The following is a 57171-nucleotide window of genomic DNA, read 5'->3' on the forward strand; positions in this document are numbered from 1 at the left end:
CCGCCCAACTCCAGCGAAAAACACTGGTGGCGGAATCCCAGATCGGCGCCCAGCCGCACCAGAGCCTCAAGCTCGTGCAGGTTTCCCTCCTGCACGACGGTCCACATCTTGGTCCGGCAGACGCCCTTCTCGGCGGCATAGTCATGCAGGGCGCGGCAGTTGGCCGTCACGTGGCGGAAAGAGGATCCCCGCCGGATCGCCTCGAAGGTCTCGGCCGTGGCGCCGTCGATGGAGATCTGGATTTCATTGGCGTCGCTGTCGATCAACTTCCGGTGGTTGTCGTTCAGATGCAGCAGGGAAGCGTTGGTGGTGGTCCGCACCCAGATGTGCCGCGCGCGCGCGTACCGGATCATGGCGAAATAGGGATCGCCCTGCATCGACGGTTCGCCGATTCCCTGGAGCTTGATCTCCACGAGCCCGTACTGCTCGTCGATCAGCGCCTGGAAATCGGCCAGCGAAAGATCACCCGCCCGCCGCCCCTTCGGCCAGTCGCTGACAACGCACATGGTGCAGCGGAAATTGCAGCGGCTGACATTCTCGATGTCCAGCTTGACCGGCAGATAATCGGGGTTCGGATCCCGCCGGCTCGACCGGAGATAGCGCTCGTAATTGGCCCGCTTGCGCGGGTCGAGCGTCAGGGCACGCTCCCGCTCGGCCACATAGGCGTCTATGCCGGCCGAGGGTTCCGGCAGCGGCAACAGCCGCATTGCCTCGTTCAGAACCGGATTACTCATTGGCCATCTTTAATTAACCATAGTGTTTTGCAACTATTCGGTGGAAGCCAGGATATCATTGCCAAGCTTATGAAGCAATTTCATCATGTCTTCCGGTTTGAATCTGTAAAGCTCCTCGGCGCGTCTGGTCGAAATTATCCACGATGGCATACAAGGCGATAAGATTTTTACCGGCGAAGTCGATGACAGTCGGGTTCGCAGCACCTCCACGACCCCCGCCACGGGCAGTGGTCGCCCGGCCGCCAGATTGACGCAGTCGAACCCGGCCGGCCACCCGCCGCCAGCCAGTTCGGTCACGAAGCCGCACAGGCCGACGATGTGCAGCGCGTTGTTGAAGAGGGCGCCCGGGTTGTAGATGGTGACCTCGCGACCGGCTTTCAGACCTCGAGCCAGTTCTCCCAGCCATGGCCGGTTCATGCCTGGACCGACGACACCGGGCAGTCTCAGGACCAGGGCGCCATCGAGTTCGCCCTGGTCCACGGCCTGGGCCAGAACCAGTTCCGCCATACGCTTGCTGAGGCCGTAGCCATCCGGATCGACCGGGACCGTGGTTTCCTCCAGCATGGGAACGGTGGGGCGGCCATAGACGCTGATGGCGGAAAGCTGGATCACCCGCGGCACCGCCGCCAGCCGGGCGGCATGGACAAGCCCGGCCGTGGCCAGGATGTTGTTCCGTGCAAAATCCTCCACCCGCCGCCCAGGGCCGGGCGAGACCGCAGCGGCGTGGATCACCAGCGTCACGCCGGCCAAATGCCGCGCAAGCGTCTGCGGATCAGGATCGAGCACAGCCAGAGGAATGTCGCCGGTCCCGCCGTCACCGTCGCCGGGCCGGCGGACGAAGCCGGTCACCTCGTGTCCGGCCTCCGACAGAGCGACGCACAGATGACGGCCGATGAAGCCGGCAGCCCCGGTGACGGCGATCCGTGCCAAGGCCGCTCACACCGAACCGAGACCGAAGACACGCAATGCCCGTTCGTCCGGTGCCTCGCCCGGTGGGGCGGCATCGGGCAGCAGTGCGGACAGGGCTTGCACGATCGCGGCACGATCATGGCGCAGCAGCGCCTTATGCTGTTCGCGCCGTTCCACGACCTGACGGGACAGCGGATTTTCCGGGCTGCGCGTGCTGCGGGGCGCCCACATTTCGGCCAATCCCTGCTTGGCCATCTCCCTGATCTGCGGCACGTCGAGCCGGTTGTTCAGGTCGACCACGGGATAGGCGGAGGCGTTCGCTCCCGATGCGGCATCCTGCGGAGCATACACCGTCACCAGGGAGTCGTGATGGCACAGGCCATAGCCGTACTGATAAAATCGGCTGTTCACGTACCACTGCGGCACGTTCACCAGGTCATATCCGAAGCTTTCGAAAGCGAAGACAGGGGCCTCCGGATTTTCGCGGCGCGACGGCTTCGCATATTCGAATATGTAATGCAGGGAGGCGGGATTCATCTCCGCCAGCATGTGGTTGCAGGTGACCGCATCGAAGCGAAGCGCATCCCGATCCGGGAAATCGGTATGATACTTCCACCAGGGCAGGTGGATCGAATCGCAGTCGTTCCACAAAGTATTGGAGAGAGCAGGCGCTCCATCGAGGGCCAGATCGACAAAGCGGTCGCCCAAGGCCTCCCGATGCAGGGCCTGCTGCCACAGGTAGAAGCCTTCGGTCACGTCGACCGAGGCATACTTCATTCCGTTGAGCGCCAGCATCAGCCCGAGGTATCCGCTTCCCGGACCCAGTTCGAGCACGCGGGCACCGGCCGGAACGACGAAGGTCAGGTGACGGTAATTGAGCAATGCCCGGACGAGAGCGTTCCACGGGATGATCGGCGTGGCGCCGAGACGGCGCAGGGTGGCCGCGGTGATGCGGCAGATCTCCTTGGCCAGGTCCAGTTCGGCGTCGGTGAGGCCGCCGAACAGCATGTAATCCACCGTATAGGTGAAGCGGGTCTCCTGCATCACATCGACGAATTTGACCAGTTCGGCCGGCCGTTCGATGCCGGTGGGATAACCGGTGTTACGGAACACGACCGGGGCATAGACCTGGACCACGCGGTTGGACAAGGTCCGTACCGCGTTGGCTTCGGCAACGCGGTAAGCATCCGGATCGATCATTGACAGGTTCCTTTGGAAAGGTCCGGAACGGACGACGGCAGGGCGCCGGTCCTGGCCAGTTCGGCCAAGGCAGCCAGAACGCCCGTTCGCTCGGGCGCGGTGTGCATGCTTTGCAGATAGCTGTGATGATCGTCGTCGGGTAAGCGCATCGTCCGTACCGGCGCACCGGCCGCAAGAAGCGCAGCCTCCAGCCGGTCCGTCTGTTCCGGCCGGACGATGCCGTCCTTCAACCCGTGCACCAGCAGGCTGGGCGGCGCCCCGGCATCGGCGTGGCGGGCCGGTTGCGCCGCATGCGCCAGCAGATCCGGCGGGAAAACGCGCGAGACGAATGGATCGTCGTCGGCCGTGAAGTCGTAATAGCCGGACAGGCCGGCCACGCCCGAAACAACTCCACGGGCAAGGCCGCAGCTTTCCAGATGGCAAGGTGCGTAGGCGAGCAGGGTCGCGATGTGGGCGCCGGCGGAATATCCGGCGAGAACCAGGCGGCGGGGGTCGCCGCCGAAGGTTTCGGCGTTGGCCCTGGCCCAGGCGACGGCACGGGCCGCATCGTCGATGAAGGCCGGGAAGCAGGCATCGGGATACAGACGGTAATCGGGAAGGACGACCAGCAGGCCGGCGCGGGCCAGGGTGGGGCCGATCGGGCCATGGAAGACATCGTCGCGGGCGCAGCTGCGCCAGCCGCCGCCGTGGAAGAATACGACGACCGGAGCCTTTCCCGCGCCTTCGGGGCGATGCACGTCCAGGAGCAGGCGAGGGTGGTCGCCGTAAGCGATGGCCCGCAGTGCCGTGTCAGCCATTCCCGTTCTCCTTTGCCGCGCCGGCCGGAACGGCGAACAGGACGGCGATCTCCGACAGTGCCCGGCGATTGGCCGCCAGAAGAACCTGCCGCAACGCCAGTGCGCCGCGGCGATGGCGCTGCGGATCCAGGCCGGAGACCGGAAGATCTTCCCCCATGCCCGCAGGCACGACCAGACCGGCTCCATACTCCTCCACCAGTGCGGCCACCCGGCCCAGACGGTCGGAGACGATCACCGGAAGCCCGGCCCCGATATAGCCGCAGAAGCGGTTGGGAAGGACCATGTCCAGATCGGGGGCCTCGATCTGCCGGCCGAAGTTGAGCCAGCCATAATCGTAGGAGGCGAGGGCAAGGGGCAGCTCCTCCAATGGCACGCGGCGGTGATAGGTGATCGGTGCCGCGGAATAGTCGGCCAGATAGCGCCGGAAGACCACATCGTCCTGCGGACCGCGGTGGAGCAGGTTGAAGACGCCGAATTCCACTGGATAGCGGCCGGACAGCCGGCGGAATTCCCCAAGATTGTCGTAGCCGTCGCCAGTCGCCGCATTCGCGGTCTGGATGCTGGGAGGTTCGAGCACCGTGGTGTCGGCGATGCGGATGCGCGTGCCGGCGGCAGGCGGAAGGGACGGCCCGTCCGGCTCTCCAGGCAATACGGTCTCGGAGATGCCGGCGTGGTAGGATACGGAAGGGCGTCCGAAGGGTGCGATGAAGGCAGCCCACCCCGGCCCGGTCCTTTTGCCGACCACGAGATCGGCATCGGCCAGGATCTGCTGCTCCGCAAGCCGGTGGCCGGCAAGCTCGTCGGGGCTGGCAACGGTGGCCCGGGCGAAATCCTCTTCGCTTCCCCCCAGCAGCGACCAGAAATCGTACGGTTCGGCGACGATCCGGCAATCCGGCACCCAGCGGCGGAGAAGAGGGAAGAGCAGATGGGAATCCAGGCCGGTACGCAGATAGACCGTTCGCGGCAGCAGGCGTGTGACGATCCGTTCCAGGAGATCGATCGCCCCGAAGGCGCACAGGGTGGGATAAGGCGCGTCCGGCTCCAGCGCCTCCTCCATCAGGGCCACCGCGACCATATCTCCGGACCCGGACAGCGTTGCAAGAACGCTGTCCGGCACGATGCGCCGGGTTGAACTCTGAAGGACGATAACCGGACGCCGGCCGCCCAGCACGGCCACTCTGTCGGCAAGGGGCCGCTCCAGCCCGTTCGAAACCGCAAGCCGATAAGCCGGGTCGGCAAGCGGACGGAGGATCCGCTCGTCCGGGACCCCGGCCGCCCGCAGCGCTTCGGTGATTTCCGTCAGGCGCCGGGCGTGAAGCACGGCGATTCCGTCACAGTCCAAGGCTTTCCAGTCGCCAGGGGCCACCACCGGCAGGCCGAGTTGGGCCGGCAGCCCGTCCGCCACCAGCGCCGGGTTGCGGTCGACGATGCCGGCCAGCCGCACTCCGTCCGCGGCGGCCAGACCGCCAGCCAGTTGGCTGGTCAGCCAGCCGGCGGGAGTGACGGCGATTCGCCCCTGCCATGGCGGTCGGGACAGGAAGGCGGCCGCCTGTCTGGTATCGACGGGGATGCCGCGGTCTTCGACGAAAGCCTTCAGCCCCCGTTCCAGACCCACAGCGATCTGCTGGGAAGAGGCAGGCCGGAGCGGGCGGGGATGCGGCATGGGAAACGGAAACCCGGGATGCGGACGAGAGGCGGATGGACTTGCACGCAGAGGCAGAGCATCGGTCCTGCTGTTCCCCGTCAGTATACAGCCTTGCCGCCATCCATAAAACTGTTCCCTATTGTCACAGGATGCGGCAGATGCCTATCCCCATGCGCGGCCGTTCGGATAGTCTGCCGTGCCTGAACCGTATGGAACAAGGGGATTGCATGTCGGGGCATACATTCGGCTACAAACCAGGCACTGCCGTTGCAATCACCCGGACGGCTTGCCGCTGGATGTCGCGCCTGCTCAAGCTTGACGGTGCAACGCCTTTCTCCAACGAGTTCATCCAGCAGCTCGATCCGCAATACCGTTTCGTCTGGCGGACGGGAAATCGGGAAATCCCGCTGTGCTTCCGCACCGGACACGGGCGCCTTCTGTGGCGGGCGAAGACTTTCCTGACGGAAGAGCCGCTGATGCTCGAGTGGATCGGCGGCTTCACGCGGTCGGACATATTCCTGGATATCGGTGCCAACGTCGGAACCTATACCGTTCCTGCCGCTTTCCTGGCCGGCACCGTCTATGCCTGCGAACTCGATCCCATGAACGTCAGCATTCTCCAGGAAAACCTGTTCCTGAACGGGGTGCTCGACACCGTGATCATCTTCCCTTTTCCCTGCGGTGCGGAAAAAAGCGTAGAGCGCATCTACTACCGCGACTTCTCCAAGGGAGATGCGCTGCAGAGCGTGGGGCGGGAGTCCCCTTTCGACACGCGCAAAGGCAAGAGCTACACCGCGCGGCAGCTGGTCCTGCCGATCGACGCGGTGATCGGCGAGTTCGGGCTTCAGCAGCCGAACAAGATCAAGATCGATGTCGACGGCAACGAACGCATCGTTCTGGGCGGCGCCCGCGACACGCTCATGAAGGCTGAAGAGGTCTATATGGAGTGTTCCGACGATGAGGATTCCCGTTGGGCGGTCGATTGCCTGCGGGAATTGGGATTCGCCGAAGGCCTCCGGCAGGATGTCGCCAACGTCCCCGGCGCCTACAACGCCGTCTTCCGCCGCACGCAGCAGCCATCCGGGTAGGTTCGGCGGCGGAGATGGCCGGGGAATCGGCGCGGCGCTCCCGGCCTCTCCGCATCCAAGGACGTCATTCGAAAAAGATGAACCCGCAATCCCCGTCATAGCCGGCCTGTTCGGCGATCCAGGCCCAGCTTTCCGGGGAATGGAAGGACAGGCAGGTCAGCTGCCAATACAGCAGGTTGACCTTCTCCTCCTCCGTTCTGAAACTCTCCACCATGAAATATTTGCCGGGTCCCCGCCCCACCCGCTGCATTTCCCGAAGAGCCTGCCACACGCCTTCCAGCGGCAGGTTGTGAAATGTTCCCAGGCTGACGACGAAGTCGAAGCTGGCATCGGGGTAAGGCAGGGTCCGGCAGTCGCCGACCTGAAGGAAGGGGCGGATCTCTTCCTTGGCATGGTCGATGCCATAGCTGGAAATGTCGATGCCCGCCACTTCGATCCCAGGGACCGCCTGGGTCAGCTCGTAGAGCAGGTATCCCTTGCCGCAGCCGATGTCGAGAACGCGATGCCCCGGCCGCAGCCCGTAATGGGCGGCCAGCCGTTCCGCGACCGGACGCCAGCGTCCGTCATAACGGTAGCCGCCATAGCCGTAGCACCGTTCGCCGTCCCAATAGTCGGCCCCGAACTGCCGGGCCACGGTGGCGCAGGCCGCCTTGTCATGCTCCACGACGCGCTGGATGTAGTTGCGCCGGCTGCTTGCGTGCAGCGATTGGATGAAATCGATTCTCGCCATGGCCCCGTCCCTCAGAGTTGCGGGCCGGCAGGCGCCGCGTTCCGGTGCCAGTCCCGTACCGCCGGACCGGCGGAACTGCGGTCGATGGCCTGCTGGACCAGCCAGATATCCTCGAACCGCCCGATGTCCGCCTCACCACGCAGAACCAGCCCCTCGACCGCGCAATGGAGCACCCCGCCGCCATCGAGGATACGCCGGTAAAGCGCCCGGCGCTCCCGGGCACGCGGCGGCAGCATGAACAGGCTGTAGGCGATGATGCCCTCCAGACCCGGCAGCTCCTGCAACACGCCCTCCAGGATCATGAAGCAGTGCGGCATCGCATATTCCGTGGCCGACAGCTTGAATGTCAGGCCATGGCGTTGCGCATAGTCCCGGATGACAAGATTCTGGACATGCTGGGGAACGCGATTGCCAAGGATCGGGCGAGCCGTGATGTAGCCGCGCAAGCCGTGGCGTGGCTGTGGAATGCCGTCCGGATTGCTCATGCCCCAAATCCTTCGGGATAGTCGTAATCCAGTCCGACGCGGCTGGCCGGGCGCAGGGTGATGGGTTCGAAGAACTCCCCCAGCCTCTTGTCGGCATAGGGGGTGAACACGCCTTTGAAACGGCAGTTCATGCTCCAGCGGGTGTGGGGCTCCCGGTTGACCCGGTTGCCATGCGGCAGATTCTGGTTGAACAGCAGGAAGCTGCCATAGGGGATGTCGATCCAGACCAGATCCCGATCATACTCGCGGCACAGGTCGTCGGCGCTGCGGCTGGCGAAGCGGTGCATGTCGGTCTCCAGCCGGGCGGTGGCGGCGGGAGGCAGCAGATACATGCTCTTGGTGCGGTAACAGTCGACCAGGGGGATCCACAGCACCACCTCGAAGGGGCTGTCTCCCGACCATGTGTCAGCATGGATGGGCAGAAGCGAACTGTCGTCGTCGGGCATCTGGATCGACAGGTTGATCCGGCGCTGCATGCACAATTCGTTGCTCACCACCCGTTCCAACGTGCGCCGGGCGATCGCGTAATAAGCCGGCCGCAGCCAGGGAGCGGCGTTCATCGCGCCGATCACATGCAGGCGGAACGCATTCAGGCGATCGACCGGCACCCGGTCGGCGATGCCGTTCAGGAAGAGGCCGGGATCGGCCGGGACCGGACACTCCAGCCAGCGGCACGCCTCGGTGACGACCAGATCCCGGATGGCATCGAGAGCATCGCGATCCTCTGCCGGCGCAAGGATATAGCCGTCCTTGAGGAAGGCTTCGCCCAAGGCGCGCTCTTCAGCGGGTAGGAAATCGGTGTAGGGCATCGTCCCCTCGGGTGTTGCCGGGTGTTTCACGCTCTTCCTGTCTCCCACCACGGAAGCGGGCGCATTGATGCGCATCATTGCCCCGCCACAGCTTCCGCATTTATTCCGGTCCTCACTTCGGGTGCCGCCCCAGCCCCTCCAGGGTACGGGCCGCGATCTGCCGGGGCTGCAGGCCGGCCAACTCCATCAGATGATCGTTGCTGCCGTAGCCGGTGGGAAAGGCATCCTCCAGCCCCAGCCGCAGCAACCGGGCCGGCAGCCCCTCCTCGGCGATGATCTCGGCCACCGCGCTGCCCAGGCCGCCGATCCGGGTGTGCTCCTCCACGGTCACCACCAGGCCGGCCCCGGCGGCCAGACGCCGCACGGCGGCGGCGTCCAGCGGCTTGACCGTGTGCATATGAACGACACCGGCGGCGACGCCATGCTCCGCCAGAAGATCGGAAGCCGCCAATGCCTTGGCGGTCACGATGCCGGTGGAGATGAAGGCGACCTCGCCCGCTGGCCGCATTTCCAGCGCTTCACCGATGGCGAACGGCGTGTCGGGAGTGGTGACGATGGGTTCGTTGCCTTTGCCGACCCGGATGTAGAGCGGGCCGGGCCAGTCGAGGCTCGCCTCCAGGCAACGCACCATCTCCAGCTCGTCCACCGGCGCGACGATGGCCATGTTGGGCAGGGCGCGCAGGATGGCGATGTCTTCGAATGCCAGGTGCGTGGGACCCAGCGGAGCATAGACGGTGCCCCCGCCGGTGGCGATCAGGCGAACCGGAAGGTTTTCCAGGCAGACGTCGATGGCGAGCTGGTCGAAGCAGCGCCGGGTCAGGAACGTCGCGATGGTGTTCACGTAGGGCACGAAGCCCTCCATCGCCAGGCCCGCAGCCATGCCGATGATGTGCTGCTCCGAAACCCCTTCCATGAAGAAGCGTGCAGGCATGTCCCGCTTCATGCCGGCCAGGACGCCGGGCCCCAGGTCCGATCCGATGAAGACCACCCGGTCGTCGCGGCGGGCCAGGGTATCGACCATGTTGATGGCGTGTTGGCGCATGTTCGTCCGTCCTTTCCTCAGGCCCGGGCCAGGGCATCGCGCATCGCGGCGACGTCGGCGGCCGTCACCTTGGCCTTGTGGTGCCATTCGGCCTTGTGTTCGGCAAAGTCCAGCCCTTTGCCCTTGACGGTGTGGCAGATCACCACGGCGGGCTGCCCGGGCGACAGAGGCAGCGTGCCCAGGGTGCCGCGCAGAGCCTCGACATCATGCCCGTCCACCTCCCGCACTGCCCAGCCGAAGGCGCGCCATTTGTCGGCCAGCGGCTCCAGGTCCGCCACCTCCGAGACGGGGCCGTAGCTCTGCAGCTTGTTGTAGTCGACCAGCACGGTGAGGCTGTCCAGCCGGTGCTTGGCGGCATGCAAGGCGGCTTCCCAGACCGATCCTTCCCCCAGTTCACCGTCTCCGGTAATGACGAAGGTCCGCCCGGGCAGCCCCTTGATGCGAAGGCCCAGCGCCATGCCGATACCGATCGACAGGCCATGGCCCAGCGAACCGGTCGAAGCCTCCACGCCAGGCTGGTGGCCGCGTTCCGGATGGCCGCCCAGCATGGCTCCGGGACGGCATTGCTGCCGCAATTCCGCCTTCGGGAAGAACCCCTTGTCGGCCAGCACGGCGTACCAGGTCAGACAGCCATGTCCCTTGGAAAGGATGCAGCGGTCGCGCTCCGGCCAATCCGGCTGGTCGGGGCGGACTCGCAGCACGTCGTCATAGAGGATCCGCAGGATCTCGACCAGGGACATGGACGAGCCGATATGGCCGCGGCCGCCCCCCTCCAGGGCATCGATCACCAAGCTGCGCAGGTAACGGGAACGGTCGTCCATGGATCACACACCGGAGCTGAGAGGGGGAAGACGGAGGGGCAAAGCACCGGCCATCCCTTCTTCGAAGGGACGGCTCGACAAACGCCGCACCTCGGCCAGCCAGCCCTCCGCCTTGGCGAGCTGAATGGCCTTGGCGGCCATCCAGTCGGCGGCCAAAGCGGCGGAATCGGCTTCGGACGTGGCTGACGCACCGGGCCGGGTACCGGCCTGGGCAGTGGCATGCAGCCGGCGGTGCCAGCGGGCGGGAAGGAATTCGTTCAGCAGGATGGCGCACCAGCGCAGGCCGTACAGCGGAAAAAGAGCATTCAGCCGCAAGGAAAGCGCGGGGTCCGATGATCCCAGCGCGCCGGCCAGCCCATCCACCCAGAACCGCTGTTCGTCCGTGGACAGCCTGTAGGCCGGGTGCCAGAGCGTGTCGGCCAGCAGCTTTACCGGGTCGTCCCAGCCGAAATATTCGAAATCCAGGAAAGCCAGCCGCCCGTCCGGCCGGCGCAACGCATTGTGAAAGCCGAAATCGGAGGGTGACAGGACGCACCGTTCCCGCGGCAGGGGATCATCCACAGCCAGCCCGCCGATCCTGTACAGGGCCTGCAACCGATGCTCCGCCGCCGCCAATGCAGGACGCAGGCCATCGGACAGGAACCCGCTCAACGCCGGTTCATCCGGAACCGCCATCAGCGTCGAGACGCGGGCGCGGATCTGATCGACCAGGGTCTTGGCGTCCAAGCAGGCCTCCGCCGCCTGGGCGAGGCCGCCGGCATCCGGCTGCCGTCCCAGATCGCGCAGAGCCAGGATGAAGCGGACCATGTCCGGAAGGTCGCCGCCCTGCCGCCCCGACGGCTCCCTGGAAACCGGGGTGCCGTCGATCCAGCCATACAGCGCCAGCCGGGCCGTCCGGTCCACGGCCACGACCGTGGGCACGACGGTCACCCCGTGCCGCTCTAGGAACGACAGTGCCGCGGTCTCCCGCAGCAGGCGATCGCTTCCGGGATCGCCTGCCGGTCCATAGCTTTTCAAGGCCAGCCGCCGGTCGGCCGTCGTCACCTGATAAAGGCGGTTGTTGCCGCCTCCCGGCCACCGCTGGATCCGCTGCACCGGCGCTTCCAGCAAAGCCTGGAGAGCGACGGCGACCCCGCCGTCGTCAAGCCGCGAGAGGGGCGAATAGGTCATCGGCAACCTCCGTCCACCCCTGCGCGGCACGCCAGGGGCCGTCCGGCGGCGCCCCCCCAGCGGGGGCGAACAGGTAAGTGCGGATATGCGGGGGGAAATTCGCATCGCGGAACACCTCGTCGAGGTCGTCCACGAAATGGGTACAGCCCAGGGCGGCGATGCGGGCGATCTTTTCCGCACGGGTCGATTCGAAGAAGATATGTCCGGACGGGATGCCACCGCGCATCGGGTCCGCAAGCCCCTGTTCCAAAATCCAGCGCCACGCTGCGGCACGCAGGTTCGTCCCCCCCGGATCGGCGGCGGCGAATTCGGTCTTGTGGCTGACGATGAACAGTTCCACGCCGGCGGCCCGGCAGCGTCCCAGGAACGGCATCAGCCCATCCGACGGCACGGCCCGCACAAGCCCGGGTCCATAGACCCGGGCCTGGAGCGCCGTCCATTTGGCCTCTCCATCCTCCAGGCTTCGGATATGGTCGCGCACCGCACGCTTTCCTCCGGACAATCCCGGCGGCAGAAGCCCGCTCTCCTCGCCCAAGCATCGGAACACCTCGTCGTAAAGAACGATCGTGTTGTCGAAGTCGAGTCCCAGCCGGATCGGGGCGGAAAATGCCATCGCAGCAGTCCCGTTACCGCAGGCCGATGCGCTGCATCATCTTGATGTTGAACCAGCGCGGTTCGTCCATGCTGTCCGGAACCTTTCCGGCTTCGAAGGCCGCCTTCAGCCCTTGCACCGCGTCGGCAATGGTGCGCTTGGGCCGGAAGCCGAGTTCACGGGCGATCTTGTCGGAGGAGATGTGGTAGGAGCGCAGATCATCCGTCGGGGTGACCTCGATCTCGACATCGGTGCCGACCACGCTGCGGACCATCCCGGCGATGTCCATGATCGTGTGATTTTCATAGCCGGCATTGTAGACGCGGCCGTCGATGGCCTCGCTGTCCCATTGCAGGGCCTGCACATACAGATCGGCCATATCGTCGATATGGATGTTCGGCCGCTTCTGCGAGCCGCCGAACACCTTGATGCGGCCGTTGTTGATGGCGTGGTTGGTGAGGATGTTGACCGACAGATCGAGGCGCAGCCGCGGCGCATAGCCGCAGACGGTGGCAGGGCGGATGGTCAGGGTGGTGAAGCCCGGCACCCGCTCCTCCTCCAGGACCTGCTCGCACAGGGCCTTGAAGCGGGAATAGTCGGTCAGCGGATCCAGCTGCAGATCCTCGGTGACGTTCTCTTCCTCCTTGATGCCGTAGACGGACGAGGAGGATGCATAGATGAACCGCTCGACCCCGGCCTGCTTGGCGGCTTGCACCAACGGTCGGAAACAGTCGAAGTTGATCGACCGGCCCAGAGCCGGATCAAGGTCGAAGCTGGGATCGTTGGAGATGCAGGCAAGGTGGATGACCGCATCGCAGCCTTCCAGGGCGCGTGCGACCGCCGCGGGGTCGCGGAGGTCGCCCTTCACCTCGATCAGCTTCGGATTGGGACGCAGCGGAGCATGGACGTCGCCGTAGATGTAGAGGTCCAGCACCGTCACCCGGTGTCCGGCGGCGAGCAGCTTCGGAATCAAGGCCGAACCGACATAGCCGGCACCGCCGGTGACGAGAATGTTCCAGGTGCGCTCGCTCATGGGATCTCCAGAATGACGGTCTCGGGGGGAGCCCAGCCGAGATGAAGGTCGAGAATGGCATGCAGAAGGGCGAGATGGGTGATCTCCACAAACCCATATTCGCTATTGGGAGCGTAAAGATTGAGATCTCCCAGCCGGCGCAATGGATTGTCGGCGCCGAAGCCCGACAGGGTCAGGATCCAGCATCCGGCTGAGCGGGCAGCATCTACAGCGGCAAGAATATTCTCCGAACGACCCGAACTGCTGATTGCCACCAGAACGTCGCCCTGACGCGCGTGCAGTGCAATCTGGCGGGCGAACACCTGAGGATAGCCCAGATCGTTCCCCAGGCAGGTCAGGGCCGCCCCATCGTTAAAGGCCAGGGATCGCAGGTTTCCGTTCTTGGAGTAGTCGATCGCCATGTGGCTGGCGATGCCGGCGCTGCCTCCATTGCCGATGAACATCAGCTTGTTGCCGGCCGAATGGACCGCATGCATCTGTTCCATGGCTCCGCCCAGTGCCGCGTCGAGAGGCAAAGGGCGGGAAGTGGCATCGGTCGCCTGGGTGCGCAGCGGCAGTTCGGCCAGGGTGGCGTAATAAGCGTCAATTCGCTCGCGCATCGGCCGCTTCATTTGAGGATCGCCGTCAGGAACTTGATCAGCGGCGCCTTCTGGACGGAGTTGCGATGGCCGACGATGCCCACCTTGATGGCGCCGGCCGCATTGCCGATGAAGCCCACCAGGTCGATCGGCACGCCCGCCGCGACCAGCGGGGAGGTCACGGCCAGGAAGGCGTCACCGGCTCCGACGGTGTCCACGACCTGATTGGTAAAGGCGGGGATTCGGTGGGTCCCGACGGTGCGGTCGAAGGTGAAGCATCCCAGCTTACCTTGGGTGATGATCAGGCGGTCACAGGCCATCCGGGCGGGGAGCTTCTCCGAACCGATCACCGCGATGTCGCTGAACTTGTCGCCGACGGCCAGCCGCGCCTCGGGGGCATCGATACAGACGAAGCCTGCCTTCGGATAGCGGGTGATCAGGTTGTAGCCCATATTGGCGCTGTTGGTCTGGGTGTTGACCGCCAGGAAGCGGGAGTGGCGGGTCAGCGCCTCCACCCCGCGCGGCGTGATCAGCCCGTGCCCGAAGTCGGTGGCAATCACCAGATCATAGTCGCCGGCCCGCTCCGCCACCAGTTGGGCGAGACGGGCATCCTCGGCCCCTTCCAACGGCGTGTCGTCGATGTCATAGACCTCGAACAGCTTGCGCATGTATCCGGTCTCGACGAAGCGTGTCTTGCAGGTCGTCGGCTTGCCGGCCCGTCGGATGAGTTCGAGCGAGACGTTCGGCTTGAGAGATGCGCGGATTAGATCTTCGTAGTCGTTGCGATCGCCGATGGCCGTGATGACATCGACCTGACGGCAGAAGCCGGCGGTATGGTTGGCCGCCGCGATCACGCCTCCCGCGAAGGTCTCGTGGTCACGATAGACCGTCGCGATCATGTTCTCCTTCGGCGACTTGGCCATAGGAAGCACATATCGGTATTCGTCTATGATAGCGTCGCCGACGATCAGAACCTTGAAGTCACGGATCCGCTCCAACGCCTCCAAGAGGCGGGGCAACAGGTTGCGCTCGCGGGCGTCTTCCAGATAGGTGTGGAGTTCGGCATCGTATACGCCGAGAAACCGGTTGATGAGAGCAGACGAGGAGAAGGTGACGTCATCGGTGAACACGATGCGGCCACCATAGGACTCAACCGCGGCCCGCTCGGCCACGATCCCTCCCGTGACATCGTCCTTGGCATCGGCATAGTCGGACCCTTTGACATAGACATCCGGCTTTACTGCATGCAGAACGTTCACGGCGGTCGGCGCATGGTTGATCGCGACCAGATCCACGTGCTCCAGCCCTGCGATCATCTGGGCACGCAGGAGTTCGGAAAAGACTGGGCGGCCGGGCCCCTTGTTCACGAAAGGATCGGCCGTCAGGGTGACCACCAGCATGTCTCCATGACCGGCGGCTTCCTCCAGATGACGAACATGACCCAGATGCAAAAGGTCGAAGCAGCCGTGGGCCAGGACGACGGTACGCCCGTTATGCCGGGCGAGTTCCGCCTGCTGCGCAGCTTCTTCCAAAGTCTTCACTTTGGTACGGGTAAGGCGGCGCGCCATTGGTTCCGTCACTTCGATCGCCTCCCCTTAGCGGTGTTCCGGGTCATGATCATTTCCCGAGATACTTGAACCAGTCCTTGGTAGCCTCGGCGATGCTGTCCGGCGTCCAGACTGGAGCGTCGCGCCAGTGGTCGAGGTGCTGCATCATCCTCGCCACCCCCTCTTCGATGGCGACACGAGGCTGCCACCCCAGGTCCCGGGTGATCTTCGTGATGTCGGCGAAGGTGCAGTCGGGCTCGCCCGGCCGTTTGGGCAGATGCTCGACACGTTCGGTGCCTATCAGTTCGACCAGGCGATTCACGCTGACGGTATTGCCGCTGCCAACGTTGTAGATCTCACCCGTCCGCCCCCGCTCGGCGGCGGCCAGAATCGCGTCGGCCACATCGGCGACATAGGTGAAGTCCCGCGTCTGCTTTCCATCGCCGACGACCGTCAACGGCTTACCGGACAGTTTCTGGGCCAGGAAAACCCCGAAGACGGCACCATAAGTACCGCTGGTCCGGGCACGAGGGCCATAAACATTGAAAAAGCGCAAGGATACGATGGGAAGGTCATAGACCTTCGCCCAATGCAGAAGCACCTGCTCGCCCAGATATTTGGTCAAAGCATAGGGATATTGCGGCTGAATGGCGGCATCTTCAGGCGTGGGATAGCAGTCGGGAATGCCGTAACAAGAACTGGAAGCCGCATAGACCAGACGGCGCACACCCGCTGCCCGGGCCGCCTCCGCCACGGCATAGCTGCCATTGACGTTGGTGTCGAAATAAGCTTCCGGATTCTGGACCGAAGGCACAATGTCGGCAAGAGCCGCCAAATGGAAAACCCGGTCAGCCCCGGCGAGCAGCGCCTTCATCGCAGCACGGTCCCTGACGTCCGCCTGCTCGAACCGGAAGTTCGGATTCCCAGTATGCTGGGCAAGATTGCTTTGACGTCCAACCGCCAGATTATCTATGGCAAGAACATGTCGTCTCTGCGAAATCAGAAGGTCGACAAGATGACTGCCGATGAAGCCTGCGCCTCCGGTTACGATGTCTAAGTCTCTACCCAAGTATTTATCCTCTTCTTGTACATATAACCTGGATAGGGGATCACCCCATTTGACCAACAGCCGCGGCTAGGCGAATAGACTTGCGTTCCTACCACATAAAAAGGAATCAATCATTAGCGGCTTGCGCCGTCTGATTCCACGATAATTTCTGTCGCAGACCCACTCTGCCAAAGCCCCTTTTTGCAAAGCGCGCCTCCATGGAGAAAGCGACCAAAGCACGTCTTTACCAGTTGAGAATACCGCCCTTCGTTTTATTAAAACCTGGTAAATATCGCTTGTCCATCCGACCGTATCGGAACCGGCGAGTTGTCCTTTCACACCGCCAGCACCGGATAGCCGTCCGGCAAATCCACCACCTGCGGCTCCGGCATCGGTCCCAGTTCCGCCACCATCGCGCCCCAGGACCAGCCCACCCCGAAGCCGGCCATCAGCGTCTTGACCGGCCCGGCCGCCAGTTGGGCGCCCATGCTGTGGCAGATCGCCAGCGGGATGGAGGCCGAGCTGGTGTTGCCGAAGCCCTGCATGTCGATGATGAACTTCTCCGCCGGCGCCTTCACGCGCTTGCGCAGATGCTCCAGCATGAAGGCGTTGGCCTGGTGCAGGACGAAGCGGTCGATGCCCTCGACGTCGGTGCCGGCATGCTCCATCGCCTCGCGCAGCAGCGGCGGCACGGCGCGCAGCGTGAAGGAGAACACCTCCGCCCCGTTCAGCGTCAGGCGCGAATCGCGCTCCAGCTGGGCGGCGGCCTCCTCGTCGGCGATCCTGCCGGCGGTGCCGACCGGCGGGATCAGGCAATGGCGCTTGCCGCCGGCCTTGACGAAGATGTGCGGCGCGCCGGCGCCGTCGGTGCCGATCACCACCGGGATAGGCGGGGCCATCGCGTCGACCTCCAGCGCGGTTGCCGACCCGGCATCGCCGAACAGGGGCAGGGTGGCGCGGTCTTCAGGGTGCAGGTGGCGGGTCGGGTTGTCGCCGCACAGCACCAGCGCGCGCTTGGCCGTCGATCCGCCCAGCAGCTTCGCCGCGATCCACAGGCCGTAGACATAGCCCGAGCAGCCCAGCGGCACGTCGAAGGCCGCCGCGCTGGTCGGCAGCCCCAGCCGGTGCTGCATGATGCAGGCGGTGGCCGGCAGCACGTAATCGGCGTCCTGCGAGACGAAGACCAGCACCTCCACCGTCGCCGGGTCCCAGTCCAGCTGCTGCATCAGCCCCTCCGCCGCGGCGACGCAGAGGTCGGATGCGCAATAGGGCGGCGGCAGCACGCGGCGCTCCTGGACGCCGATGGTGGCGGCCAGCTTCTTCGCCTCCTCCACCGTGAACATGCCCGGATCCTCGACGAAGGAATGGCGCTGGGGCGGCACCACCGCGCGCAGGCCGGCGATCCGGATGCCGTCGATGATGGCTTTCATGGCTGTCCTGTCCTTCGCGTGTTCGCGGCCCGGGGCGGGCGTTTGTCTGAGTTGGTGTCCGGCACCATGGCCCGCACCATAGCGCACAGTGACGCCGGATTGGTTTCCGGAAGATTGATTGCGGCACATGGCCCCGCCGTCATCGCTCCGGATTCTTCGCGGGAGGCTCCGGGATAAGGCCGACGGTCAGCCCAAAGGGCCGGGCCAGCCGTTCCAGCGTCGCCACCGTCGGGTTGGCGGCCCCGGTCTCGAGCTGCGAGACCTGCCGGGTGGTGAGGCCGAAGGTCCGCCCGAACTCCGCCTGGGTCATGCCGAAGCAGCGGCGCATAGCCCGCACCCCTTCGGCCCAGGCCAGTTCGCCCCCCTCCGCCAACCGCAGAAGGGCATGGCGCGCTTCCAGCAGCGCCTCGCGGCTGGGAGGCTTACGCCGCGGCATCGCCGTCCTCGGAGCCGGTATCACTCGACGGCAGCGCCGCGAGAGCGGCGGCAAGCTCGCCACAGGCGGCGAAGGCGCGGGCGATCACCGGCTCCGGCACCCCGTGGGCACGTGCCGTCTCCGGCAGGGCGGCGACCGCATCGGCCTTCGCCGACAGCGCCCCGGCCAGCCGCCTGCCCAGCCCATCGTCCCCGATGACGGCGGCGACGGCCTCGCAAATCCGCTCGAACCGGATGGGGAAGCCGCCGCCGCGCAGGCATTCCCAGCGGGTCGACGGCGCGATCACCCCCGGATCCAGCACCATCGGTGCGAAGTCGAAGCGCGGGGTAAGGCCGATCCAGCCGTCGGGGCGCTTTTGCAGGGCGGTGTTGCGGCCATGGTTGTCGGTGTCGCCCATCGCCCGGTTCAACAGGTCGCGCAGCACATACTCGACGATCTCCCCGGCCGGCTCGGTGCAGACGGCATGGAGCACGGCGATGTAGGCTTCATGCGTCGTCTGATGGCCGAAGGCGGCGACACCGGCGGCGGACACCAGGCTTTCCTGGCCCAGCCGCGTCACGCCTTTTGCCGACACACCGTTCGCCGACACGGCGCGGTCGAAGCGGGGAATCGCCAGCGTGTCGCCACGGTGGGTCAGCGGCCGGCCGACCCGCAGGCCGAAACCACGGGCGATCTCCAGGTAAGGCGCCTCGCAGGCCAGGATCAGGCGGTCCTCCGGTCCCTTCGCCCGCGACATCTTGACGATGACGTGGTCGCGGGCCTCGTCATCCCCGACCAGGGAGTCGGGATACCACAGCCCGTCATCCTTGCGCGTCAGCAGCAGCTTCGGCCATTCGCCCTGGACGCCGCTCGACCCCGAAGCGATCAAGGCGAAGCGGCCGGCCATGTCCTGGAAAGCGGGGGAGCGGTCGAAGACCTCGTCCAGCGTCACGCCGGCCACCGTTTCACCGCTCAGGCGCTCCTGCTCGGCCTCATAAGCCTGTTTGACGCGGACATTGCCGACGGGGCTGCCCGCTCCGCGCAGCAGAAGCGGGAAGGCGAAGCCCTCGTCATCGGGATTGAACCCCATCTCGGCCGCCAGACGGCGGCGGGCATGACCCTGGGGCAGCAGGTCGAGCAGGAAGGGCGGCCAATGGTTCCGGCGATGCGCCGCCATATCGACCCGGTCGCGCACCGACACCGCCCGCCAATCGGTCACCGGCCGTCCGGCGGCAAGCTCCGCATTGCCGAAGGCGATGAAATAGAAAGGGTCGTACTCCAGCCGGGTGGGCGAGCGGATGCCAGCCCGGACATCGGCGACCGCCAAATCGACGGCATCGTGCCAGGCACCGTGATGATGGATTTGAACGGTCAGGCTCGCACCGTCGCCCATGGCCGCTTGCCTTACTGAAACATTCCATTTCAATGGAGCATATATACAGGCTAACTACAATAAGATACCATTATAATGGTGTGTTTATTAATTAGCCGTATTGGCGGCCCGTTGCTGCCGATTGGGAAAAGGGGGTGGTGCGCCGCACCAAAAGGCCGCAGCCCCGGACGCGCTGATGTCGGGCGGCCATCGTGCTATGGTCCGCATCCGATACGCCACAAATCCGGATCTCACCGCCATGACAGCCGCCTACAACCCCATGGACCTGACCGGCCGCCGCATCCTGGTGACCGGTGCGTCGGCCGGGATCGGCCGGGCGACGGCGGTGATGCTGTCGCGGCTGGGGGCGCGGCTGGTGCTGAACGGCCGCGACGAGGAACGGCTGGCCGAGACCGCCGACCAGCTGGAGGGAGATGACCACGCCATCGCCCCCTTCGACCTGTCGGACCTCGAAGCCGTGCCGGGCTGGGTGAAGGGGCTGTGCGCCGACGATGCGCCCTTCGACGGCATCGCGCATTGCGCCGGCATCCAGACGCTGCGGCCGATCCGCATCTTCTCCGCCGCCTTCTTCGACGAGGTGATGCGGGCCAACCTGGGCAGCGCGTTGGCGCTCGCCCGCGGGCTGCGGCAGAAGGGCTGCCACGCAGACCGGGCGGCGATGGCGCTGATCTCCTCCACGGCGGCGACGGCGGCCTCGCCCGGCAACGTCGTCTATGCCGCCAGCAAGGGCGGCATCATCGCCGCCGCCAAGGGGCTGGCGGTGGAGCTGCTGAGCGACGGCATCCGCGTCAACTGCGTCGTTCCCTCGATCGTCGAGACCGAGCTGATCGAGCGCGGCAAGCAGAAGCTGACCGCCGAACAGTACGAGCATCTGCGCACGCTGCAGCCGCTGGGCTTCGGCCATCCCGACGACATCGCCCACATGATCGCCTATCTGCTCGCCGACACCAGCCGTTGGATGACCGGGTCCATCGTCACGGTGGACGGCGGCCGCACCGCCTGAGCCCCGTCATGACCAACGGCTCTCCCGAAAATCGCTGGTTCCACCTCTGCATGGCGGAGGATCTTGCCAGCCCCAACGCCTTCGTCACCACGCGGGTGGGGGCGGTGCCGCTGGTGGCGCAGAACATCAAGGGGCGGGTGGTCGCCTTCCGCAACGTCTGCACCCACCGCTTCGCCGTGATCCATGGCGAGCCGTCGGGCTGCGGCCCGCTGCGCTGCCCCTATCACGGCTGGAGCTTCGACGCCGACGGCGTGCCGGTGGGGCTGCCCTTCAACCCGACGGACTTTCAGCTGGAGGCCGAGGGGCGCCGCCGGCTGGCCCTGCACCCGGCCTCGCTGGCCCGCTGCGGCCGGCTGGTCTTCGTCCGGGTGGCCAGCGACGGCCCATCGCTGGAGGAGGAACTGGGAAGCGGCCTCTTCGCCCGGCTGGCCGCCCTGTCCGACGCCTTCCCCCGGCGCGGCGACGCGGTGGAGCCGGAGGACGATTGGGAGACGATCGAGGCCGCCAACCTGCGCCTGCATCTGGCGCCGAACGGCGCGCTGCTACTGCACAGCGCCGCCCCGCCCGGCGCCGACCGGCGCTTCTCCCGCACCGTCACCTTCCATCCCGCCACCACCCCCATTACGACTGATGCGGAGCTGCCGGCATGAGCGCGCATCCCGTCCAGAGCGTCATCCCCGAGGCCGGCGCTTTCCTGCCCCACAGCCATTTCTGGACCGGAGAGGCCTTCGCCCAGGAGCGTGAGCAGGTCTTCGGCCGCTGCTGGCTCTACATGGGCGTGTTCGACGACACGAATGTCCTGACCGCCGAGATGGCCGGGCTGCGCTTCGAGTTGCACCGCCGCGGCGAGATGATGGAGGGCATCTGCCGCGATGGCGAGCGGGTGCGGTCCCTGCAGATCGACCGCTGCGGCGCCCTGGTCTTCGCCCGCGTGGCGCAAGAGGGCGGTCCGACGCTGGCCGACCATCTGGCGCCCTACGGCGAGCGGCTGGCGATGATGTCGGCCAACTGCCTGAACCCGCAGCCCCCCGTCGGCATCGCGTTCCAGGCCAACTGGAAGGCGCTGGTCGAGAACACGATGGACGATTTCCACGGCTCCACCGTCCATCCCGACACCATCCACCCCGCGGTGCATCCCGACTGGCAGAGCCACCTCGTCACCGAACGCCACGGCGCCAACAGCGACTCCCGCTGGCTGCTGGCCGACGGCACCGCCGGCTGGTGGGCGAAGCTGGACGCCAAGCTGCGCATGCGCCGCTTCGCCGATGAGCCCGTCTACCGCCACACCTTCATCTTCCCGAACTTCTATCTGGCGACCTTCTACGGCGCGACGGTGATCCCGCACCGGGTCGATCCCGTCGCCCCCGACGCCTCGGTCCTGCGGTGGCAGCTGTTCCTGCCCACCACCCGGCTGGAGACGGCGCGCGAGCAGGCCTTCCACCGCTCCACCGCCGCCTACCTGATCGGGTCCGCCGGCACCGTGATCGCCGAGGACCGCCCGGTCTGCGAGGCGGTGCAGCAGGGCCGGCCCGGCATCGCCGATCTTCCCGGCGTCACCGGCATCTACGGCCGGCGCGAACGCCGCATCCTCGACTTCCATCAGGCGATGCTGCGGCAACTGGGAGAGGCCGCATGAGCGGCACCCTGACCTTCATCGAGCCGACGGAGGACCATGCCCAGCTTCTGCTCGACTGGCGCACCCGTCCCGACATCGCCGGCCAGATGCTGAGCGTCGTCCCCTACGACGTGGAGCGGCAGAAGGCGTGGCTGCGCCGCTGTGCGGAACGGGACGACTATGTCCACCGCATCCTCTGCGTCGACGGGGAGCCGGCCGGCCATGTCTCCATCACCGTGACCGAGCCGGAGTGGCGGATCGCCACCATCGGCGTGCTGATGGGCGAGCGGGCGGGGCGGATGGGGGCGGCGCCGCTGAACTTCGCCTACATGCTGAACCACGTCTTCTTCACCATGGGGCTGCGCAAGGTGGTGAACCACATCCTGGGCACCAACAGCCCCCGCCTGCTGAAGGGCCAGCCGATGATCGGCTACCGCCCGGTCGGCGTTCTGAAGCGCCAGGTGGTGAAGGACGGGCAGGAGATCGACCTGCACATCTTCGAGATGCTGGCCGAAGACTGGCTGGCGGTGCGCGAGCGGTTCCGCATCTACCAGGACATGGACGGGCGGGAATGGCGGTGAGGAGAGCTTGATAGCCCTTGCGCAAGATGCCAGATTGACGGTGGCAGTTTGCGCAAAGGAGGTTGACATGCAGAATCCCGCTTCGCCAGCGGCCTTGGCCGACCGCCAGCGGGTGCTTGCCGCCGATCTTCTCGGACTGGACCACCCGCCTGCCGACGATCTCGACGTCCTGCGGATGGTGCGGGGTCGGCTGTCTCCCCAGGCCGTCGGAGCCTTGCAGGCGGCCGGGCTCGACGCCCGCACCCTGGGCCGGATCATTCCCCGCCGCACGCTGGAACACCGCCGGCAGAAGGGGGAGGCGCTGTCGCTGGAAGAGAGCGAGCGCGCCTACCGCGCCGCCAGCATCGTCGCCCTGGCGCAGGCGGTGTTCGGCAACCGGGACAAGGCGCTGTCCTGGCTCCATGCCCCCCGCAGCCGTTTCGACGGCGAGGCGGCCATCGCCCTGATCGACACCGACATCGGCGCCCGGCTGGTGGAAGAGGCGCTGATCCAGATCGACGAGGGCTATTTCGCGTGAAGCTCTGGCGGATCAGCAATCATGCCGATCTGCAAGGCGTCGGGGGTCTGCGCGCCGGCGCCCGCTGGCACAATCGGGGCCGGCCCATCGTCTATCTCGCCGAATCGCCGCCGGGCGCCCTGATCGAGATCCTGGTCCATCAGGAGATCGCCTCTCCCGCCGCCCTGCCGGACCGCTACCGCCTGCTGACCGTCGCGGTGGAGGACGGGCTGGTTCCCCTGGATGCGCCGCCGCTTCCCCCCGACTGGCCGGAGCGGACGGAGGTGACGCGCGCCATCGGCGATGCGTGGCTGGCGAGCGGCCGGTCGGCCCTGCTGCGGGTGCCGAGCGCCATCATGCCCGACGTCCACAATGTGCTGCTCAACCCGCTGCACCCGGATGCGGGAAAACTGCGGATCGCCGGCGTCCAGAACGTTCCCTTCGACCCGCGGCTGTTCAAGACCGTCCCGCCGGCGGCAAGACAGCCGTAATCGCCCCTTACACCTCCATCATCCCCCGCCACACCGCGTGGAACTGCTGGATGCGCTCCTCGTTCTGGCCGAGCAGGGCGGGGCGCCCGGTCTGCCTGCAACCCCGGAAGGCCAGTTCCGACGCCTCCTGGTCCTCGCGCAGCAGGGCGACGTTGAGGTCGCGCGCACCCTCCTCGATCAGGCGGCGCGCGGCGGGGCCGCCCTTGCCGGAATCGCCGTCCGGATCGGCCAGGAACAGGCGGAGGTTCAGCGCGCAGCGGTCGGGGCCGAGCGGGTCGTAGGTCTGGACGCTCATCACCGCGCCGCGGGTGAAGCCGATCTCCAGGTTGGGGAAGATGTGCAGGTGGTCGTAGTCCCGCAGAATCGGGCTGGGGCGGAAGCCCAGCCGCTCCGACACGCCGTCCCACCAGCGGGCGCTCTTGTCCGACACGCCGGTCACGCCGCGGGAATGGGCGCCGTCATAGTCGCAGCGCCAGTCGCCCTTCACCAGCTTGCGGAAGGTCGTGGGGTGGGTGAGGTCGGCGTGGTAGACCTCCAGCACGCTCTCCACCCCCATCTTCCAGTTGGCGGCCCATTCCATCGACCGCTCGTCGAAGGGGCGGACGAAGATTTCCGAGGCATGGCGCAGCACGTCGGCATAGACGCCCAGCCAGTCGCCGAGGTCCGGCCCCTCCGCCGCCACCCGCAGGAAGACGAAGCGGCCGCACACCCCGACCGCCACCGGGGTCAGGGCACGGCCGCAGCGGCCTTCGCGGTCGAGGCCGAAATTCGCCTCGTTGCCGGGGATGCCGTAGGGCACGCCGTCGCGGTCGAAGGTCCAGCCGTGATAGCCGCAGCGCAGCATGCCGTTGCCGCGCGGCGCCCGGTGGATCATGGCGAAGCGGTGGGTGCAGACGTTGCGGAAGCCCCGCAATTCCCCGTCGAAATTCTGCACCAGCACGTCCAGCCCGCCGACCCGCCGGGTCAGATAGTCGTTGGGCCGGGCAAGCTCGTCGGTGAAGCCGGCAAAGATCCAGGCATGGCGGAAGACCCGCTCCTCCTCCGCCCGGAAGATCTCCGGGTCGTGGTAGGCGGCGGGATCGATGCCGGGAACGGCCTTGGCGGCGACGAAGGGGAGGGCGCTTTCCATGGGGCCGAAGGGTAGCCCGCGCCGCGCCGGCCGGTCCAGGGGGCAGCGGGTCGCAGGTGGTGGGTCGCAGGCGCCCCTCCCCACTCACGGCCGGAACAGTGTCGCCTCGATGCCGCGCAGCCCCGTGGCGTCGCAGATGTAATAGGCGACCATGGCGCGCCCGTCCGGCAGCACCGCCGCCCAGGGATATCCCAGGTCCGGTGCCGGCCCGTCGTCGCGCAGCACCAGTTCCGGCGCCTCGTCCGGCTGCTGGTGGCGCGGGTCGTAGAGGCGGGCGCGCACGCCGTAGGGCGCATGGCGATAGCCGCCGACCAGCAGCAGCCGGCCGTCCGGCAGCGGGCAGGCGTCATAGGGATGGCCGACCACCGCATGGCGCCGCCACGGCTCCCAGCTGTGGCCGAGATCGGTGGAGCGCGAGGTCGCCAGACGGTCGTCCAGCCCGGTGGTGCGGTGGAAGGCGTGCAGCACGCCATCGGCGTCCAGATGCAGCGCCGTCTCGCAGAAGCCGGCCTTGGCCTCGGGGTCGATGGCGATGATCGCCCGATGGACCCAGCTCTCCCCCCGGTCGGTGGAGGCGAAGAGATGGCTCGCATAGGTGCCGGTGGAGGGGTGGTGGGTGTAGCCGGTCTGCAGGATGGTGCCGTCCGGCGCCTCCACCGCCCGGCCGCGCACCGCCCCGCCATGGAAGGGCCGCTGGCCGGGCACGATGTCGGGATGGCCGGGCAGGGGGGGCAGGTCGTGGTGCGGGGTCCAGCTCCGGCCGCCATCGTCGCTGTGCCGGCTGTATCCGCCCCAGAAGATGTAGAGGTCACCGGTCTTCTGCGGATTGCCGGTCAGCCCGATCCCCAGCGCGCGCAGCGCCTCCCCTTGCGACGACGGCACCGGATACCAGCGGAAGCCGGTCAGCAGGATGCGGCCGTCACGCAAGCTGAGCAGGCTGGCGTCCTGGTCGGCCGCCTGCGGGTCGGGGGGCAGGGGGATCTCCTCGCCCAGCGGCTCCGCATCGGGGCCGAGCCGCAGCAGCACGGTCTGCGAGCGGGAATCGAGATGGTCGACATGGTTGAACCCGGTCTCCCCCGTCCGATATTCCGCCCCACGCAGCCAGCGATGGTCGCGCGCGCGCCGGAAGGCCAGCAGCACCGATCCGTCTCCCACCGGGGTGAGCGACGGGAAGGACGCATAGAACCGCGGGTCGCGGTACAGCACGCGATGCTCGGCACCGGTCATGGCCATCGGGTTCCTCTGCCTCCTTCGGTCCTCAAAATGCCTTCAGTTTTATAACCCGCGACCTCGTGCCTCAGCAGCAGTGCGGTGCGGCGATGCGGATGCGCCTTGAAAGACCGCCGCCCTTATGGAGAGTCTTCCCCGCAGACGATTCTCCTTCCACGCGGTGTCGCATCCCATGGCGTCCTCCTTCGTCCCCGCCTCCGCCCCTGTCGGCAGCTTTCTGGACAATGTGCGCACGCGCATCGCCTCGCCGGGGGCCTATTGGCGCAAGGCGAAGGCCGACCCGCGCTACGCCATCTACGACATCCTGCCCATCGTCACCGATCCGGTCCTGCGCGACCGGCTGGCGGCGCTGATCGCGGCCCGGCGGCCGCGCACGCCGGGCTTCTACCCGTCGCTGGAGGCGCGGGACTGGTGCCGGACGCTGGAGACGGACGGCATCACCCCGCTGCTGCCGCCGATCGACCCCGCCATCGCCGCGAGCTTGCGCAGCTATTTCGAAAACACCCCTTGCCAGGATCCCTTCCGCCCGCATCTGGGCTGGTTCCGGCCCGACAGTCCGCCCAGCCCGGAGTCCAACATGGGCTATCACGGCGTCGACCAGATCCTGCGCGCGCCCCATGTGCTGGCTCTCTTCAACGACCCGCAGGTGCTGGAGACGGCGGAGCTGTATCTCGGCTGCAAGCCGATCCTCGACAACATCGGCTGCTGGTGGTCCTGGGGCGGGGAGAGTTTCGGCGGGCGGGAGGCGGCCAAGGGCACCCAGCGCCACCACCGCGACCTGGACAGCCTGCGCGGCTTCAAGCTCTTCTTCTACCTGACCGACGTGGACGAGGACGGCGGCCCGCACATCTACGTCAAGGGCAGCCACCGCAGCCGCCTGCTCTCCACCGGCCGCGCCCTGACCGACGCGCAGGTGGAGGCCGCCTTCGGCACCGCCGGCACGGTGACGATGACCGGTCCGGCCGGCAGCCGCTTCCTGGGCGACACCTACGGCGTCCACAAGGGCGCCCTGCCGCGGCGCGGCCGGCGCCTGCTGCTGACGGCCCAGTACAACGTCAACCGTACGCCCCACGGACCGACCGTGCCGACGCTCGACCGCCGCTGCGCCGATGTGCCGGACGGGCTGGATCCTTTCGTAAACCAGATCTACGTGGCGCCGTAAGGGAGGGATGGCTCCGGCAGTCGGGCGGCTTCACCCCATGGCGAGAGCCGAGGCATAGCCGATCTCGTAATAGAGCCGGATCATCGCCCACAGGCTCTCGCCCTCAAGGCTGTCGATGTCGATGGCGGCCAGATCGGCCAGATTGACGTTGAAGTTGCAGCCCTGTTCCGCCTGCCCGTTCCGCCGTTGCATCAGGCGGTTGGAGACCCCCTGATAGAACATCCGCCGCATCAGCCAGCGGCGGTTCAGCCGGTCGGGGTGGATGAAATGGGACACCGTGGCGGCCGGCACATAGTAGGTGGCGGCTCCCGCACGGCGCATCTCCACGAAGATGACGCCCTCGTTCGCCAGAAGGCCGTCCCCCCTGCGACCCAGGTCGGTCGGAAAGGCACGGCCGGCCATCAGCCGCTTGCGGAAGGCGCAGTTCCCTTCGCCGAACCATTCGGTCTCACGCAGGAAGCGGGATTCGCTGTCCCAGCCCCAGCGGCATGAGAAGAAATGCAGCATGTCGTCGGCCAGCCAGCCCGGCCTGGGCATGTCTCCGAAATCCGGTTCGACCTCGCCCGCGACGATGTCGACGGCGTCGCCCAACCGGTGGAAGGGCTCCAGCAACCGCTCCAGCCACCCGTCGCAGGCCCGCTCGTCGTCGTCGATGAAGGCGATCAGCGCTCCCGCCGCCTCGGCCACGCCGCGGTTGCGGGCGAAGCTGACGCCCGGACGCTCCTCCAGGATGTAGCGCAGCGGAACGCCTTGCAGGGCAAAGGCGGCCTGCCGGCGCTCGACGACCGGGCGCCCTTCCGCCAGGGCGGAATTGTCGATCACGAGGATTTCATGGACCATGCGACAGGCAGCGCCTGGAGGGGCGTCGCCCACCCGCTGCCCGGCCAGGCTTTCCAGGCAGGCGTCAAGCAGTTCCGGACGCCGATGGGTGCAGATGACGATGCTGGCGGCGACCTCCGGGCTTCCGGAACTGGTGCATTGGATGGTCGGCATGGTGGTTCGCCCGTCGGTGGTCGCTGTCAGTGATTGGCATGGACGATGCGCAGATCCGGCAGGCCCCAGGAGGCCACGCCCATATCCTTGGCCATCGCCGCCAGCCCCTCCGTCTCGATGTAGCCGCGATGGCTGTAGGGAGGAAAACACAGCCCCTCGCGGTGAAGGTCCGCGCGCACCAGCAGCGCCGTGCCGCCAACCCCGTCCAGCGGCACGATGCCCTTGCCGGCGAAAGCGTCCAGATAGAGCCGACCGACGCCGCGCGGCGGCTGGAAAATGCCGTCGGCCAGATGGCGCGGGTCTTCCTCTCCCGACAGCCGGAAGCTGTTGAGGTCGAAGGTCCGTCCGTCGGGCAGGACGCAGTGGGGAACGACGATGTCGCGCCCGGTGGCAAGCAGCCGGGCCAGCAGGTCCGGCGGATAGTCGACCAGATCGGCGTCGAGCCACAGCACCCAGTCCTCGTCCCCCAAGGCACCGGACAGCAGCCGGTTGCGCGAGCGCGCCAGCAGTTCCCGCCGCCGCCGCTGGACGTCCGGCGCCCAGCGCGGCCCCTCGGGCCGGAACCCGTAATCGTGACGCAGCAGAGCCACCCGGCGGTAGCGTTGCCGCAGCTCCGGCAGCCGGTCGGCCAGCCAGCCATGCGTGCCGTCGCCGCTGTCCCCCTCCAGAAAGCCCAGCGACAGGCGGGACGGATCATGGTCGAGCCGGCCGAGCAACTCCAGATAGCGCGGCAGATGGGCGACGGCATCCTTCACCGGGGTCAGCACCAGCACCTTTTCCCGCCGCGTCGTTTCATGCAGCGTCGTTTCCCGCCGCGCCGCAACCATCGCCGGGACAGGCATGACTTCACGCCGATAGGCCTCCACCGGCAGGCGCTTGCCCATCTCCTCCAGCATGGCCCGGCAGCGGTCGCCGCTGAATCGGGCGGCGGTCGCCTTCCAGTGTTCTTCGAAATGCGCGGCGGTGAAGGTGTTCCCGCCATGGACGACATAGGTGTAGAGCCGCGGCAGGTCCATCCGCACGACGCGGGCGCTGCGGCGCAGTTGCTCGACCACCGGCGTGTCCTCGCCGCGGCGAAGTGCCGGATAGCGGGGCATCACCGCCTTCTCGCACAGAAGCGAGCCTTCCCAGTCCCGTTCGCAGGACACCGCCAGCCGATCCTCGGCCGGCCACCAGATCATCCAGCGGCCGAGCAGGCAGGCCTGGGCGCCGGCCGCGGCCAGAACCCGCTGCTGCATCTGCAGCCGGCAGGGATCGTAGAGGTCGTCGTCGTCCCACTGGCAGACATAACGGCCGGCCGCATGGTCGACGGCGATGTTGCGCAGCTCGCCCAGCGTCAGGCCGCCGTCCCGGCCGGCCGCATTCACCCGGATCAGACGAACGTTCCGGCAGCCGGCGGCACGAACGGCGCGCTCCAGCGGGTCGTCCTGCGGCAGTGCCGGGCTGTCGCAGACGATGACCAGTTCGCGGTTTGGATAGGTCTGGCGAGCGAAGCCGTCGATGGCGAACTCCAGCAGCGCCCTCCGCCCTCTGGTGACCATCAGGCAGGAGATCAGCGGCAGCCCCTCCGCCTTCGCCCCTTCCGCCGTTGCCAGCGGGGAGCGGGCACCCTCCGGCCGCCCGTCGGTCACCACCGCCGCGATCTGCCGCGGCAATGTGGCCTCGGGGCCGGCGCCGCGCCCGGCGGCATCGCGGAACCAGGTGCCCTCCCAGTAATGGACGCCATAGGCCCGGCGCGTCGCCCGCTCCCAGAACACGGGATCGAACAGGCGGCCGCTCCAGCAATCCTCCTTGGTGACGGGATAGAGCAGTTCCGGCGGCAGCACCGTCACCGCGGCGGCGCCATCCCCATGCCGGGCCCCTTCATATGCGGCATGGGCGCGGGTCAGCAGGAAGGGGCCGGTGGCGTCCAGCACGTCGGCGCTGGACCGCGCCTCGACCAGCCGGTCCAGCAGATGGTCCCAGAAGGGATGGCCGGGCACCGACGCCAGGAAGGACGGGCACAGGATGCGGGGCAGCCCGCGCTCCACCGCCTTCGCCAGCCTGCCATGCTCCTCCGGTTCCAGCCCGACGACGAAGCTCCGGCCCTCCAGCAGCCCGTCGATCGGGCGCAGGCATTCGAAATCGAGGTCGGCATAGACCCCGCCGAAACGGCGCAGGATCAGGTAGCGCGCCAGATCGATCCGCGCGATGGGATCGGCATAGCCGTGGAAGACCGGCAGCAGCGCCGGATGCTCCTCCGCGATGAAGCGCCCGATGTCCTCGTCGGTCCAGAACCGGTACTCGAAGCCGGGATTGCGGTCGATCCAGCTGCGCTGCAGCGCCTGGAATTCCGGCGGAACGTCGCGTGTCTTCCAGGTCTGGTGGATCAGGCGCGGGATCGGGGAACAGGTGTCGGTACGCATGGACTTTGGCCGCAATTGTGCTTGAACCGATAAGCATTATTGCCAAGCCAGCTCAATAGAAATGGATGCTTGGGAAAAATCTGTCACACTCCGTTTCATTTGACACACGCAAATGTGGAAATACTTATTTGATAAGTATTTTGGCGATAAGGCCGCACAGCTCACAGTACAATACACCCACTCGCCGTCACGGCATTTCAACCAAATATTTCCGCGCTTTATCCCCCAGGCGTTGTGCGCCCGACGCACCCCTCACATTGGGAAGGCGGTCTTCCCCCCCTTGTGGATGACTGGACGGGGGCATGCGGCGGCTGGTAGGCCGTCACCGGGATGTCTTCCGCCCCCTGCCGCAGCCCTCAGAGAACAGCCCCGCCATGCCCGGACACCGCCCCTACCGCCTGCATCGCCCCTGGACCGTGCTGGGCAGCCGCGAGCTGCTCGACGCCGATCCCTTCCTGAAGGTGCGGGTGGAGACGGTGGAACTGCCGGACGGACGGCGGATCGACGACTACTACCAGTTCGACCAGCCCTCCTTCGCCTGCATCTTCGCCGAGACGGCGGACGGGCGGATCGTCACCTACCGCCAGTACCGCCACGGCCCGCGCAAGGTCGGTCTGGTCTTTCCCGGCGGCCATCTGTCGCCCGGCGAGGAACCGCTGGCCGCGGCGAAACGCGAGCTGATGGAGGAGACCGGGATGGCGGCGGAGAACTGGACCGACCTCGGCGCCTACATCGTCAACGCCAACCAGGGCGGGGCCTGGTCGCACATGTTCCACGCCACCGGCTGCCGCCGGGTCGCCGACCCGATCGCCGACGATCTGGAGGACACCGAGATCCTGCAGCTGACAAGGGCGGAACTGCTGGAGGCCATCGGCCGCGGCGAGATGCATCTGTTGACCCAGATCGCGCTGGTCAGCATGGTCTGGCAGGCCGACATCGCACGGGTGCTGTCCCGCCCCCACTCCCCAGACACAGCCGGTTGAGGAAAAGGCCGATGACCCGCTTCGCCCCAATGGCCCTGATGGCCTTCCTGACACTGGCCGCCCTCCCGGCCGCCGCCGAGCCGATGAAGGGCCGGTACGAGCTGCGCTGCCAGGACCCGCAGACCCGGCAATGGACCGTCGCCGGGCAGGTGACCGACCCGGAAATCGTCGATCTGCCGGCATCCGGTGGAAAGCCCGGCGGACGTGAGGTGCGCGGTACCGGGACCGACGGCAAGCCGGTGGTCCTGCCCATGCCCTCCGACCGCACCTGCATGCTCAGCGCGCGCTGACCGGCGGCGGTTCCCCCGCCATCGAACAGGGAACCGACCGTCAAACTGTAACATCCCCGCTGTAGCTTCCCGACGCTCGCCAAGATCAAGGCGGCGCCCAACGGGCTCCAATGGCCCGACGGTGCCGCTCATGCCAGCCGCTTGCCCTGATGAGGGTTCGGGAGACACCAGCCATGACCAACTTGCCCGTCCAGCTGCCTGAAGTTCAGCTGCCTGAAACGTCGCGCCGTTCGGTGCTCCGCGCCCTTGCCGGCCTGCCGCTGCTGCCGGTCGCCGGCATCGGCGCCGGGGAACTGCTGTTCGCCTCGAGCGCCGAGGCAGCATCCGCCAAGGGCGCGCCGGTGGCCGTCGAGTTCGTCGGCATGGCCGCTCCCACCACCGCCGCCGCGCAGGCGAAGACCACGGTCGAGTCCAGCATGGTCGTGACCTGGGCCGACGGCTCCAAGCAGAGCTTCGCTCTCGGCTACCAGCCGCTGTTCATCACCGGCGACATGGTACCGGACGGCAAGGGCGGCACGATCCTGGCCGGCGGCTATACCGACATCAACGGCAAGCCGATCCTCGATCAGTCGATGGCGACCCCGGCGCCGTTCTTCTCCGACTGCCCGGACGGCTGCAACCTGCTGGCCCCGATCCCCGGCGCCAAGGTGGCCGGCGTCACCGGCAACACCCTGTTCGCCGTCGTCCAGTTCGAATACGCCACCCGCGATTCGAAGGACGCCTCGATGTACGGCAAGCTGCCGTCGCCGATCGCCGTCCTGACGCTGGACCAGAACAAGGAAACCGGCGCGCTGAAGCTGGTGCAGTACCACAACGTCGACACCAGCCCGGCGCACGGCCTGTGGATCACCTGCGGCGCCAGCCTGTCGCCCTGGAACACCCACCTGTCGAGCGAGGAGTACGAGCCGGACGCGGCAGCCCTCGACGACCAGTTCCGCGCCTACAGCAAGAACCTGTTCGGCGACGAGACCAAGGCCAACCCCTACCACTACGGCCACCTGCCGGAAGTGACGGTGAACGCCGACGGCACCGGCACCATCAGGAAGCACTATTGCCTGGGCCGCATCTCGCACGAGCTGGTGCAGGTGATGCCGGACGACCGCACCGTGCTGATGGGTGACGACGCCACCAACGGCGGCCTGTTCATGTTCATCGCCGATCAGCCCAAGGACCTGTCCGCCGGCACCCTCTATGCCGCGAAGATGGAGCAGGAGGCCGGCAAGGACATCGACAAGGGCGGCGCCTTCGCCCTGAAGTGGGTCAAGCTGGGCCACGCCACCAGCGCCGAGATCGAGAAGCTGGCCGACAGCCTGAAGGCCGCCGACATCGTCGAGGTGAAGAAGGAGGATCCGAAGGACCCGTCCTTCACCGCCATCCCCTTCAACGGCAAGACCCAGTGGGTCAAGTTCAAGCCGGGCATGGAGAAGGCCGCCGCCTTCCTGGAGACCCACCGCTACGCCCCCACCGTCGGCGCCACCCTGGCCCTGACCAAGCTGGAAGGCGTCACCGTCAACGCCAAGGACAAGACCGCCTACATGGCCGTGTCCTACATCTACAAGACGATGAGCGACGGCAAGAGCGGCATCAAGGTCGACAAGATCAACGCCGGTGCGGTCTATCAGCTGCCGATGAAGGGCGGCCAGACCGACATGGCAGGATCCGCCATCGCCAGCGACTGGGTGCCGGTGCATTTCAGCGCCGTCCCCGCCCTGGTCGGCCGCGACCTGGCCACGCCGGACGCGCTGGGCAACACCGCCGACGCCGACCTGATCGCCAACCCCGACAACCTGAAATTCTCCGAGAAGCTGCGCACCCTGTTCATCGGCGAGGACAGCGGCAACCACGTCAACAACTTCCTCTGGGCCTACAACGTCGAGACCAAGACGCTGGCCCGCATCCTGTCCTGCCCGGCCGGTGCGGAATCGACCGGCCTGCAGGCGGTCGACGACGTCAACGGCTTCTCCTACGTCATGAGCAACTTCCAGCACCCCGGCGACTGGGAGAAGGGGCTGCACGACAAGGTGAAGGACAGCCTCGCCTCGCTGATCGACGACGCCTACCGCAACCGCCGCAGCGGCGGCGTCGGCTACATCCACGGGCTGCCGCAGGCGGTTTGAGGACGTCAGCCCGACAGGGTCCCCGATGGGGCCCGACGGGGGCTGGGCGGATAGAGAAGAACGCGGCCGGGCAACCGGCCGCGTTTTTTCATGCTTGATCAAAAGAAGTAATACTACCGCCAAATCGCATAGCGGCGTTTTTCTTGGAAGTGGTAATCACCAATCGACCTAGGACCAATCGGTGATCTTAACACCTCGTTAACTGGCCGGATGGCTAAATAAGTTCATCAGAACGGGCAGAAGCCTCCACCACGAATACAGGGATCGCCGCCATGTCCAAGACCGATTGCGCCGTTAACATCTTCGTCTCTGCCTCCCTGCACCTGGATGTGGTTGACGAATTCATCGCCATCACCCAGTCGAAGCTGAACGGCGCCACCAGCGATTTCACCCGCGACAGCCTGGCCGACCTGCTGGCGGGCCTGACCGAACAGCGCGAGACCTACCGCACCGTGCTGGCCGCCGCCCCGACCGTCAACGCGCTCGCCGCCTGATCCGCCCGCCTCCTCTGCCGCCCCCTTTCTTCCGAAAGACCGCCATCATGACCGCCCCGATCGCCGCCCCCATCGCCAAGGACGTCCTCGCCTCCGCCACCCTGCATCTGGAGGTGCTGGAGGAATTCATCGCCGTCGTCCGCCGCCGGATGGCGTCGACCACCGACACCTTCGCCCGCGACAGCCTGAACGACCTGCTGCTGAGCCTCACCGAACAGCGCGACAGCTACCAGGCCCTCGCCATGCCGGCCATCGTCGCCGCCTGAGGCTGGGGCCTGACGGCGGATTAGGCATCGCCGGCACGCTGTGGTGGTGAATGGTATGGACGGTGAACGGAGTGGACAGGCGCGATTGCTTTTGTGAAGCTCCCGCTTGCCCGTTCTCACTCCGACCGGCCAAAGGGTTATGGAACCGCTTCCGTCCTCCACAGAAGGACGCCTGCTTCTCGCGGCGTTCGTCGTCCTCCTGACCCTGATCGGCCTTTCCGTTCTGGGAGAGCGCACCCTGCCGTTGTTCGGCGGCAACCGCGACCTTGCCGGACGGGTCTACAAGACGCTGTTCGTCGGACTGGGCGGCGGCATGCTCAGCCTCGCGACCCCGGCGCTGGTCACCGGCTTCATAGGCCGCCTGCGCACCCTCTTCACCCGGATCGAGGCCAAGGGCGCCATCGCCGACACCATCCTGCGCGACCGCGCGCTGGATCAGGCGCAGACCGCCGGCTTCGTGCTGATGGCGCTGTTCGCCATCGCCGGCATCGTCGCGGCGGTGCTGGTCTGGACCGGCCAGCTCTGGCCGGGCGAGCGCTGAGCCCATGCTGCGCATTTCCGACCGGCAGCAGGACCAGCTCCACACCGCGCGCGCCACCGCTTTCCACGCCCGCCTGCGCGCCGCGGTGACGGCGATGATGGCCCGGGAGGCACCCGACGTTCCGGCCGGCGAGGTCGCCGCCCGGATCGACGCGGCGCTCGCCGCCGCTCCCGCTCACGGCATGGAGACCGAGCGGCAGATCACGCGCTACGTCCACATCCTGGCAGCCTTCCCCCTGGACCATGCCCGGCGGGAGGAGTTCGCCTGGATCGGCGCCCTGCTGGAAGGACCGGGCGACGCCGACGCGCGGCTCGACCGGATCACCGCCGCGCTGACGGCACCCCGCTCGCCAAGGGAAGCGCGATGACCGTGCATACCGTCCAGCGTGGCGAGACGCTGTCCGCCATCGCCCGGCGCAACGGCACCACCGTGGCCGAGCTGCAGCGGCTGAACGGCATCTCCAACCCCAACATGATCGCATCGGGCCAGCGGCTGGTCGTGGCGCCGCCCCCGGCACCGCCGGCGGCCCCCGCCGCGGCGCGCGCCGGGCAGGCGGCGGCGCAGACGGCGGCCCCGGCACCGCCCGGCGCGCCGGTCGCCCCCTGCCCGAAGAAGCCGGCCTTCCTGAAGCGGGCGGGCGGCGACGACAATGTCAGCGTCCTCTACGCCATGGCCGACGGCGAGGCGAAGCGCCAGGGCCTGCTGGGGCAGGCCAAGGGCGAGGTCGGCGCCGGCATGGTGAAGATGGAGCATGCCGGCCATCTCGGGAATCCCTATGTCGGCGGCTCCCACAAGATGGAGGTACTGACCGCCGAGGCGAAGGCCGCCGGCGGCATCGTCCATGGCGCCGGCGGCACCGCCTCGGCCAAGGCGGTGATGGTCTCGGAAGAGGCCACGCTGTTCGCCGGCACCGACCAGAACAACCCCTGGGCCGAGGCCGGCGGCGAATATTCACTGATGCAGGCCGAGGCCAAGGCCGACGGGCTGATCGGCTCCGACGGGCGGCGGGCCGGCATCGCGCTGGGCGCCAAGGCCGGCGCGGCGGCGGCGTCGGGCGACCTGAAGGGCGAGATCAACATCCCGATTCCCTTCACCGACTACACTCTCAGCCTGCGCGGCAAGGGCGGCGCGTCCGCCGGCTCGGTCGGGGCGGGGGCCGCCGCCTACGCCTTCAAGGATCTGGAAACCGGCCGCTACCATATGGGGGCGGGAGGAGAGGCCGCGGCCTTGCTGGGGTTGAAGGCCGATGTGGACCTCAGCATCGGCCCCCGCTACACCGGCCGGGAACGGAGCGCCGGGCCATGAGCCCGGCGCGCCTCGTGACGGGAGAGTAGACCATGGACCCCAGACTGCCGACCCTGCTGACGGCGCCTGTGTCGCCGCGCCCGGTGATCGAAGCCACCTATCTGGACGTCCTGGTCCGCGACGGGCTGCCGGCGGGGACCGGATTCTCCATCGCCCTGCCGCGGGGCTGGGCGGTCGAACGGACGGCCTCCGCCGCCCCCGGTCCGCAGGCACCCATCGTCCCGCTGGCCCGCTTCCATCCGGGCGAGCCCGGCGCGACGGGAGCGGCGGAGGGGGTGGAGCTGGCGGTCTGGGCCGCCTTCCTGCCGCGCGAGATGCACGGGGCGGACTGGCTGCGCGCCTGGATGCGCTCGCAGGGCTACCGCGAGCTGGATTTCCGCCAGGCTCCCTCGCCGACCGGCATGATGGGCGACGCGCTCGCCGCCGGCCGTCACAACGGGGCCTTGCGCCTGCACCGGCTGCTGACGGTGAAGGACGGCGACCTGCTGTTCCTGATCGACGGGCGCATGATCCAGGGCGGAATGGCCCAAGGCGGAACCACCGACCACCGGGTCATGCAGGAGATCGTCCTGCTCGCCGCCATGCGCTTCCGGCTGGCCGAGCCGACCGGCCAGACCTTCGCCGAGGGGTTCGAGTGGACGGAGCTGAAGGGGACGCACGCCGTCCGCTTCCTCGCTTCCGGCCTGTGGCGGGAGACGCCGGGCGGCGACGCCCCGCCGGACGGCGCCTCGCTGGTGCTGGACCATGTCGGACCGGACGGCTCCACCGGCCGCGGCAGCCTGATCGCGGTGCTCGGCGCCGCGGAGGCAACCGCCGAAGCCGCCCTCGCCGCCGCCGCGGAGATCGAGCGGACCACGCTGGCCAAGCTGGCCAACCAGGGCTTCGCCCTGTCGGCCGAAGCCGACCTCCTCGCCAAGGAACGGACAGCGGAACGCAGCCTCCTCCTCCACCGCCGCAAAGCCCGGCGAAGCGGCCCGCAGGGGAGCACCCCGATGACCGTGCTGTCGGCCCGCATCGCGCTCGCCGAAGCTGGGGGCCGAGATGGGAATGGGACCGGGCAAGCGCTGCCGGTCTGCCTGATCCTGCTCTCCCCCGACGAGGACACCGCCTTCGAGGCCTGGGCGATCAACCGGCGCGCCTTCGAGATCGCCCTGTCGACGGTGCGCTGAGAGACCGCCAGTTCTCAGGCGCTACTTTTCCGCAGTCATCCCCGCGAAGGCGGGGATCCAGGAAACTCCGCACATAAGTGATTGAATTATCTGGATTCCCGCCTTCGCGGGAATGACGGCCGAGAGACGGATCTCGCGGGTTCCGACACGCCAATATCCGAACTCCGAACTTCTCTCGGCAACGTCCCTATAAACTCGCAAATTCTGAAATCTCAGAACGCCTTCAGCTTCTTCCAGGCGAACACCACCATGCGGGCCAGCAGCCAGCCGTGGGTGAAGCGGGAGATCTGGGTCTCGCCATAGCTGCGGTCGGCGTAGCGCACCGGCACCTCGACGATCTTCAGGTTCTGCTTGGCGGCGCCGAAGATCAGGTCGAAATCGCCGAAGGGGTCGAAATCGCCGAAGTAATGGCGGTTGGCGACGATGGTCTCGTAATCCTGGCGCCACAGCACCTTGGTGCCGCACAGCGTGTCGGTGAAGCGCTGGTTCAGCAGGAAGGAGAAGATGCGCGCAAAGGCCCGGTTGGCCAGGAAGTTCAGGAAGCGCATCGCCTCCGGCGCCATCGGGTAGACCAGCCGGGTGCCGTTCACGAACTCGCCGCGCCCCGACACCATGGCCTGATAGAATTTCCCCATCGTCTCCGGCGGCACCGTCAGGTCGGCGTCGAGGATGATCAGGATGTCGCCGCGCGCCACGGCGAATCCGGCGCGCACCGCGTCGCCCTTGCCCTTGCCGGGCTGCTTCATCACCTTGATGTCCCAGTCGGGATAGGCGTCGCGGACGCGCAGGCATTCATCGAAGGTGTTGTCCTGGCTGTTGCCCTCGACATAGATCACCTCGATGTCGGGGGCGAAGCGGGGCAGGCGGCGGATGGCGTTCTCGATGTTGCCGCGCTCGTTGCGGCAGGGGATCAGGACGGTGACCGAGGCCGGCTTGCCGTCTACCGTCACCGCCTCGACGGTGGGCTGCGGCCGGGCGACGACATAGTTGCGCACGCACAGCCGGCGGATGCCCGGCAGGGGCGCGACGTAGCGGTTGACCAGCGTGCCCAGCCCGAACAGCCGCTTCGGGATCAGCTGGCGCCATTCGCGGCGCACCGGCTCCCATCCGGCCAGATCCAGCAGGTTGACGATGTCGCTGGTCGACAGCCAGTTCTGCTGGCCCTGCGGCATGCGCATCCCGAGATTCTCCGCCGCCCACAGGATCGGTTCCCAGGCGCGGGAGTGATAGCTGACGATGATGCGGGTCTTGGGCGTCGCCACCCGGCGCAGCAGGCGCAGCGTCTCCTCGATGTCGTCGAGGAAGCCGATGGTGCCCGACAGCAGGATGTGGCTGAACGGCCCCTCGATGGCCGCTATGGCGTCGATGGTCGCCGGATCCTCGGCGTCGGCGGCGATCAGTTCCAGCTGCGGATGGCGCGCCTTCGCCACGTCGATGGTCGCCGGGCTGAGGTCGATGCCGACGCCGCGCGACGGCTTGAGATCCGCCAGCGTGTCGCCGACGCCGCAGCCGATCTCCAGCACCGTCGCCCCTTCCGGAATCAGGAAGCGCAGATAGGCGCGGTCGGCGTCATGGAAGGCGCGGTTGCGCTCGGCCCAGCGGTCGCGCAGGGGGGCCATGGCGTCGAACAGCGAACGGATGCGCTGCTGGCGCGGGGAGAGACCGCGCGTCCCGGCGGCTGCGGTGGTCGCGGCGGCAGTGGTCACGGCGGCGGTGTCCGGCGTGGCGGCATCCATGGAAGCGCTCCGGGAAAGCGTCGAAGTCGGCTGGTCGGTCATCGGGAGAAATCCGTGGGAAAGGCGTCGGGTCCGCCATGAGACGTCGGGACAGCAGACGTCGGGACAGCCGTCCGGGCGGCGGTCTCGCTGCGCAGCAACAGCCAGAACAGGCCGCCGGGCAGCGACAGGACGGCGATCGACAGCCCGATCAGCAGCGAGACCAGAAGGGCGGCGTCGGCATCGAAGCCGAGCAGCGCGAAACCGGCGACCATCGCCCCTTCGCGCACGCCCCAGCCGCCGAGCGAGACGGGCAATGCTGCGGCGACGATGGCGGCCGGCACGATGGCCAGCCCGTCCAGCCAGCCGAGCGGCAGGCCGACCGAGCGGGCGAACAGGATGGTGGCGGTGATGGTGGCGAGGTGGACGCCGATGCTGTGGCCCAGCGCCGCCCAGGCGGCCGGGTTGCCGGCCATGGCGCGCAACTGCGCCACCGCCCCCCAGACGGTCCGCCCCAGGGCGCCGTCGCGCAGCCGCTTCGGAATCGGCAGCCGGTCGCGCGGGATGCGCCCGGCCAGCAGCAGCAGGCCCATGGCGACGGCCAGGACCAGCGCCCCGGCCAGCACGGTGCCGGCGACGGCGGGCGGCGCCACCGCCGCCAGATGCGGCAGCCCGACCAGCCCGATCAGCACCACCCCCAGCAGCGCCATCAGCCGGTCGACCAGCAGGGCCAGCATCACCGGTCCGGCCGGATGGCCGAGCCGCCAGGTGAACCAGCCGCGCAGCAGGTCGGCCCCGACCGATCCCGGCAGGATCTGGCCGACGAATCCGCTGGCCATCTGCAGGCGGAAGGCGGTCCAGCGGGTCAGGGAGAAGCCGGCGGCCCGCCCCACCGCCCGCCACCGCTGCGAGGCGAAGGGCAGGGTCAGCGCCTTCACGGCGAAGCCGGCGGCGAACAGCCACGGATCGGCGGCCGACAGGCGCGCGGCGATGCCGGCCCAGTCGGCCCCGGCGGCGAGCGCGCCCAGCACCACGACCGTCACCGCCAGCTTGACCAGCAGCGGCCACCGCCGTCCGGACGGCTTCCCCGGACCGGCCTTGTCCGGACCGGGGCCGGAGACGGAACCGGGCTTCGCCGATTGGACGAAGGGGGTGTCGAGAAGAGCCTGGGCCATCATCCCCGCATGGAAATCCGGGTGCCGCGGGACAGCGGCGCCGAACGGGCCGTTGTAACGGCTCACGCTTGGCTTGTCATCCGATCAGGCGGGAGAAGAGCAGGCGGAAGAGGGCAGGGGGGGAGAGCCGGCGCCTCACCCCATCCCGGCGGCGGCCAGCATGCCGCTGTCGGGAAGCATCGCCGCACGGGGTGCGGAGCCGGCGGGGCTCAGCGCCCGGCCCTCCTGCCTGCCGAAGACGATGTAGTGCCGCATCGCCGCCGTCAGGTCGCCGCCGGTCGCCGCCGCCACGTCGGCGTTCGCCGCCAGATAGGCCGACGCGTTGAAGCCGGTCGTCCGCCCTTCGGTCCGGCCGTGGGTCAGGTAATGCAACTCGGCCCGGGTGGTGTCGGTGCCGAAGGCGGCGGCAAGGTCGCTGTTGGCGGCCAGATAGGCCGTGGGATTGAAGGTGACCGTCCGCCCCTCCGCCCGGCCGTTGGTGATGTAGTGGATCTCGGCGCTCGTCCGGTCGGTGCCGAAGGCGGCGGCGAGATCGCCGTAGGAGGCGAGATAGGCCAGCGGGTCGAAGCTCACCCTCCGCCCTTCCGCCCGGCCCATGGTGATGTAATGAATCTCGGCGCTCGTCCGGTCGGTGCCGAAGGCGGCGGCGAGGTCGCCGTAGGAGGCGACGTAGGCCAGCGGATCGAAGCTCACCGCCCGGCCCTCCGCCCGGCCCATGGTGATGTAATGCGCCGCACCGGCATCGCCGTTGGTGCCGAAGGCGTTGGCGAGATCGCCGTAGGAGGCGACGTAGGCCAGCGGGTCGAAGGTCACCGTCCGCCCCTCGGCCCGGCCCATGGCGGCGTAATGCGCCGCGCCGGCGGCGGCATTGGCGCCGAAGGCCGCCGACAGGTCGCTGTAGGAGGCGATGTAGGCCAGCGGCGAAAAGGCCTGCCCGGACGAGGCCGCAGACGTGCCGGTCGCCGGGGTGGTCCCGCTTCCCGATCCGCCTCCACCCGCGCCGGGGCTGGGGATTCCCGGCACCGTCAGCGGGGCGGACCCCATCCGCGCCCAGTCCAGGTCATGGATTCCCAATCCTGCCGCGGCCCCGCTGCCGAGCCGGAAATCGCCGGCCGCCGGGTTGGCGAACAGCCCCGACGACACCGTGTCGCCGCCGGTCAGCCCGCGCACGCCCTGCAGCAGGTTGTTGGTGACGGTGTAGGAACCGGGGGTCCAGAACTCCCAGTAATCCACGCCCGTGGCGGAGGAGATGACGTTGCCGGTGACGCTGTTGTTCGCGAGCAGCCCGATGTTCCCGGCGCTCGGCACCCATTCCAGCCGGATGAAGCGTTCGCGCGGGTTGGACAGGGTGGCGAAGTTGTTGGTGACGCTGTTGGAATCGCCGCCATGGATGAAGACGCTGGCCCAGCCGGTGTTCTGGATGAAGTTGTCCCGGACGGCGACGCCGTTGGCCATGTCGTCCAGATAGATGCCGAAGCTCTTGTAGCGGTCGAGCCAGCCCGACCCGTCGGTCGCCAGCCCGCCGACGTTGCGGATGTCGTTGCCGCGGATGGTCGTGCGGGTGTCGACGTTGGAGCGGCCCAGCATCTCGATGGCGCCGCCGTCGGCGGTTTCGGTCATCGTGTTGTAGATGCGGTTGTATTCCACCACCGTGTCGGTGTTGACGGTGGCGCCGTCCCAGTTCTTGATCGAGATGCCGTAGCGCGGGCTGTTGCGGATGTCGTTGCCGGAGACCAGCGTGCCGCTGGTGCCGTAGAGCTGGATGCCGGCGACGTCCTTCAGCACCTCGCCGATGCCGTCGATGCTGTTGGCGCTGATCCGGTTGCCGTTGCTGCCGTAGGCGACCTTGATGCCGCCGGCCCCCAGATGCTCCAGCCGGTTGGCCTCGATCACGTTGCCGGACGATCCGGTCAGCGTCATCGCCGTGCCGGCATCGACGAAGCGGTTGCCGGCAATGCTGTTGCCCGATGCGTTGGTCAGCGTCAGGGCCGATCCGTCCCAGGTCGTGTCGGCGAAGGTCAACCCCTGCAGGGTGACGCGGCTCGCCCCGTTCAGCGACAAAAGCGTGCCCAGCCGCGGCACCACCGCACCCTGGCTCAGCAAGGTGCCGGGGTCCTGCGGCTTCACCACCAGCCGGCCGGTCTCGGCCTGCCAGGCGAACTCGCCGGCGTCGCGGATGAAGGCGTCGTCATTCAGCAGGCGATAGGTGCCGCCGCTGCGCAGGGCGTATTTCACGCTCTGGGTAAAGTTGACGGTCCGGCTGCCGGCATCGGCGGAGGCGACGCCGACGATGTTGTCGGACAGCCGTTCGGTGTCGAAGGTCTGGACCATCATGCCGGGCTGGACCCCGGCGGCCAGCACCGCCGCCATCGCCCCGTCGCCGGCCCCGACGCGCAGGCTGGTCTTGCTGGCGCCGCCGGCCGCCGCCTCCAGCACCGACCAGCCGGATTTGGCGTCGCCGGCGTTCCAGTCGCCGGTCTGCGCCACCTTCTGCCGGACCCCGCCGATGAAGAGGTCCAGCCCCGTCGTGGACGTCGGCGCGGCATAGAGCCCGCCGCCGATGGCGGTGAAGCCGCCGACCCGCTCGCCGCCGCTGAAGACCGGCGTCTCGCCCGGATAGGCCATGATGCGCACGCCGTTGTCGGCCCCGGTCAGCGTGACCGTGCGCGCCATGGCATAGGTGCCGCCGCGCACATAGGTGTCGCGGATGCCGGTCGCCCGCATCGCGCTCTGCGCGCGTTCCAGCGTGGCGAAGGGACCATCGGTGCCGTCGGCATTGGGTGCCGCCAAACGCCCCGACCAGGAATCATTGCCGTTGGTCGCGACGAAGAAAGCCTGCTGCGTGTCTGTCATTGCCGGATTGCCTTGCCGATACCGGGCAATCACACGGCAGGAATACTTAATAAAGAGGTAGTTTCATCCTTTCGGATGTATACTTTCGTGACGCGCGTCCGTGTTCATTTCGTGACAAATGCCAAGGCCGTGGCAGTTGTCACTTGCCCAATCCCCCGCGTTGTCTTGGATACCCTCCGCTCAACCCGATCAGCGCAGTTCGACCCGCCGTTCCTCCCGGAACACCGTCTCGTCGCCATGGCGCAGCGTCACCGTCACCCGGTAGGGGCCGGGGGGCCAGGAACCGGGAACGGGCTTCTTCACCTCGGTGCCGAAGAACAGCACGGCCAGCGGACGCGGCACCGCGCCCTCGTTGCGGGACAGGCGGCGGCCGTCGGGGCCGGTCACCTCCAGCGTCACCCGGTCGCCCTTCCGCCCGCCCATCAGCTCCGCCCACACCCCCAGAGTCGGCGCGTCCGCCGGCAGGGGCTTGCCCCCATAGCCGCCGTCCCGCGCCACTTCCGCCTTCGGCGCCTCGGGCGCCAGCCCGGCGCCGAGCAGGGCGCTCGGCCGGTAGGCGAGTGTCCGGCGCGCCGCGTCGCTCCACAGCGTGCCGGACGGCATGGGCGCCTCGCTCGGATCGACGGCGCAGGACGGCGCCTCGCCGGTTCCCGCCTCCTTGCCGGTATAGGGGTCGAGGGTATGGCCATCGTGGCGGATGCCGAAATCGACATGGGGGAATTCGGTGTTGCCGGACAGCCCGACCTCGGCCAGCGGCGTGCCCGCCTCCACCCGGTCGCCCGGCCTGACCGCGATGCTGCCGCGTTTCAGGTGGCTGTACTGGGTTTCCCAGCCATTGCCGTGATCGACCACCACCGCGTTGCCGGCATCGTAACCGGCCGGCGCGCCGCCGTTCTGCCGGATGCTGACATCCTCCATGCCGTCGCGCACGCGGGCGACCGTGCCGGGTGCTGCGGCCACCACCGCCACCCCGCGCCGCATCGCCTCCAGGTCGGTCAGCCGAAAATCGGTCCCGCCATGCCCGTCATAGGTCAGCCGCCCGCAGGCGAAGTCCTGCATCCCCGGCCCCGGATCGGCATCGACATAGTTCTGGACGAAGCAGTCCGCCCCGATCCGGCAGCGCACCGGCAACTCCAGCACCGGCGCCCCGCGGGGAGGGGCGGCGGGAGATTGGGCGGCTCCGGCGGACGGCAGGAACACCAGGGCGGCGAACCCCCAGCGATAATGGACCGGCACCCTCATCCAAACCCCACGCACAGCACTGCTCCGTCTTGCCCGACCGTCCCTCTACAGGTGGGGCGCCAAGCGGAGGGGGCCAGCCCCACCTCATTCCACATGCCCCACTTATGCGACGGCGCATAAGTGGGGAGAGTCAGACCTCGCCGGCCTCCTGGCCCGGCCGCAGGAATTCAGCTCTTGCCCGCTCCACCTCGCCATGCATCGCACAGCCTTCGACGTGATCGTTGATCAGCCCCATCGCCTGCATGAAGGAATAGACCGTCGTCGGGCCGACGAAGGACCAGCCACGCTTTTTCAGATCCTTCGACATGGCGATTGACGCCCGGGAGGTGGAGGCGGTCTGCGGCGGCGCACATTCATCAGGCGACGGCTCGAAACGCCAGACATAGGCCGCCAGCGATCCTTCCCGCTCCACAAGTTCCCGCGCGCGCCGGGCGTTGTTGACGACCGCCTCGATCTTGCCGCGGTGACGGACGATGCCGTCGTTCGTCATCAGACGTTCGACGTCGGCCTGGGTGAAGGCGGCGACCCGCTCGAAATCGAACCCTTCGAACGCGGCGCGGAAATTCTCCCGCTTGGCAAGGATGGTGCGCCAACTCAAGCCCGACTGAAAGCCTTCCAGGCACAGCTTCTCGAACAGGCGGCGGTCATCGCCGACCGGAAACCCCCATTCCGAATCGTGATAGGCGAAGAATTCGGGCGCCGCCGCACACCAGCGGCAACGCGGTCTTCCATCCGGCCCGGGGATCGTCGCGCTCATCGCTCACCCCTGCAGGAACGCCAGACGGTCGTCGACACGGCCCGGCGTGATTTCGAGGATGTCGGCGTCGACGATCTTCTCCGCTACGAAGGGGTCCTCCCGCAGACGCGCGTCCAGATCGTCGCGCGAGATGTTGTGCGCGAGAACGGCGCCACCGGCACCGCCGGGAAGGCTGCCGGTCAGCAGGAAGACGCCGTCCCCGAACCCGCGCCGGATCCAGGCGTTGTGCCCGTCCATATGTCTGGCGGCCTCCGCCTTGTTCGCGGAAAATCTGAGCGTGACGATGAACATGCGGAGCGACTCCTTCGGAAACGAGGTCAGGGTTGGGGGGAGGAAAGGCGGTGTGCGCCGGGACGCTGCGCCTCCAGCCAGGCGCCCATGTCCTCGACCTCGCGCTGGATGAAGGCTTCGTCGTGGAAGGCCGTGGCGAGGGTGGCAACGCCCTGGCTTCGCATCAGAACATGCATGGCGAGCGCATCGGCATCGGCCTCATGTCCAAGCGCAGCGAACTGGCGGGCCAGCCACTCCCGGAACAGGGTGAAGAGCTTGGCCGCATCCTCTTTAGCGACGTGATCGAGCTTGGCGAGTTCGTTGCAGAGCGTGCCGACCGGGCAGCCGTAGAGCATGATCTTCGCCCGGTTCATGACGAGAATATCGATGAAGCTGCGGATGCGTTCCGCCGGGTCGCAGGTCCCGGTCTCCCAGGCTTCCAGCATCCTGCCGGTATTGGCGAGACGCAGGGCGATCACCGCATCCAGAATCTCGTCCTTCGTCTTGAAGTGATAATAGAAATTGCCGCGGGAGAGCCGCACGGCCGCAGCGATGTCGGCGAATGACGTGGCTTCGAATCCCTGCTCATAGAAGAGCCGGTCGGCAGCCTCCACGATCTGCTGGCGTGTGCTTGCTGCGCCCATCGTCTTCTCCCAATGCCTGTGTTCCCCTGCCCCACCGTTTCAAGCCGAAAGGCGGACATGAAGGCGGTGCCAATCCCTAGGTCAATTGACCTAATAACTTCTAGGACAATCGTCCGACAAAGTCAATCAGGCTCAAATCCGCCCCGTCCTTATCATCCGAAGGCCACACCGCCAGCCGCCATACTCCGCCCCGCATCTTATTATCGACGGCAGCAGGACGGGGACCGACAGCATGGCGAACAGCACCTATACCGGCAGGGGCGAGACGGTCGTCGTCATCGACAGCGGCTGGTCGCCGACCTGGGAGACCGCGTCGCACGTGGTCTATCAGCACGACTACGCCGACAACGACGCCGACGCGCGCAACCCCAACGCCGACACCCACGGCGCCCTGGTGACCTCCACCATCCTGTCGCAGGCGCCGGACCTCGGCATCATCGCGCTGAAGGTGATGCCGGACAGCACCACCACCGCGTCGGGGTCGGCGATCGAGCAGGCGCTGCAATGGGTCGTGGCCCATGCGTCGGACTACAACATCGTCGGCGTCAACCTGTCGCTGGCCGGCGGCTCCGCCACGTCGGAGATCACGACCATCCTGTCGGACGAGCTGGCCGGCCTCGCCGCCAAGCGGGTGCTGGTGTCGGCCGCCGCCGGCAATGCCGGGCAGAACGGGACAGCGACCGACGTGTCCTATTTCGCCGCCGACCACAACACCATCTGCGTCAGCGCGTCGGGCGGCGACGGCACCATGCCGGGCTGGGCCCAGCGCAATCCGGGCATCACCGACCTCTGCGCCGACGGCACCGACATCCGGCTGACCGATCTGGCCGGGCGGACGCTGATGGGCAACGGCTCCTCCTTCGCCGCGCCGGCGGTGACCGCCGCCGTGGCGCTCGCCCAGCAGGAGGCGGTCGCGCTGCGCGGCAGCGCCCTGACCCAGGACGAGTTCCTGTCGCTGGCCCACCAGACCGGGACGCCGATCGCCGGCACCGGCTACACCGACCTGAACACCCAGGCGCTGCTGACGAAGATCGGCCAGCTCTACGGCACGACGGCTCCCGGAACCGGCGCCCCCGCCACCACCAGCGCCGCCATCCTGGTCAACGCCAAGGGCACGGCGGCGGCCGGGGTGAATGCCCATTTCACCCTGCTGGTCGACGGTCATGCGGTCGGCGGCGCCACCGTCGGCACCGCGGCCAAGAACTACGCCTTCACCGCCACCGTGTCGGCGGACAGCGCCCACAAGGTGCAGGTCCAGTACGACAATGACGGCTTCGCCGGCGGCCAGGACCGCAACCTGTTGGTCAACAGCGTCAGCGTCAACGGCCACAGCTATGCCGCCACCGACGCCGCGGTGACGTACGACAAGGGCGCTCTCGACGGGCGCGACGTGGTCAAGGGCCAGAGCGGCATGTGGTGGAGCGGCACGCTGGTGGTCGCCGCCGACAAGAGCCTGTTCGGTGCGCACCCCACGGCCCAGGCGCAGGTGGCCGAGCTTCAGGCAAGCGACCTGCTGGGCCACGCGGTGTCGGCCAACGCGGCGTCGCACGGGACGGCCGAGGTCACGACGGCCTGGATGCCGGAAACCCTGCCGGCGTTCGAGGACGCCGCCCACGGCCTGCACGCCTGGTACGACGCGCATGATCTGGCGCACGGAGTGGCGGCGTAACCCAGAGATCCCCTCTCCCCCCCGGGGAGAGGGTTAGGGTGGGGGGGTCGCGCGGCGAGGATGTTCAAGAGTCGCGCACTCTCCGCTCCCTACGGAATCCACCCCATGCATCCCCCTCACCCCGACCCTCTCCCCGGGGGGGAGAGGGGGGATCCCCGGGAGAGGGGGAGATTACCGCTCGTGCATCGCTTCCTGGGCGCTGCGCGAGAGGGGGGAGAGCAGATAGTCGGCGATGCGGCGGCGACCGGTCCTGATCTCGGCACTGACCGTCATGCCCGGCTGCAGCCGCGTCTGCTTGCCGTCGACATCCAACGTGTCGCGGTCCAGCGCGATGCGGGCGGCATAGACCGATCCCGCCTCCGGCGCCTTCCCCGCCCCCTTGTCCGTCCCCTTGTCGGCCTGCTGCTGCTGTTGCACGGCGTCGCCGGACAGCGAGGCGACGCGGCCGGGGATCAGGCCGTATTTGGTGAAGGAGAAGGCCTCCACCTTCACCTCCGCCACCTGTCCGGTCTGGACGAAGCCGATGTCCTTGTTGGGGATGAAGGCCTCGACCTCCAGATGGCTGTCCTCCGGCACGATGACCATCAGCGGCTGGGCGGTGGTCACCACGCCGCCCACCGTGTGCACGGCCAGCTGCTGGACATAGCCGTCCACCGGCGCGGTCAGCCGCAACAGATCGACCTGCTGCTCCGCCTTGGCCAGCTCCTGCCCCAGAGAGGCGGCCTTGCGCTCGGCCTCGGCGAGGTTGGTGTAGAGCTGGCGGCGGAACTCCGCCTCGGTCTGGCGGCGCTGCTCGGCGGTGGCGGCGATGGAGGCGTCGGCCTCCGTCAGCTTGATCTTCTGGACCAGAAGCTCCTGCTCCTGCCCGACCAGATCCTGCTGGAGCTGCAGATACTGGAAGCGGGACGAGGTGCCGCGCTTCGACAGGTCGAACAGCGCCTCCGCCCGTTCGCGGATCAGCGGCAGGGTGGCGTTCAGCTTGGCGATGGTCTGCACCACGGTGGCGCGGTCGGCCTCGCGCCGGGCCTGTTCGCGGTCGAGCGCGGCCAGCTTGGCGCGCTGCTCGGCGATCTGACTGGCGAGAAGCTGGCTCTGCATCCGCGCCAGATCGGGCGACAGGCCGGCCGGGGCGGCGAATGTGGCGTCGGGCTTGCCGTTCACCACCTCCAGCGCCGCCCGCAGCCGTGCCGCCTCGGCCTGCGCGGCCGACAGGTCGGAGCGGATGCGGTCGCGGTCGGCGGCGGCCTCGGTCGGGTCCAGCTCGATCAGGGTCTGGCCGGCCTTGACCAGCTGGCCGTCCTCCACCTCGATGGCGCGGACGACGCCGGTCTGCATCGGCTGGATGGTCTTGGTCCGGCCGCTCGGCACCACCCGGCCCTGCGCCACCGCCACCACGTCGACATGGCCGAACCATGCCCAGGCGCAGGCCGCGGTGAAGGCCAGCATGATGACCCCGGTGAAGATGCGCGCGGTGGGGGAGGGCGGCCGTTCCAGGATCTCCAGCGCGTCGGGCAGGAAGTCCATCTCGTCGCGGCGGCGCTTCTGGGGCCGGCCCTGGAGTTTGGTCGGTGGGCGCGGGCCGCCGGGCGTGCCGGGCGCGTTGGCCGGCGGTTTGACACCCGGAGTGGAGGCGGCGGGGACGGGCGTGTGATCGGCGGGGGTGGCCTTCACCGCGGCGGTCGTCTTGCTCATGGCGTTCATCCCTCTCAGCCCGCGGCCCGCTGTTCGATCAGCCCGTCCGTCGGCGGCGGGTTCCCGCCCGGCAACTGCCCCATCTGCCCGCGGAACAGCGTCGCATAGCGACCGCCACGGCGCAGAAGCTCGTCGGGCGCGCCGTCCTCGACGATGCGGCCGCGCTCCACCGTGACGATGCGGTCGGCGATGGCGACGGTGGACAGGCGGTGGGCGATGATCAGCACGGTGCGGCCGGCGCAGATGCGGCGCATGTTGGCCTGGATGATCCGCTCCGATTCATGGTCGAGCGCGCTGGTCGCCTCGTCGAAGATCAGGATGCGCGGGTTGGTGACCAGCGCGCGGGCGATGGCGATGCGCTGCCGCTGCCCGCCCGACAGGCTGGCGCCGCGCTCGCCCACCACGGTGTCGTAGCCGTCGGGCAGCTCGACGACGAAGTCGTGGGCGCCGGCCAGCTTCGCCGCGGCGACGACGCGTGCCATGTCCATGGTCGGGTCGGTCAGCGCGATGTTCTCGCGGATGGATCCCGAGAACAGGACGTTGTCCTGCAGCACCACGCCGATCTGCCGGCGCAGCCACACCGCGTCGGCGGTGGAGAGATCGGTGCCGTCGACCATCACCCGCCCGCGCTCCGGCACATGGAAGCGCTGGAGCAGCTTGGCCAGCGTGCTCTTGCCCGAGCCCGACGTGCCGACGATGCCGACCACCTGTCCCGCCGGGACATGCAGCGACACGTCGCTCAGCGTCTCCGGCCCGTCATGGCGGTAGCGGAAGGTGACGTGGTCGAAGGTCAGGTCACCCCTGATCGCCGGCATGGCGGCGCGGCCGGGGCTCTGCAGCGGTTCGGGCGCGGTGTTCAGGATGTCGCCGATGCGGTGCATCGACAGCCGCACCTGCTGGAAATCCTGCCAGAGCTGGGCGATGCGCAGCACCGGCTGGACGACGCGGCCGGCGAACATGTTGAAGGCGACCAGCTCGCCCACCGTCAGGCTGCCCTCGATCACCAGCTTCGCCCCCAGCCACAGCACCAGCATGGTCGAGATCTTGGAGACGAACTGCACCGACTGGCTGGCGACGTTGTTCAGGTTGCCGGCGCGGAAGCCGGCGCGGACATAGCCGGACAGCTGGTCCTCCCAACGGCGCTGCATGCGCGGCTCGACCGCCATGGCCTTGACCGTCTCGATGCTCGACACCGTCTCGACCAGGAAGCTGTGGTTCTCGGCGCCGCGGGCGAATTTCTCGTCCAGCCGCCGGCGCAGGATCGGCGTCGCCAGCAGGCTGATGACGATGTAGACGGGGAAGGAGGCCGCGACGATCGCCGTCAGCATCGGGCTGTACAGCAGCATCACGCCCAGGAAGACGACGGTGAACAGCAGGTCCAGCACCAGCGTGATGGTGGAGCTGGTCATGAAGTTGCGGATCGTCTCCAGCTCGCGCACGCGGGCGACGCTGTCGCCGACCCGGCGCGCCGCGAAATAGCCCATGGGGAGCGACAGCAGCCGCTGGTACAGCTTGGCCCCCAGCTCCACGTCCAGCCGGTTGGCGGTGTGGGCGAAGGTGTAGGTCCGCAAGCCCCCCAGCACCGCCTCGAACAGGATGACCGCCAGCATGCCGGCCATCAGCACGTCCAGCGTGCCCAGGCTGCGGTGCACCACCACCTTGTCGACCACCACCTGGAAGAACAGCGGCGTCACCAGCGCGAACAGCTGGATGAAGAAGGAGGCGAGCAGAACCTCGCCCAGGATGCCGCGGTATTTCCAGGCGACCGCGCCGAACCAGCGGGCGTCGAAGCGCGGCTGCCCCATGCCCAGCGTGCCCTTGCGGCCGAGACAGATCAGCCGGCCGCTCCACAAGGGTTCGAAGCCCTCGCGGTCGAGGATGCGGGTCTGGTTGGTCGCCGCGTCATGCACCAGCACGCGGTCGTTGCCGGCCTTGGCCAGCACCAGAAAGCCGCCGTCGGGGCCGGGGACCAGCGCCGGCAGCGGCGTGCGCTCCAGCCGCTCCCACTTGGACTTCACCACGCGGGCCTTGGCGCCCAGCCGGTGGGCCTGGCGGACCAGCCCGGTCAGGTCGGGGGATTCGCCGCCGCAGGCATGGCGCACGCCGTCGTAATCGGCCGGGATGCCCAGCATGCGCAGCGCCGACACCAGCCCGGCGATGCCGGGATCGAGACGGGGCCCTGGATTGGAGCCGGGGTTGGAGCCGGGATTGGGGCCGGTTTGGGCGCCAGGGGGAGGAGGGGAGGAGGCGTCCCGCGCCGGATCGGCCGGCGATCCGTCTCGCATCTGTTCCATGAAGGCTTCCCGGTTCCGAAACTCTAAGGGGTGGCGCCGAACGGCTGCGGCCAACCGAAGGTGAGCATCGCGTGCCTGCGCGGCCACCCGAACGATGGGGTACCCCGCATCGTTGGTGTTCAAACGGGGTTGGCCGAACGGCTTGGCGCGCTTTCTCTCCAACCGCTTTTCCTGGACCCGGCGAGGTGCTTGGGAGTAGGCATGCAGCACAGCCGGACTGCCGAAACCGGTGCCGTTTCCCCCTTCGCCGGACACGACCCGCCTTGTCGCCGATCCCCCAGCTCCTGCGCCTTCTGCTCCTGCTGCTGACGCCCCTGTGGCTGTCGCTGGCGGTGGAGGGGCTGGGGCTGCAGGGATCGATGCCGTCGCTGCTGTCCAACTGGCGCCGTTCCGCCGAAGTCGACACCACCCTGGCGCCGCCGAAGGGCTGGCGGGAGCGGGCCTATCTGGCCGCCAACCCCGACGTCGCCGCCGCCGTCCGCAACGGACAACTCTCCAGCGGCTATGCCCACTATGTCCGGCAGGGCCGCGCCGAGGGCCGCCGCGGCGGCTTCGCGGAACAGGTCGGGGAAACGGCCAAGCCGACTCCCGCGCAACCCGCCCCCGAAAAACCGTCACAAGCCCAACCGGCTCAAGTCCAGCCTGTCGAGCCCCAGCCGGCGGCACAGCCAGCCGCAACCTCCATTCCGGCCCCCCCGATCCCGGCCCCCCCGATCCCGACGGCAAAGCCCGAGCCGCAGGACGACGCCCCCGCCCTGCGGACGGAGCCGGCGGTGGAGATCCTGCGTCCCGGCGTCAAGCCGGCCCCCGACGCGCCCACGCGCGCATCCGGAATCCAGACCGTGGCGAGCACGGCGACGCCACGCCATGTGGAGCGTATCCGCACCGCCAACGGCGGCGACGGGCTGCGCGTCGTGCTCGACCTCGACCAGGACCCGCGCTTCGAGACGCCGGTGCGCCGCTCCGACGGCCGGCTGGAGGTGATGCTTCCCGGCACGCTGTGGCAGGCCGCCCCGTCCGGACGCCTGCCGGCGACGACGCTCGCCTACCGGGCGGAGCGGAGCGGCACCGGTACCCGCCTGCTGTTCAGCGACGAGGATGGCGACGCCAAGGGGGATGCCGTCCGGCTGCTCGCCGTCTCCACCCTGGCCCCCGACAAGGACCGCGGCCACCGGCTGCTGATCGACGTGGCGCTGCCTTCCATGGCGAAGGCCGAGCGCAAGGGCCGCTGAGGAAAGGCCCACTGACGGCCTCCCGCCGCAGCGATTTCCCCGATTGTCTTCATGGTTGTCTCGGGCCCCCGGATCGGTTAGCTGTCTGAGCGTTGTCAGTCGCACTGGCCGTAAGCGTTCAACGTCAATCAACGCACTCAACGATCCTCGCGGTCGGAGTGCGTTCTGATGTTCGGACGCCTGTCGACCGCGGACCAGTGTGGAGCACACCCATGAGTCCCCAGCCGACACGCGATCCGGCGAGCGAGCAATCTCAGGGCCGCCTGTTCATCCTGGCCGCCATCCTTTTCGTCTCCTATCTCTGCGTCGCCATCTCCCTTCCCGTCACGCCGCTGTTCGTGGCCGGAACCCTGGGATTGGGCAATTTCTGGGCGGGGTTGGGCGTCGGCAGCGCCTTTCTCGCCACCATCCTCACCCGCAGCTTCGCCGGCAATTTCGTGGACGGCGGCGGGGCCAAGCCGGCGGTGGCGCGCGGACTGGCGCTCTACATCGCCGGCGGGCTGGTCTCGCTTGCCGCCGGGCTGCTGCCGCAGCTGCCCTGGGCGGCCTTCTGCGTCCTTGTTCTGGGGCGTCTGCTGATCGGGCTGGGCGAAAGCCTCGTCGGGGTCGGCGTGATCGCCTGGGGGATCGGCATCGTCGGCCCGCAGCGGTCGGGCAAGGTGCTGGCCCTGGTCGGCGCGGCGCTCTACGGCGCCTTCGCGGCGGGCGGTCCGCTGGGGCTTTTGCTGCTCGACGCCATCGGCTTCGCCGGCACCATGGCGGTCGGCGCCCTGCTGCCGGCGCTGGGGCTGCTGGCGATCCGCCCGATAACGGGGATCGCGGCGCATCCCGGCGCCAGGCGCCCGCCCTTCCGTGCCGTGCTCGGCCGGATCTGGCTGCACGGCACCGTCGTCAGCCTGCAGGGCATCGGCTTCGCCGCCATCGGCGCCTTCTTCTCGCTGCACTTCGTCCATGAATCCTGGCCCTTCGCCGGGCTTGGCCTGACCGCCTTCGGGGTCGGCTTCGTCCTGGTGCGCTTCGCCTTCGGCCATCTTCCCGACCGCATCGGCGGCTTGCCGGTGGCGATGGGATCGCTGGCGGTCGAGGCGGTCGGCCAGCTGCTGGTCTGGAGCGCCGGCGACCCCGCCCTGGCCCTGGCCGGCGCCTTCCTGACCGGGCTCGGCTGCTCCCTGGTCTTTCCCGCCATGGGCCGGGAGGTGGTGCATCTGGTGGAGCCGCATCTGCGGGCGACGGCGCTCGGCGCCTTCGCAGCCTTCCAGGATGTGGCTTATGGCCTGACCGGCCCGGTGGCCGGGCTGCTCGCCGACCGCGCCGGCTACGGCAGCGTCTTCCTGCTGGGCGGCACGGCCGCCGCAGCCGGCTTCCTGACCGCCCTGTCCATGCGCCGGCCCCGGATCGCGGCCGGAGACCGGCCGGTCCAATAAGGAAAGGGGCGGTCCCAAGGTCGCCCCTTTCCTCATCCTCAAGTCTAGATCTCAGGCCGGCAACTCCGTCCGCTGCCGGGTGGCCAGCCCGCCGTCGCCCGCCGCCAGCAGGCCGGAGGCCATGGCGGACGACGAAGAGTCTTGGAAGCCGCCGTCGATCCCCAGCGTCTCCGATCCGGTCATCCCGGCCGCCAGCATGGTGACGGCGATGGGCGTCATGGCGGCGAAGGCGGGCATCGCCACTGTTTCGGACGAGGTGCTGCGCTTGATGTAGGCCAGCTCGACCGCGGCGTCGCTGGTGCCGAACTCCGTGGCGATCTCCGGATGGCTCGCCAGATAGGCCGCCGGATCGAAGGCGGTCAGCGACCGGCCCTCGCTGTAGCCGAACTGGACATAGTGGATTTCGGCCGCCTGGACGTCGGGACCGAAGGCCTGGATCAGGTCCGGGTTGCTGGCGATGTAGCGCAGCGTGTCGAAGCCCTGGGCCGGGCGGCCTTCCGACCGGCCGAACTGGATGTAGTGGGTGGCCGCGGCGTCCGGGCTGAGGCCATAGGCGAGGGCGACGTCCCGGTTGGCGGCCAGATAGTTGTAGCCGTCGAAGGTGACGCTGCGCCCCTCGGCAGCGCCATGCTCGATGAAGTGGCGGGTGCCGGCGTTGGCGTCGGTGCCGAAGGCGGCGATCAGGTCCGGATAGGTGGCGATATAGGCCAGACCGTCGAAGTTGGGGTGCCGCCCCTCGCTGTAGCCGAACTGGATGTAATGCCGGGCCGCGGCGTCGGCGTCGGTGCCGAAGGCCGCGATCAGGTCGGGGTAGGAGGCGGTGTAGGCCAGCGGGTCGAAGGTGACCGTCCGCCCTTCCGCCTGTCCATATTGCTGGTAATGCTGGGTCGCGGCCTCGGTGTTGGTGCCGAAGGCGGCGATCAGGTCGGGATAGGAGGCGATGTAGGCGAGCGCGTTGAAGCCGCCCGACTGCCCGCCGGCGGCCGGCGTCGAGGCGGGATCGGCGGGCGGGAGGGGAGTCGGATCCGGGGTAGGGACTGGCGTCGGATCGGGGACGGGATCCGGGGTGGGGACCGGCGTCGGATCCGGAGTGGGATCCGGCTGCGTGACGGGCGGCGGAGGAGGGGGAGGGGGAGGGGGAGGCGAAACGGCGGCCTGAACGATGGTGACGCCGCCGTTGCCGGCCTGGAACTGGCTGGCCTCGAAGCTGCCGTTCAAGGTCACCGCCAGATCGCTGCCGACCCGCAGGGTGGTGGAGCCGGCGGTCGTCTCGACCTGCATGGCCGTCAGGTCGGCGCCCTCCATCACCAGCCGGTCGCCGATGCCGGCATCGGCGATGGTGACGGTCCCGGCGGTGCCGGCGGCAATGCGGATGATGTCGTCGCCGCCGTTGCCGGTGACGGTCGCCCCGGCCCCGACGGTCAGGTCGTCGGCCCCGGCGGTGCCGGTCAGGGCGACCCGGGCGAAGCCGGCGGCGCCGGACAGGTCCACGGAAGCGCCGGTCCCCGACGCCGTCACCGCAAGCGCGTTGCCGTTGCCGGTCAGCGCCAGCCCGGCCAGCTGCGAGGCGGCGAGCATCAGGGTGGTGCCGCTGCCGGTGAGCTGGATCGCCTCGATGCCCGACAACGCCGTCGCCGACAGGTCGGCGCTGCCGGCGATGCGCAACGTGTCGGACGCCGCGCCGCCGACGATGCTGTCGAAGCCGGCGGCCTGGGTGCCCGTCAGCGTGACGTCATGCCCCTTGCTGCCGGTCAGCTCCAGCCGCTCCACCCCGGTCAGCGTCATCCCCGTCAGGTCGATCGTGGGGGAGGCGACGTCGGTGTAGTATTCCAGATCGTAGCCGTTGTAGCTGGTCAGGTTGTCGGACCGGACCTCCAGCGTGTCGGTGCCGTCGCCGCCGTCGAAGCTGACGGTGCCGGCGTCATACTGGCTGACCACGATGTAGCGGTCGTTGCCGCCCTCGCCATAGAGGGTGTCGGCCTGGGTCTGGGCGTAGCTCCCGGAACTGACGATGCCGGCCAGGATGGTGTCGTCGCCGTCGCCGCCATGGATGGTGTCGCGTTCCCAGTCGCCCTTCATCAGGTCGTTGCCGGCATCGCCATAAAGCAGGTCGGCGCCGCCGCCGCCGGCCATCGTGTCGTTGCCGATGCCGCCGTGAAGCTCGTCATTGTCGGCGCGGCCGTACATCAGGTCGGTGCCGCCGCCGCCGAAGATGGTGTCGTTGCCGTCGCCGGCCTCCAGCGTGTCGTTGCCGGCCCCGCCATACTCGACGTCGTTGCCGCCATGGCCCCAGAACCACACCGCGCTGTCGCCGGCGGTCAGGCTGTCGGCATATTCGGAGCCGACCCAGCGCTGGATGTCGACGAAGCTGTCGCCGGCCGCCTCGCCGGTGTTGTTGGCGCCGTTGGTCAGGTCCAGGGTGATGCCGGTGGTGGCGTTCTCGTAGGTGACGATGGTGAAGCCGTTGC

53 protein-coding genes (2 of these 53 running past the window's edge) are annotated in these 57171 nt (G+C 68.1%); 20 read left to right on the forward strand and 33 right to left on the reverse strand.

What is annotated here, in order from left to right:
• The 5 genes in view from FZ029_RS07710 to FZ029_RS32935 are tightly spaced (at most 33 nt apart) and all read right to left on the reverse strand, a layout consistent with a single transcriptional unit that may run on beyond the window.
• Positions 1-734, reverse strand: the 5' portion of a protein-coding gene (locus FZ029_RS07710; protein ID WP_149268722.1) for a radical SAM protein. It extends 403 nt beyond the left edge of the window; the window shows 734 of its 1137 coding nt (coding positions 1-734); its start codon is at positions 732-734; its stop codon lies beyond the left edge, outside the window.
• Positions 735-767: 33 nt separating this feature from the next.
• Positions 768-1664 (reverse strand): NAD(P)-dependent oxidoreductase, encoded by an 897-nt coding sequence (locus FZ029_RS07715; RefSeq protein ID WP_149268723.1) that lies wholly within the window; start codon positions 1662-1664, stop codon positions 768-770.
• Positions 1665-1670: 6 nt separating this feature from the next.
• On the reverse strand, positions 1671-2843 hold the full coding sequence (locus FZ029_RS07720; protein ID WP_149268724.1) for a hypothetical protein: 1173 nt from the start codon (positions 2841-2843) through the stop codon (positions 1671-1673).
• Complete coding sequence (locus FZ029_RS07725) at positions 2840-3640, reverse strand: alpha/beta hydrolase (RefSeq protein WP_188051861.1); 801 nt, start codon at positions 3638-3640, stop codon at positions 2840-2842. The genes FZ029_RS07720 and FZ029_RS07725 overlap by 4 nt, the downstream gene beginning before the upstream one ends.
• The gene (locus tag FZ029_RS32935) at positions 3633-5255 is read right to left on the reverse strand and encodes a hypothetical protein (RefSeq protein WP_188051862.1); all 1623 of its coding nucleotides are present in this window, start codon (positions 5253-5255) and stop codon (positions 3633-3635) included. The genes FZ029_RS07725 and FZ029_RS32935 overlap by 8 nt, the downstream gene beginning before the upstream one ends.
• A 188-nt stretch (positions 5256-5443) precedes the next feature.
• Between FZ029_RS32935 and FZ029_RS07730 the strand changes: the two genes are divergently transcribed.
• Positions 5444-6373: an FkbM family methyltransferase gene (locus FZ029_RS07730; RefSeq protein WP_188051863.1), complete on the forward strand. Its 930-nt coding sequence runs from the start codon at positions 5444-5446 to the stop codon at positions 6371-6373.
• A gap of 64 nt (positions 6374-6437) precedes the next feature.
• On the opposite strand, the gene FZ029_RS07735 is transcribed toward FZ029_RS07730, so the two are convergent.
• From FZ029_RS07735 to FZ029_RS07800, 14 genes are all read right to left on the reverse strand, one after another.
• Positions 6438-7103: a class I SAM-dependent methyltransferase gene (locus FZ029_RS07735; protein ID WP_149268727.1), complete on the reverse strand. Its 666-nt coding sequence runs from the start codon at positions 7101-7103 to the stop codon at positions 6438-6440.
• Positions 7104-7114: 11 nt separating this feature from the next.
• The gene (locus FZ029_RS07740; RefSeq protein ID WP_149268728.1) at positions 7115-7588 is read right to left on the reverse strand and encodes an LIC12192 family sporadic carbohydrate cluster protein; all 474 of its coding nucleotides are present in this window, start codon (positions 7586-7588) and stop codon (positions 7115-7117) included.
• Positions 7585-8397: a sporadic carbohydrate cluster 2OG-Fe(II) oxygenase gene (locus tag FZ029_RS07745; RefSeq protein WP_149268729.1), complete on the reverse strand. Its 813-nt coding sequence runs from the start codon at positions 8395-8397 to the stop codon at positions 7585-7587. The genes FZ029_RS07740 and FZ029_RS07745 overlap by 4 nt, the downstream gene beginning before the upstream one ends.
• 112 nt (positions 8398-8509) lie before the next feature.
• Complete coding sequence (locus tag FZ029_RS07750; protein WP_149268730.1) at positions 8510-9439, reverse strand: transketolase C-terminal domain-containing protein; 930 nt, start codon at positions 9437-9439, stop codon at positions 8510-8512.
• Between the two features lie 17 nt (positions 9440-9456).
• A complete protein-coding gene (locus FZ029_RS07755) occupies positions 9457-10260 on the reverse strand; it encodes a transketolase (protein WP_149268731.1) in 804 nt (267 codons plus the stop codon).
• A 3-nt stretch (positions 10261-10263) separates the two neighbouring features.
• On the reverse strand, positions 10264-11430 hold the full coding sequence (locus FZ029_RS07760; protein WP_149268732.1) for a phosphotransferase: 1167 nt from the start codon (positions 11428-11430) through the stop codon (positions 10264-10266).
• Positions 11402-12043 carry a hypothetical protein gene (locus tag FZ029_RS07765; RefSeq protein WP_149268733.1) on the reverse strand — a complete coding sequence of 214 codons (642 nt, stop codon included), beginning with the start codon at positions 12041-12043 and terminating at the stop codon, positions 11402-11404. Before FZ029_RS07765 ends, FZ029_RS07760 begins: the two co-directional genes overlap by 29 nt.
• A gap of 13 nt (positions 12044-12056) precedes the next feature.
• Positions 12057-13055, reverse strand: a complete 999-nt coding sequence (locus FZ029_RS07770) for an SDR family oxidoreductase (RefSeq protein ID WP_149268734.1) — start codon at positions 13053-13055, stop codon at positions 12057-12059.
• Positions 13052-13666: an SIS domain-containing protein gene (locus tag FZ029_RS07775; protein ID WP_149268735.1), complete on the reverse strand. Its 615-nt coding sequence runs from the start codon at positions 13664-13666 to the stop codon at positions 13052-13054. The genes FZ029_RS07770 and FZ029_RS07775 overlap by 4 nt, the downstream gene beginning before the upstream one ends.
• Complete coding sequence (locus FZ029_RS07780) at positions 13663-15201, reverse strand: PfkB family carbohydrate kinase (protein WP_149268736.1); 1539 nt, start codon at positions 15199-15201, stop codon at positions 13663-13665. Before FZ029_RS07780 ends, FZ029_RS07775 begins: the two co-directional genes overlap by 4 nt.
• Before the next feature lie 49 nt (positions 15202-15250).
• Positions 15251-16249, reverse strand: a complete 999-nt coding sequence (locus tag FZ029_RS07785) for an SDR family oxidoreductase (protein WP_149268737.1) — start codon at positions 16247-16249, stop codon at positions 15251-15253.
• Between the two features lie 314 nt (positions 16250-16563).
• Entirely contained in the window at positions 16564-17658 is a 1095-nt protein-coding gene (locus FZ029_RS07790) for a ketoacyl-ACP synthase III (protein WP_149268738.1), read from the reverse strand.
• 139 nt (positions 17659-17797) lie between these two features.
• Positions 17798-18094: a helix-turn-helix transcriptional regulator gene (locus FZ029_RS07795; protein ID WP_149268739.1), complete on the reverse strand. Its 297-nt coding sequence runs from the start codon at positions 18092-18094 to the stop codon at positions 17798-17800.
• Positions 18081-19466, reverse strand: a complete 1386-nt coding sequence (locus FZ029_RS07800) for a HipA domain-containing protein (protein ID WP_149268740.1) — start codon at positions 19464-19466, stop codon at positions 18081-18083. The genes FZ029_RS07795 and FZ029_RS07800 overlap by 14 nt, the downstream gene beginning before the upstream one ends.
• A 238-nt stretch (positions 19467-19704) precedes the next feature.
• On the opposite strand from FZ029_RS07800, the gene FZ029_RS07805 reads away from it, so the two are divergent.
• The 6 genes from FZ029_RS07805 (at position 19705) to FZ029_RS07830 (ending at position 23652) form a co-directional block, all read left to right on the forward strand.
• Positions 19705-20469 carry an SDR family NAD(P)-dependent oxidoreductase gene (locus FZ029_RS07805; RefSeq protein ID WP_188051864.1) on the forward strand — a complete coding sequence of 255 codons (765 nt, stop codon included), beginning with the start codon at positions 19705-19707 and terminating at the stop codon, positions 20467-20469.
• Positions 20470-20477: 8 nt separating this feature from the next.
• Positions 20478-21119 (forward strand): Rieske 2Fe-2S domain-containing protein, encoded by a 642-nt coding sequence (locus FZ029_RS07810; RefSeq protein ID WP_149268742.1) that lies wholly within the window; start codon positions 20478-20480, stop codon positions 21117-21119.
• On the forward strand, positions 21116-22105 hold the full coding sequence (locus FZ029_RS07815; protein ID WP_149268743.1) for an RHO alpha subunit C-terminal catalytic domain-containing protein: 990 nt from the start codon (positions 21116-21118) through the stop codon (positions 22103-22105). Before FZ029_RS07810 ends, FZ029_RS07815 begins: the two co-directional genes overlap by 4 nt.
• Entirely contained in the window at positions 22102-22665 is a 564-nt protein-coding gene (locus tag FZ029_RS07820; RefSeq protein WP_149268744.1) for a GNAT family protein, read from the forward strand. Before FZ029_RS07815 ends, FZ029_RS07820 begins: the two co-directional genes overlap by 4 nt.
• A 67-nt stretch (positions 22666-22732) precedes the next feature.
• Positions 22733-23182, forward strand: a complete 450-nt coding sequence (locus tag FZ029_RS07825; protein WP_149268745.1) for an antitoxin Xre/MbcA/ParS toxin-binding domain-containing protein — start codon at positions 22733-22735, stop codon at positions 23180-23182.
• Positions 23179-23652, forward strand: coding sequence for an RES family NAD+ phosphorylase (locus tag FZ029_RS07830; protein WP_149268746.1), 474 nt, complete (start codon positions 23179-23181; stop codon positions 23650-23652). The genes FZ029_RS07825 and FZ029_RS07830 overlap by 4 nt, the downstream gene beginning before the upstream one ends.
• A 7-nt stretch (positions 23653-23659) precedes the next feature.
• Here FZ029_RS07830 and FZ029_RS07835 read toward each other — a convergent pair whose 3' ends face one another.
• On the reverse strand, positions 23660-24781 hold the full coding sequence (locus FZ029_RS07835; protein ID WP_149268747.1) for an SRPBCC family protein: 1122 nt from the start codon (positions 24779-24781) through the stop codon (positions 23660-23662).
• An 84-nt stretch (positions 24782-24865) separates the two neighbouring features.
• Positions 24866-26008: a sialidase family protein gene (locus FZ029_RS07840; RefSeq protein ID WP_247892195.1), complete on the reverse strand. Its 1143-nt coding sequence runs from the start codon at positions 26006-26008 to the stop codon at positions 24866-24868.
• Between the two features lie 175 nt (positions 26009-26183).
• Here FZ029_RS07840 and FZ029_RS07845 point away from each other — a divergent pair, with 175 nt between their 5' ends.
• Positions 26184-27173 (forward strand): hypothetical protein, encoded by a 990-nt coding sequence (locus FZ029_RS07845; RefSeq protein WP_149268749.1) that lies wholly within the window; start codon positions 26184-26186, stop codon positions 27171-27173.
• Between the two features lie 30 nt (positions 27174-27203).
• On the opposite strand, the gene FZ029_RS07850 is transcribed toward FZ029_RS07845, so the two are convergent.
• Together FZ029_RS07850 and FZ029_RS07855 are read right to left on the reverse strand one after the other, a co-directional pair.
• Positions 27204-28166 (reverse strand): glycosyltransferase family A protein, encoded by a 963-nt coding sequence (locus FZ029_RS07850; protein WP_149268750.1) that lies wholly within the window; start codon positions 28164-28166, stop codon positions 27204-27206.
• Positions 28167-28192: 26 nt separating this feature from the next.
• The gene (locus FZ029_RS07855; RefSeq protein WP_149268751.1) at positions 28193-30571 is read right to left on the reverse strand and encodes a glycosyltransferase; all 2379 of its coding nucleotides are present in this window, start codon (positions 30569-30571) and stop codon (positions 28193-28195) included.
• A gap of 374 nt (positions 30572-30945) precedes the next feature.
• Here FZ029_RS07855 and FZ029_RS07860 point away from each other — a divergent pair, with 374 nt between their 5' ends.
• From FZ029_RS07860 to FZ029_RS07900, 9 genes are all read left to right on the forward strand, one after another.
• The gene (locus FZ029_RS07860) at positions 30946-31554 is read left to right on the forward strand and encodes an NUDIX hydrolase (RefSeq protein ID WP_149268752.1); all 609 of its coding nucleotides are present in this window, start codon (positions 30946-30948) and stop codon (positions 31552-31554) included.
• Positions 31555-31565: 11 nt separating this feature from the next.
• Entirely contained in the window at positions 31566-31844 is a 279-nt protein-coding gene (locus FZ029_RS07865; protein WP_149268753.1) for a hypothetical protein, read from the forward strand.
• A 173-nt stretch (positions 31845-32017) separates the two neighbouring features.
• Complete coding sequence (locus FZ029_RS07870; RefSeq protein ID WP_149268754.1) at positions 32018-33961, forward strand: alkaline phosphatase PhoX; 1944 nt, start codon at positions 32018-32020, stop codon at positions 33959-33961.
• Between the two features lie 272 nt (positions 33962-34233).
• Positions 34234-34455, forward strand: coding sequence for a hypothetical protein (locus tag FZ029_RS07875; protein WP_149200398.1), 222 nt, complete (start codon positions 34234-34236; stop codon positions 34453-34455).
• 47 nt (positions 34456-34502) lie between these two features.
• Positions 34503-34721, forward strand: a complete 219-nt coding sequence (locus FZ029_RS07880) for a hypothetical protein (protein WP_149268755.1) — start codon at positions 34503-34505, stop codon at positions 34719-34721.
• A gap of 139 nt (positions 34722-34860) precedes the next feature.
• A complete protein-coding gene (locus FZ029_RS07885; protein ID WP_149268756.1) occupies positions 34861-35262 on the forward strand; it encodes a hypothetical protein in 402 nt (133 codons plus the stop codon).
• Between the two features lie 4 nt (positions 35263-35266).
• Positions 35267-35629, forward strand: a complete 363-nt coding sequence (locus FZ029_RS07890) for a hypothetical protein (protein ID WP_149268757.1) — start codon at positions 35267-35269, stop codon at positions 35627-35629.
• Positions 35626-36567, forward strand: coding sequence for a LysM domain-containing protein (locus tag FZ029_RS07895; RefSeq protein ID WP_149268758.1), 942 nt, complete (start codon positions 35626-35628; stop codon positions 36565-36567). Before FZ029_RS07890 ends, FZ029_RS07895 begins: the two co-directional genes overlap by 4 nt.
• Positions 36568-36599: 32 nt before the next feature.
• Complete coding sequence (locus FZ029_RS07900; RefSeq protein WP_149268759.1) at positions 36600-37736, forward strand: hypothetical protein; 1137 nt, start codon at positions 36600-36602, stop codon at positions 37734-37736.
• Positions 37737-37948: 212 nt separating this feature from the next.
• On the opposite strand, the gene FZ029_RS07905 is transcribed toward FZ029_RS07900, so the two are convergent.
• The 7 genes from FZ029_RS07905 to FZ029_RS07935 form a co-directional block, all read right to left on the reverse strand.
• Entirely contained in the window at positions 37949-39472 is a 1524-nt protein-coding gene (locus tag FZ029_RS07905; RefSeq protein ID WP_247892196.1) for a glycosyltransferase, read from the reverse strand.
• Positions 39473-39510: 38 nt separating this feature from the next.
• Positions 39511-40692 (reverse strand): lysylphosphatidylglycerol synthase transmembrane domain-containing protein, encoded by a 1182-nt coding sequence (locus tag FZ029_RS07910; RefSeq protein ID WP_247892197.1) that lies wholly within the window; start codon positions 40690-40692, stop codon positions 39511-39513.
• Positions 40693-40761: 69 nt separating this feature from the next.
• Positions 40762-43479: a right-handed parallel beta-helix repeat-containing protein gene (locus FZ029_RS07915; protein WP_149268761.1), complete on the reverse strand. Its 2718-nt coding sequence runs from the start codon at positions 43477-43479 to the stop codon at positions 40762-40764.
• 189 nt (positions 43480-43668) lie between these two features.
• A complete protein-coding gene (locus tag FZ029_RS07920) occupies positions 43669-44721 on the reverse strand; it encodes a M23 family metallopeptidase (RefSeq protein WP_149268762.1) in 1053 nt (350 codons plus the stop codon).
• Between the two features lie 130 nt (positions 44722-44851).
• Positions 44852-45478, reverse strand: a complete 627-nt coding sequence (locus FZ029_RS07925; protein WP_149268763.1) for a DNA-3-methyladenine glycosylase I — start codon at positions 45476-45478, stop codon at positions 44852-44854.
• Between the two features lie 3 nt (positions 45479-45481).
• Positions 45482-45769, reverse strand: coding sequence for a hypothetical protein (locus FZ029_RS07930; protein ID WP_149268764.1), 288 nt, complete (start codon positions 45767-45769; stop codon positions 45482-45484).
• 26 nt (positions 45770-45795) lie between these two features.
• Positions 45796-46392 carry a TetR family transcriptional regulator gene (locus FZ029_RS07935; RefSeq protein ID WP_149268765.1) on the reverse strand — a complete coding sequence of 199 codons (597 nt, stop codon included), beginning with the start codon at positions 46390-46392 and terminating at the stop codon, positions 45796-45798.
• Between the two features lie 232 nt (positions 46393-46624).
• Here FZ029_RS07935 and FZ029_RS34050 point away from each other — a divergent pair, with 232 nt between their 5' ends.
• Entirely contained in the window at positions 46625-48061 is a 1437-nt protein-coding gene (locus FZ029_RS34050; RefSeq protein WP_149268766.1) for a carbohydrate-binding domain-containing protein, read from the forward strand.
• Between the two features lie 171 nt (positions 48062-48232).
• Here FZ029_RS34050 and FZ029_RS07945 read toward each other — a convergent pair whose 3' ends face one another.
• Both FZ029_RS07945 and FZ029_RS07950 read right to left on the reverse strand, forming a co-directional pair.
• Positions 48233-49753 carry an HlyD family type I secretion periplasmic adaptor subunit gene (locus tag FZ029_RS07945; RefSeq protein ID WP_149268767.1) on the reverse strand — a complete coding sequence of 507 codons (1521 nt, stop codon included), beginning with the start codon at positions 49751-49753 and terminating at the stop codon, positions 48233-48235.
• Between the two features lie 14 nt (positions 49754-49767).
• Positions 49768-52047, reverse strand: coding sequence for a type I secretion system permease/ATPase (locus FZ029_RS07950; protein ID WP_247892198.1), 2280 nt, complete (start codon positions 52045-52047; stop codon positions 49768-49770).
• A 263-nt stretch (positions 52048-52310) separates the two neighbouring features.
• Between FZ029_RS07950 and FZ029_RS07955 the strand changes: the two genes are divergently transcribed.
• Both FZ029_RS07955 and FZ029_RS07960 read left to right on the forward strand, forming a co-directional pair.
• The gene (locus FZ029_RS07955) at positions 52311-53279 is read left to right on the forward strand and encodes a hypothetical protein (protein WP_149268768.1); all 969 of its coding nucleotides are present in this window, start codon (positions 52311-52313) and stop codon (positions 53277-53279) included.
• Positions 53280-53491: 212 nt separating this feature from the next.
• Positions 53492-54703: an MFS transporter gene (locus FZ029_RS07960; RefSeq protein ID WP_149268769.1), complete on the forward strand. Its 1212-nt coding sequence runs from the start codon at positions 53492-53494 to the stop codon at positions 54701-54703.
• A gap of 51 nt (positions 54704-54754) precedes the next feature.
• On the opposite strand, the gene FZ029_RS33285 is transcribed toward FZ029_RS07960, so the two are convergent.
• Positions 54755-57171: the 3' portion of a DUF4347 domain-containing protein gene (locus tag FZ029_RS33285; RefSeq protein WP_211104118.1), read on the reverse strand. Its footprint extends 712 nt past the window's final position; only the last 2417 of its 3129 coding nucleotides appear in the window; its start codon lies off the right edge, out of view — the gene reads right to left on this strand; it ends in the stop codon at positions 54755-54757.

Source organism: Azospirillum sp. Sh1, assembly GCF_008365135.1.
In the GTDB taxonomy this organism is placed as follows: Bacteria; Pseudomonadota; Alphaproteobacteria; order Azospirillales; family Azospirillaceae; genus Azospirillum; species Azospirillum oryzae.

Coding starts and splice junctions, on each gene's coding strand:
- FZ029_RS07720 (WP_149268724.1), bottom strand. CDS start 2,843: ATGATCGATCCGGATGCTTACCGCGTTGCCGAAGCCAACGCGGTACGG.
- FZ029_RS07725 (WP_188051861.1), bottom strand. CDS start 3,640: ATGGCTGACACGGCACTGCGGGCCATCGCTTACGGCGACCACCCTCGC.
- FZ029_RS07730 (WP_188051863.1), top strand. CDS start 5,444: ATGCCTATCCCCATGCGCGGCCGTTCGGATAGTCTGCCGTGCCTGAAC.
- FZ029_RS07735 (WP_149268727.1), bottom strand. CDS start 7,103: ATGGCGAGAATCGATTTCATCCAATCGCTGCACGCAAGCAGCCGGCGC.
- FZ029_RS07740 (WP_149268728.1), bottom strand. CDS start 7,588: ATGAGCAATCCGGACGGCATTCCACAGCCACGCCACGGCTTGCGCGGC.
- FZ029_RS07745 (WP_149268729.1), bottom strand. CDS start 8,397: ATGCCCTACACCGATTTCCTACCCGCTGAAGAGCGCGCCTTGGGCGAA.
- FZ029_RS07750 (WP_149268730.1), bottom strand. CDS start 9,439: ATGCGCCAACACGCCATCAACATGGTCGATACCCTGGCCCGCCGCGAC.
- FZ029_RS07755 (WP_149268731.1), bottom strand. CDS start 10,260: ATGGACGACCGTTCCCGTTACCTGCGCAGCTTGGTGATCGATGCCCTG.
- FZ029_RS07760 (WP_149268732.1), bottom strand. CDS start 11,430: ATGACCTATTCGCCCCTCTCGCGGCTTGACGACGGCGGGGTCGCCGTC.
- FZ029_RS07765 (WP_149268733.1), bottom strand. CDS start 12,043: ATGGCATTTTCCGCCCCGATCCGGCTGGGACTCGACTTCGACAACACG.
- FZ029_RS07770 (WP_149268734.1), bottom strand. CDS start 13,055: ATGAGCGAGCGCACCTGGAACATTCTCGTCACCGGCGGTGCCGGCTAT.
- FZ029_RS07775 (WP_149268735.1), bottom strand. CDS start 13,666: ATGAAGCGGCCGATGCGCGAGCGAATTGACGCTTATTACGCCACCCTG.
- FZ029_RS07780 (WP_149268736.1), bottom strand. CDS start 15,201: ATGGCGCGCCGCCTTACCCGTACCAAAGTGAAGACTTTGGAAGAAGCT.
- FZ029_RS07790 (WP_149268738.1), bottom strand. CDS start 17,658: ATGAAAGCCATCATCGACGGCATCCGGATCGCCGGCCTGCGCGCGGTG.
- FZ029_RS07795 (WP_149268739.1), bottom strand. CDS start 18,094: ATGCCGCGGCGTAAGCCTCCCAGCCGCGAGGCGCTGCTGGAAGCGCGC.
- FZ029_RS07800 (WP_149268740.1), bottom strand. CDS start 19,466: ATGGGCGACGGTGCGAGCCTGACCGTTCAAATCCATCATCACGGTGCC.
- FZ029_RS07805 (WP_188051864.1), top strand. CDS start 19,705: ATGACAGCCGCCTACAACCCCATGGACCTGACCGGCCGCCGCATCCTG.
- FZ029_RS07810 (WP_149268742.1), top strand. CDS start 20,478: ATGACCAACGGCTCTCCCGAAAATCGCTGGTTCCACCTCTGCATGGCG.
- FZ029_RS07815 (WP_149268743.1), top strand. CDS start 21,116: ATGAGCGCGCATCCCGTCCAGAGCGTCATCCCCGAGGCCGGCGCTTTC.
- FZ029_RS07820 (WP_149268744.1), top strand. CDS start 22,102: ATGAGCGGCACCCTGACCTTCATCGAGCCGACGGAGGACCATGCCCAG.
- FZ029_RS07825 (WP_149268745.1), top strand. CDS start 22,733: ATGCAGAATCCCGCTTCGCCAGCGGCCTTGGCCGACCGCCAGCGGGTG.
- FZ029_RS07835 (WP_149268747.1), bottom strand. CDS start 24,781: ATGGAAAGCGCCCTCCCCTTCGTCGCCGCCAAGGCCGTTCCCGGCATC.
- FZ029_RS07840 (WP_247892195.1), bottom strand. CDS start 26,008: ATGACCGGTGCCGAGCATCGCGTGCTGTACCGCGACCCGCGGTTCTAT.
- FZ029_RS07845 (WP_149268749.1), top strand. CDS start 26,184: ATGGCGTCCTCCTTCGTCCCCGCCTCCGCCCCTGTCGGCAGCTTTCTG.
- FZ029_RS07850 (WP_149268750.1), bottom strand. CDS start 28,166: ATGCCGACCATCCAATGCACCAGTTCCGGAAGCCCGGAGGTCGCCGCC.
- FZ029_RS07855 (WP_149268751.1), bottom strand. CDS start 30,571: ATGCGTACCGACACCTGTTCCCCGATCCCGCGCCTGATCCACCAGACC.
- FZ029_RS07860 (WP_149268752.1), top strand. CDS start 30,946: ATGCCCGGACACCGCCCCTACCGCCTGCATCGCCCCTGGACCGTGCTG.
- FZ029_RS07865 (WP_149268753.1), top strand. CDS start 31,566: ATGACCCGCTTCGCCCCAATGGCCCTGATGGCCTTCCTGACACTGGCC.
- FZ029_RS07870 (WP_149268754.1), top strand. CDS start 32,018: ATGACCAACTTGCCCGTCCAGCTGCCTGAAGTTCAGCTGCCTGAAACG.
- FZ029_RS07875 (WP_149200398.1), top strand. CDS start 34,234: ATGTCCAAGACCGATTGCGCCGTTAACATCTTCGTCTCTGCCTCCCTG.
- FZ029_RS07880 (WP_149268755.1), top strand. CDS start 34,503: ATGACCGCCCCGATCGCCGCCCCCATCGCCAAGGACGTCCTCGCCTCC.
- FZ029_RS07885 (WP_149268756.1), top strand. CDS start 34,861: ATGGAACCGCTTCCGTCCTCCACAGAAGGACGCCTGCTTCTCGCGGCG.
- FZ029_RS07890 (WP_149268757.1), top strand. CDS start 35,267: ATGCTGCGCATTTCCGACCGGCAGCAGGACCAGCTCCACACCGCGCGC.
- FZ029_RS07895 (WP_149268758.1), top strand. CDS start 35,626: ATGACCGTGCATACCGTCCAGCGTGGCGAGACGCTGTCCGCCATCGCC.
- FZ029_RS07900 (WP_149268759.1), top strand. CDS start 36,600: ATGGACCCCAGACTGCCGACCCTGCTGACGGCGCCTGTGTCGCCGCGC.
- FZ029_RS07905 (WP_247892196.1), bottom strand. CDS start 39,472: ATGGATGCCGCCACGCCGGACACCGCCGCCGTGACCACTGCCGCCGCG.
- FZ029_RS07915 (WP_149268761.1), bottom strand. CDS start 43,479: ATGACAGACACGCAGCAGGCTTTCTTCGTCGCGACCAACGGCAATGAT.
- FZ029_RS07920 (WP_149268762.1), bottom strand. CDS start 44,721: ATGAGGGTGCCGGTCCATTATCGCTGGGGGTTCGCCGCCCTGGTGTTC.
- FZ029_RS07925 (WP_149268763.1), bottom strand. CDS start 45,478: ATGAGCGCGACGATCCCCGGGCCGGATGGAAGACCGCGTTGCCGCTGG.
- FZ029_RS07930 (WP_149268764.1), bottom strand. CDS start 45,769: ATGTTCATCGTCACGCTCAGATTTTCCGCGAACAAGGCGGAGGCCGCC.
- FZ029_RS07935 (WP_149268765.1), bottom strand. CDS start 46,392: ATGGGCGCAGCAAGCACACGCCAGCAGATCGTGGAGGCTGCCGACCGG.
- FZ029_RS34050 (WP_149268766.1), top strand. CDS start 46,625: ATGGCGAACAGCACCTATACCGGCAGGGGCGAGACGGTCGTCGTCATC.
- FZ029_RS07945 (WP_149268767.1), bottom strand. CDS start 49,753: ATGAGCAAGACGACCGCCGCGGTGAAGGCCACCCCCGCCGATCACACG.
- FZ029_RS07950 (WP_247892198.1), bottom strand. CDS start 52,047: ATGGAACAGATGCGAGACGGATCGCCGGCCGATCCGGCGCGGGACGCC.
- FZ029_RS07960 (WP_149268769.1), top strand. CDS start 53,492: ATGAGTCCCCAGCCGACACGCGATCCGGCGAGCGAGCAATCTCAGGGC.